Here is a 57,671-nt window from a genome sequence, read left to right as displayed (position 1 = left end):
TTTCGTTGGTAGGCTCGATTGGACTCGAACCAACGACCCCCACCATGTCAAGGTGGTGCTCTAACCAGCTGAGCTACGAGCCTGAAGAAACGAGAGTATATGGGGTATATCGCAGCTTGGCAAGTACTTTTATGCAGCGACTTTAATTCGTCTCGCCGTCAGCAGGCCTTTTTTCAATCGTCCCGGCCTCAGTTCTTGCGCGTCGCCCGCACCACTCCCGTGATTTCGCCCAGCAACGTGCACGCGCGCTGGATCTGCGCAGAGCTCGATACCTCGACGGTAAATTGCATGAACGCGGCATTGCGGCGCGATTGCGTCTTCACGCCGATCACGTTCATCTTTTCCCGCGCGAACACTTCGGAGATATCACGTAGCAAGCCCTGTCGGTCCGTCGCCTCAATGCTGAGATCGACCGGGTAGACGGACTGGCCGCGGCCGCTCATCACGTCAGCCGACCACGCGGTCTGCAGCACACGCTCCGGCGCGCGCTCTGCCATGCGGCGGAACGTTGCGCAGTCACTGCGATGCACCGACATGCCCTTGCCGCGCGTGACGAAGCCGCAGATATCGTCGGGCGGCGCGGGGCGGCAGCAGCGCGCGAGCTGGGTGAGCAGTGCATCGACGCCGACCACCAGCACGCCGGTAGACGCGCCGCGCGCGACGCTCGCGCCACTGCTGCGTTTCTCGAATTTTTCCGGTGCCTCGACCTCGGGCTCGGGCGGCGGCGCGTCGTGCAGCGCCTGCTCGACGAGCCGCAGGCTGAATTCCTCCTTGCCGACCACGGAGAACAGGTCGTCGGTGGTCTTGAAACCAAGCCGCGCGGCCAACTGATCAAGATTGACCGAGGTCTTGCCTTCGCGCTGCAGGGTTTTTTCAACCATCGCGCGACCGTTCGCGATGTGCTCCTGCAACTCGACCGCGTTGAACCACGCGCGCACCTTCTGCCGCGCTCGCCCACTTTGCAGATAGCCAAGTTGCGGATTGAGCCAGTCGCGCGACGGACCGCCCTCCTTCACCGCCACGATCTCGACCGTCTGGCCGTTCTGCAATGCGGTGTTGAGCGGCACCATCACGCCGTCGACGCGCGCGCCGCGGCAACGATGCCCAAGCTCGCTGTGCAGGTGATACGCGAAGTCGATCGGCGTCGCGCCGTGCGGCAACGGAATCACGCGCGCCTGCGGCGTCAGCACGTAGATGTGATCGTCGTCGAGCGTCGCCTGGCGCAACTGCTCCCATGGCTGCACCGCGCCCGCTTCGCCATGCTCACCCTCGGACACCTCGTCCTTCCATGCGAGCAGCTGTCGCAGCCAGGCGATCTTCTCGTCGTATTTCTCGCTCGCGGTGAACGTGCCGCCATAGCCGCGCGCACCCGCTTCCTTGTAGCGCCAGTGCGCGGCAACGCCGTATTCGGCGAAGCGATGCATTTCCTGCGTGCGGATCTGCACTTCGAACGCGCGGCCGTCGTCGCCGATCACGACCGTGTGCAGCGACTTGTAGCCATTCGGCTTCGGCCGGGAGATGTAATCGTCGAACTCCTTCGGTACCGGCTGCCACAGGTTGTGCACGATGCCGAGCACGGTGTAGCAGTCCTTGATGTCCGGCACGATCACGCGAAACGCGCGCACGTCGTACAGCTCCGCGAAGTCGAGCTGCTTGCCGCGCATCTTGCGCCAGATGCTGTAGATATGCTTCGGCCGGCCGCTCACTTCGGCGCGGATATGCGCGGCGGCCAGCTCCTGCTGCAGGCGTTCGATTGCCTGCGCGACATAGCTCTCACGCTCGACGCGCTTCTCGTCGAGCAGCTTCGCGATGCGCTTGTAGGTGTCCGGCTCCTCGAAACGGAACGCGAGATCCTCGAGCTCCCACTTCAATTGCCAGATGCCGAGGCGGTTTGCGAGCGGCGCGTAGATATCGAGCGTTTCGCGCGCGACGTCCGGCGACGGCGTGATCTTCGCGGCTGCGTAGTAACGCAGCGATTGCAGCCGCGACGCGAGGCGGATCAGCACGACGCGAATGTCCTGCGCGAACGCGAGCAGCATTTTGCGCAGCGCCTCGACTTGCGCGCGGCGCGCAGCCTGCGCGTCACGCCCGGCCTCGGGCATCGCGTTTTGTGCCGCACGCAAACTGACCGTGCCGAGCCGCAGCAGCTTGCGCACGTCGCCGACCAGTTGCGCGACTTCTTCGCCGAAGTTGTCGGCGATCACCCGCTCCGGATCGTGCAGATGCGGTGTTAGCGCGAACAGCGCCGCGGCCAGCACCGCCGGCGGATCGACGTTGAGCTTGCGCATGATCGACGCGGTGCCCGCCGCGTGATCCGCGAGCAATTCGCCCGACGACAGCCGCACCTCGCCCGCATGTTCGCGCACGAACGCCATCGCTTCGTCGAAGGAACGATGGGGGTGAGGCGCGTTCGGAACGGTTTCGGTATTCATGGTGCGACGGCCCGCCGGGCCAGACGATTCAACGGAAAATCAGCAACGGTGCGGCCTCGCAACCGCAAGTCAGCTGCGCTGCGCCGCGATCACGACGATTTCGACGAGGCACTTCGGATTCGCGAGCTTTGCCTCGACGGTCGCGCGCGGCGGCGTGTCGCCCTGCGCGACCCACTCGTCCCACACGGCGTTCATGCCGGCGAAATGCGCCATGTCCGAGATATAGATCTGCACCGACAGCAGCAGCGACTTGTCGCTGTTCGCTTCAGCGAGCAGACGGTCGATGTGGCCGAGCACTTCACGCGTCTGGCCGGTGATGTCCTGATCGTCGTCCTCGGCGATCTGACCCGCGAGGTACACAGTGCCGTTGTGCACGGCCATTTCCGAGAGACGCTTGCCGACGTGATAACGAATGACTGCCATGAAATGTCCTGAGCTGAGGGTTGATCGAACTACATGCCGCACGACACTGCTGATAAAAGCTTCATGCGGAACTCAATATTATGACCCGTTCGCGGCCGAACCGATGAAGAACTCCCTCGCGAGCGCGATCTGGTCCGCCGCGAGAAACGCCGGCGCATGACCGACGCCCGCGATCTCCACGCTCGCTACGGCACGCCCGGCCGCCACCATCTTTGCGACCGTTTCACGCGACAGCAAATCCGAATGCTCGCCGCGCACCACGAGCACCGGCCCCTGAAACGACGCGAGCGAATGCCACAGCGCCGCCTCGCCGAGCTTCGCCGCTTCCTCGGTGACCGCCGCGAACGGCTGGGCGATGCGCGGGTCGTAGCGCAGCACCCACGCGCCGTCGTCTTCGCGCAACAACGGCGTATTGATTTCGCGCCATTCGTCAGGCGTCAGCGGGCCGAAGCCCTGCGCGAGTTGCGCCGCGTAGTCGACACCCTGCTGCAGCGTATCGAAGCGCGCGGGCTTGCCGAGGTAATCGCCGATGCGCTTGACCGCGACCGGCTCCAGATGCGGCCCGACGTCGTTCAGCAGCAGCTTGCGGATCGGGGTGTCCGGCAGACCGGCGAGCCCCATACCGATCAGGCCGCCCATCGAGGTGCCGAACCAGTCGACGGTGTCGACGTCGAGCCGCGCGATCAGCGTGACCATGTCGGCGACGTACTGCGGCACCGCATATAAGTTGGGGTTCGCGAGCCACGACGACAAGCCCCGGCCAACCACGTCCGGGCACACCACGCGATAGGTTTCCGCGAAGTTGGCAGCGAGCCGGTCGAAATCGCGCCCCGATCGTGTCAGTCCGTGCACGCACAGCAGCACGCGCGGATTGTCCGGATCGCCCCACTCGGTGTAGGCGACGCGATGCAGGCCGGCAGCGCTCGCGCACTGCACGTAACGTTGACGCGGCTCGGGCCGCCCGGTGGGGGAAGCGGAAGTCGTTGCGCTCATCTGGTGTCCTTGCAAAGACGCTGCGGATTGGGCTGCGAACGATTGTAAACCGCTTCGTCGCGCGGCAAGCATCGGCCAGAAGGCGTAGGAAGGTTGTGCAAACCGTCCGGCGCATCCGGCGCCGCGCGCCAAAAAAATAGAACGGGCAAGACTCGCGTCTCGCCCGTCCGAAAACATCGTTGCCGCCGCGCGGTCGCATCGACGCGCGCAGCGGCGTTTGAACCCTCGTCAGCTCACCGCGCTCACATCGAGCGGCGCGCCGGTCTTCGCCTTGATTTCGTCGACGCTCACTCCAGGTGCAAGTTCGGTCACTTTCAAGCCGTTTTCGGTCACTTCGATCACGCCGAGATCGGTGATGATCTCGTCGACCACCCCCACGCCCGTCAGCGGCAGCGTGCATTCTTCGAGGATCTTGTGCTGATCGCCCTTGGCAACGTGCTCCATCAGCACGACCACGCGCTTGACGCCCGCGACCAGGTCCATCGCGCCGCCCATGCCCTTGATCATCTTGCCCGGGATCATCCAGTTCGCGAGATCGCCCTTCTTGCTGATCTGCATCGCGCCGAGGATCGCCAGATTGATGTGGCCGCCGCGAATCATCGCGAACGAATCCGCCGACGAGAAAATCGACGAACCGGGCAGCGTGGTCACCGTCTGCTTGCCGGCGTTGATCAGGTCCGCGTCGACTTCATCTTCGGTCGGCGACGGGCCGATGCCGAGCAGACCGTTCTCCGACTGCAGCCACACTTCGACGCCCGCCGGCACGTGGTTCGCGACCAGCGTCGGCAAGCCGATGCCGAGGTTCACATAAAAACCGTCCTGCAGTTCCTTCGCCGCGCGCGCGGCCATTTCGTCACGAGTCCATGCCATGATCAGTCTCCTTTCGCGCGGACGACGCGTTGTTCGATGCGTTTTTCCGGATGCGCATTCAGCACGATGCGCTGCACGAAGATGCCAGGCGTATGGATCGCGTCCGGATCGAGTTCGCCCACTTCGACGATCTCTTCGACCTCCGCGACGGTGATGCGGCCCGCCATCGCGCACATCGGATTGAAGTTGCGCGCGGTGCGGCGATAGATCAGGTTGCCGGCCTTGTCGGCCTTCCACGCCTTGACGAGCGCGATATCGGCGGTCAGCGAATGTTCGAGTACGTAGTGGTTCTCGCCGAACTGGCGGGTTTCCTTGCCCTCGGCGATCTGCGTACCGAAGCCGGTGTTCGTGAAAAACGCCGGGATGCCCGCGCCGCCCGCGCGCAGCTTCTCGGCGAGCGTGCCTTGCGGCGTGAATTCGAGCTCGAGTTCGCCGGCCAGGTACTGGCGCTCGAACTCCTTGTTCTCACCGACGTACGACGAGATCATCTTCTTGATCTGACGCGTCTCGAGCAGCAGGCCGAGGCCGAAACCGTCGACGCCCGCGTTATTGCTGATGCAGGTGATGCCCCGCACCTTCGAATCGCGCAGCGCCGCGATCAGCGCCTCGGGAATGCCGCACAATCCGAAGCCGCCGACGGCGAACGTCTGCCCGTCCTTGACGATGTCCTTCAGCGCCTCGGCGGCGCCTGGATAGACTTTGTTCATCTGTATGTCCCTTCCTCTATGGAAACCCGAAACCTATGCGCAGGCCGCCGGATCATTGCGACTGATATCGCAACTGGCGAACTTCACGTCGCCTCACGATACCGCTACGTCATTCTAGTAGTCATCCGCGGCATGCGCCGCGTTGTCATCTGCCCGCAAGAGTACGCTGGCCCTGCCATACGGCACAATACGCAAAAATACATAAGTACTTGCCGCCCCGCCCATGCCCGCCCTGGATTACCGCACTGCGTTTCACCTCGCGCCGATCGGACTCGTGCTGTCGCGCGAGCGGACCATCGAAGACTGCAACGACGAACTCGCGTCGATTTTCGGCTACGCGCGAGACGCGCTGATCGGTCAGTCATTCCAGGTGTTGTACCCATCGACGGATGAGTTCGAGCGGATCGGCGCGCGCATTCCGCCGATCATGACCGCGCAAGGCAGCTACGCTGACGACCGCATCATGAAACGCGCGAACGGCGAGCTGTTCTGGTGTCACGTGACGGGCCGCGCGCAGCAGCGCACCGACCCGCACGCGGCGGGCGTCTGGACCTTCGAGGATCTGAGCGCGACCCGCCGGGTGGCGGTGGAACTGACGCCACGCGAGCGCGAAATCGCCGCGCAACTGGTGACGGGCAAGACCAGCAAGCAGATCGGCCGCGTGCTCGACATCAGCCCGCGCACGGTCGACGTCTACCGTGCGCGGCTCATGCGCAAATACGATACGGGCAATGCGACCGAGCTGTTGCAGCGGCTGCTCGGAGATTGACAGAGAAAGAGAGTATGAGGCGCGCGACCGCGTCCTCAGGTAGCGCCGTCAGGCCGCCTTGACGAGCGCCGCGCTCTCGATGGCCGCGCGCAGCACGTCGGGCACCGGCATCGACTTGCCTGCCGCGTAGTCGATCCACACGCATCGCGCGGCGCCCCGCGCATAGAGCGTATCCGGCTCATCGGCACGCAGAAGCTCGAAAGCCGTATCGAAGCTGCTGTGCCCCGGCGTCGCCACCGACATCCGGCCGATCACGTCACCTGGATAGTGCAGCTGCTTCAGAAACTCCATCGACGCATTGACGATCACCGGCCCCTGGCCGTCCGGGCGCTCGCCGAGAAAGTCCATCTGTTCGAACCAGGAAATCCGCACCTGCTCCATGTAGCGGAAATAAACCGTGTTGTTGACGTGACCGAAGGCGTCCATGTCGCCCCATCGAATCGGCATCGTCATTTCGAAAACTGCGTGAAAATCGTTCATGCTGTACTTCCGTTCTTCCTTTTGCTGCCTGACTGTTGAAACTTAGGACGGCCCGCTCACGCGAGCCCGAAACCGTCGTCGGCGGCGATCACCGAGCCGTTGATAAATTGCGATTCGTCCGCCGCGAGCAGCAGGAGCAGCCCGTCGAGGTCCTCCGGCTTGCCAACCCGATGACGCGGCAGCATCGCAATCAGTTTCTGCCCCTGATCGGTCGACCAGTGGTGATGGTTGATCTCGGTGTCGATATACCCGGGGCAGATCGCGTTCACATTGATGCCGTGCTTGCCCCACTCGAGCGCCATCGCCTTCGTCATGTGGACGACCGCGGCCTTGCTCATCGAATACAGGCCGATTTGCGGCAGCACGCGCAAGCCCGCCATCGACGCGATGTTGATGATCCGGTACGACGGCTTCTGTGCGTTGTTGCCGCGCATGATCATGCGCTTGGCGACTTCCTGCGCGACGAAAAAAGCGCCGCGCGTATTGGTGTCGAACACGTATTCGAAGTCCGCCGGCGTGACCTCGGACAGCTTCTGCGTAGTCGACACGCCCGAGTTATTGACGAGGATATCGATGGTGCCGGCTTCGGTCTCCGCGTGCGCGACCGCCGACTTGATGCTTTGGTAGTCGGTCACGTCGAGCGACACCACGTGCGCGGCGCCGCCGGACGCCTCGATTTCCGCACGCAGCTCCTTGAGCCGCTCGGTACGTCGGCTCGCCAGCACGACCTTCGCGCCCGCCTGCGACAGCACCTGCGCGAAGCGCTTGCCCAACCCGCTCGAGGCGCCAGTGATCAGCGCGACCTTGCCTTCCAGATTGATCGAACGGCCCATTGTCTTTCCTTGTTCGGTTGTAAGGACAACTGCGGTTGACGGGGTTTGGTACGACCGCGACTAAGGGTCTATACCGTATCATGAAATAGTACGCTCGTGCTAATCTGTGGCTTTTGGGTTGCGGCGCAGGGATCGATCGCCCACAATACGAACCCGAAAAAAGCATTCTAACGGTAAGAGGAGCATCAATGACCCCCGCAAGTCTCATTGAGCAGTACGGCCCGCGCGAGTCGATGGAGTATGACGTCGTCATCGTCGGCGGCGGCCCTGCGGGCCTGTCGGCTGCCATTCGTCTGAAGCAGCGCGCCGCCGAACAAGGCGTCGAGCTTGGCGTATGCGTACTCGAAAAAGGCTCTGAGATCGGGGCGCATATTCTGTCGGGCGCGGTGATGGACCCGCGCGCGCTGACCGAGCTGATCCCGGAATGGAAGGACAAAGGCGCGCCGCTGACGGTCGAGGTGACCGAAGACCGCTTCCTGTTTCTGTCGGCGACGGGCGCGAAGAGCGTGCCGAACTGGGCGCTGCCGGACAATTTCAAGAACCACGGCAACTACGTGATCAGCCTCGCGAACGTGACGCGCTGGCTGGGTCAACAGGCCGAGGCGCTCGGCGTCGAAATTTTCCCGGGCTTTCCGGCCGCTGAAGTGCTGTACAACGACGACGGCTCGGTCAAGGGCGTCGCGACCGGCAACCTCGGCATCGGCAAGGACGGCGAGCCGACCGAGAACTTCCAGCTCGGCATGGAACTGCACGCGAAGTACACGCTGTTCTGCGAAGGCGCGCGCGGCCACCTCGGCCGCCAGCTGAACGAGAAGTTCAAGCTGCGCGACGGCGTCGATCCGCAGGTGTACGGCATCGGTATCAAGGAGCTGTGGGAGATCGATCCCGCGAAGCACAAGCCGGGTCTGGTGATGCACACGGCCGGCTGGCCGCTTGAAAACGACACGTACGGCGGCTCGTTCCTCTATCACATGGACAACAACCAGGTCGTGGTCGGCTTCGTGGTCGGCCTCGGCTATTCGAATCCGTATCTGTCGCCGTTCGAGGAATTCCAGCGCTATAAGACGCATCCCGCGATCCGCGCGATTCTCGAAGGCGGCAAGCGCGTGTCGTATGGTGCGCGCGCGATCACCGCGGGCGGTCTGATGTCGCTGCCGAAGCTGGTCTTCCCGGGCGGTGCGCTGGTCGGCGACGACGCGGGCTTCCTGAACGCGTCGCGCATCAAGGGTTCGCACGCCGCGATCAAGACCGGCATGCTCGCCGCCGACGCCGCGTTCGCCGCCGTCCAGGCCGGCCGTCAGTCGGACGAACTGACCGCTTATCCGGAAACCTTCAAGACGTCGTGGCTCTACACCGAGCTGTATCGCGCGCGTAACTTCAAGCAGTGGATGAGCAAGGGTCTCTACCTCGGCACGCTGATGGTCGGCGTCGAGCAGAAGCTGCTCGGCGGTAACGTGCCCTGGACGCTGCATCATCAGCATTCCGACCACGAGATGCTGAAGCCGGCTTCGCAGTGCAAGCCGATCACGTATCCGAAGCCGGACGGCAAGCTGACGTTCGACCGGCTCTCATCGGTGTTCATCTCGAACACGAATCACGAGGAAAATCAGCCGGCGCATCTGACGCTGAAAGATCCGACCGTACCGGTCAACGTGAACTGGCAGACCTACGCCGGACCGGAGTCGCGCTATTGCCCGGCTGGCGTGTACGAGTTCGTGAAGAACGACGAAGGCAACGAGCGACTCGTGATCAATGCGCAGAACTGCGTGCACTGCAAGACCTGCGATATCAAGGATCCGACGCAGAATATCGTGTGGGTTACGCCGGAAGGCGGTGGCGGGCCGAACTATCCGAACATGTAACTGTTGTGCTGTTTGCCTTTGCGGCGCTGTGCGATAAGCGGCAGCGTCGCGAAGGCAAATTCCGATAGCGCGCTCGCGCTTTCGTCTGCGCGCATTGTTGCGCGTTTCGTTGGTCCCCTTCCCTATTCTTTTTCATGGCGGCTCGTTCGCCGCCAATCTCGGGCCGCGTCGGCGTTATGGCGCGCTCGCCGCGATCTTTGGCGTGCTCACGGCCACATCGCCGCATTGCGCGCGATGGCGCAGCGCGTGGTCGATCAGCACGAGCGCAAGCATCGATTCGGCGATCGGCGTCGCGCGAATGCCGACGCACGGGTCGTGCCGCCCGAAGGTTTCGACGACCACCGGCTGCCCCGCCTTGTCGATCGAACGGCGCGGCGTGCGAATGCTCGAGGTCGGCTTGATCGCGATCGACACCGTGATGTCCTGCCCCGTCGATATACCGCCGAGCACCCCGCCCGCGTGATTGCCGACGAAGCCCTCCGGCGTCAACTCGTCGCCATGCACCGAGCCGCGTTGCGCGACGCTCGCGAAGCCCGCGCCGATCTCGACGCCTTTCACCGCGTTGATGCCCATCATCGCGTGCGCGATGTCGGCGTCGAGGCGGTCGAACAGCGGCTCGCCGAGGCCGACCGGTACACCGGAGGCAACCACGTTGATGCGCGCGCCGATCGAGTCACCGTCCTTGCGCAGCGCGTCCATATACGCCTCGAGCTGCGGAACGATCTCGGCATTCGGCACGAAGAACGGGTTTTCGCGCACCTGGGCCCAATCGACGAACGGCACGTCGATCTCGCCGAGCGCGGCCATATAGCCGCGAATCTCGGTGCCGAACTTCTCGCGCAGCCATTTCTTCGCGACCGCACCCGCCGCGACCGTCGGCGCCGTCAGCCGTGCCGACGAGCGGCCGCCGCCGCGGTAATCGCGAATGCCGTACTTCTGCCAGTAGGTGTAATCGGCGTGGCCGGGGCGGAACGTCTCGGCGATGTTGCCGTAGTCCTTGCTGCGCTGGTCGGTATTGCGAATCAGCAGCGCGATCGGCGCGCCGGTGGTTTGACCTTCGAACACGCCCGACAGGATCTCGACCTTGTCCTCTTCCTGGCGCTGCGTCACGTGGCGCGACGTGCCCGGCTTGCGGCGATCGAGTTCGAACTGGATATCGGCTTCGTTGAGCGCCATGCCCGGCGGGCAGCCGTCGATCACGCAGCCGATAGCGGGGCCGTGCGATTCGCCGAAGGTCGTGACAGTGAAAAGCGTACCGAGCGTGTTGCCGGACATGAGCGTCGTCCAAAGAAATTCGGGGAGAACGCTATTATGCCAGCCCGCTCGCCTCTAAGACGGGGCTGGGCGACAGCGCTGCCGAATGCGGGTGATACTGGGCAAACTAGCGACCTCAGCATCCGCGCACCGGCCCAAGGCTATTTGCGCGCGCCGCGCAGCTCGGTCACGATCTGCTGCAGTGTTTCCGGCGTCGCGAGCGCCGGGTCGATCGGCTCGCCGACCGCGAGGCTCAGCCGGGTCATCACGCCCTTTCTGAGCGGACGCGGCCAGTGGGCGTCGACCGCGCGCGAAAACACGCTGCCCCACAGACCGCGCAGCGCCATCGGAATAACCGGCGCCGGCGTGCGCCTGACGATCTCGGCGACGCCGTGGCGAAACGGATTCAGTTCGCCGGTGCGCGTCAGCTTGCCTTCGGGAAAGATGCACACGAGCTCGCCGTCCGCGAGCGCCTGCGCGCACAGATCGTAGGCACGCGTGAGCAGCGCCGCGTCCTGATGCGCGGGCGCGATCGGGATCGCCTTCGCATGCCGGAACAGCCAGCCGATGAACGGCGAGCGGAAGATCTGATGGTCCATCACGAAGCGGATCGGCCGCGGGCTTTCGGCCATGATGACGATCGCATCGACGAAACTGACGTGGTTGCACACGAGCACCGCCGCGCCGTGCTCCGGAATGCGCTCCGCGTGCACGAGCCGGATCCGGTAAAACGTATGCACGAGCAGCCACGCAACGAAGCGCAGCAGGAACTCGGGCACGAGCGAATAGATGTAGCCCGCGACGACCACGTTCAGCAGCGCGGTGACGAGAAAAATTGCCGGAATGCTGAAGCCCGCGGCGGTCAGGGCCATCGCCATCAGCGCCGACACGATCATGAACAGCGAGTTGAGGATATTGTTCGCGGCGATGATGCGCGCGCGATGACTCGGCTGACTACGGCTCTGAATCAGCGCATAGAGCGGCACGCTGTAGAAGCCGCCGAACATCGCGAGCAGGAACAGATCGGCGAGCACGCGCCAATGCGCGAGCCGCGCGACAAATTCGCCGACGCTGAGCAGATGCCCCGGCGGCGGCAGCGCGTGGCTCGCGAAAAAAAGATCGATCGCGAACACGCTCATGCCGATCGAGCCGAGCGGCACGAGGCCGACTTCGATCCGCCGCTTCGACAGCCGTTCGCACAGCAGCGAGCCGATGCCGATGCCGATTGAGAACGTGGCGAGCAGCACGGTCACGACGTCCGGATCGGCGGACAGCACGTCCTTCGCAAAATTGAAAAACGACGCGAGGAACGTCGCGCCGACGAACCACAGCCACGAAATGCCGAGCAGGCTCAGAAACACCGTGCGGTTCTCGTGCGCCAGTTTCAGATTGCGCCACGTTTCGCTGACTGGGTTCCAGTTGATGCGCAACCCGGGTTGCGGCGCCGGCGTAGCCGGCACGAAGCCGGAGACCGCGCGCCCGATCAGCGCGATCGCGATACACGCGCCAGCGAGCACCACCGCGCCATGCTCGGCGAACCCCGCGCCCGCGCCGCCGACGATCGTGCCGACCAGGATCGCGACGAAGGTGCCCATCTCGATCATGCCGTTGCCGCCGACCAGCTCCGCCTTCGACAGATGCTGCGGCAGATACGAATACTTGACCGGCCCGAATACGGTCGAATGCACGCCCATCAGGAACGTGCAGAGATACAGCAACGGTGCGCTATGCAGCCAGAAGCCCGCGCCGCCGACCAGCATCACCGCGATCTCGAAAGTCTTGACGAGACGCGTGAGCAACGCCTTGTCGTACTTGTCCGCGATCTGGCCGGAAGTGGCCGAAAACAGCACGAACGGCAAAATGAAAATCGCCGAGATCAGGAACGCCGCGGTTGTTGGGTCGACACCCGAAAACCGCGCCGCCTGATACGTGACGAGCGACGTGAGGCCGATCTTGAACACGTTGTCGTTCATCGCGCCGAGAAACTGCGTCCAGAAGAACGGCGCGAAACGGCGCTGGCGAAGCAGGCGGAACTGGGATTCGTGCGCTTCGTGCGCGCGAGCGGCGCGCCGGGCGGCAGGCAACGGACGATCGTTCATGAATTCAGAACAACGGCGCGGAAAATGGCAATGAAGCGCGCGGAGCGGCGGACAAACGGCCCGGACACAAAAAAAGCGCCCGCTTGCGCGCGCGCCCTGTCGGCAGATTCGCGCTCGCGGCGACGGCCGGAGCGCGACGTTCGAGCCACGCGCATCAACGCGCCGGCTGCTGGTCCTGTCCTTCCTGCTCTTCCGGCCAGTCGCGGATATAGGCCTTCAGCATGCGGTTCTCGAACCCCTGCTCCTCGACCACCGCCTTGGCGACGTCGTAAAACGAGATGACGCCCATCAGCGTGCGGCTTTCCATGACCGGCAGATAACGCACGTGATGCTCGAGCATCATGCGGCGCACTTCGTTGACGTCGGTTTCGGGCGTGCAGGTGAGCGGATGGTCGTCCATCACCTTGCGGATCGTCGACGTACCGACGCTGCCGCCGTTCTCCCTCAAGGTCAGAATGATTTCGCGAAACGTCAGCATGCCGACGAGGTCGCCGTACTCCATCACGACGAGCGAGCCGATGTCGTGCTCGGCCATGGTGATGACGGCGTCATGCAGCGTGGTATCCGGCGTGACCGTAAAAAGGGTGTTGCCCTTGACTTTAAGAATGTCGCTGACTCGCATCATCTATCTCCTGGTACCGCCAATCTTGCAGTGCATTAAATGGTTGTTTCGATCCTATCGGAAAGGCCCATAAAAGGAAAGCGGCCCGCCAGCCAAGGCTCGGCGGGCTTTCGGGGGCTCCAATTCAGCTGACTTTCAGATAGCGAGCATGCCCCGCTCCCGGCACGAGCCGCACAAACCCGTGCTCCACCCGCGGGAAAACCGCGCTTGAAGCGGCGCGCGCCAATGATAGGATGGCCGGCCCACCCTGATCATTCGCGTGGCCCCTCCCGGCCCGCCGCACACGATGTCCGCCAACCGTTTCGATACGCTTGCGCTGCACGCCGGCGCTGCCCCCGACCCCGCCACCGGCGCGCGCGCGACGCCGATCTACCAGACCACGTCGTTTTCGTTCCGCGACTCGGACCACGCCGCCGCGCTGTTCAACATGGAGCGCGCCGGCCACGTCTACTCGCGCATCTCGAATCCGACCGTCGCCGTGTTCGAAGAGCGCGTCGCCGCGCTCGAAAACGGCGCCGGCGCGATCGGCACCGCGAGCGGCCAGGCCGCGCTGCATCTGGCGATCGCGACGCTGATGGGCGCCGGCTCGCACATCGTCGCGTCGAGCGCGCTGTACGGCGGCTCGCACAATCTGCTGCATTACACGCTGCGGCGCTTCGGTATCGAGACGACCTTCGTGAAGCCCGGCGACCTCGACGCGTGGCGTGCCGCGCTGCGCCCCAACACGCGCCTGCTGTTCGGCGAAACGCTCGGCAATCCGGGCCTCGAGGTGCTCGACATCGCCGCGCTCGCGCAGATCGCGCACGCGCACCGCGTGCCGTTGCTGGTCGACTCGACCTTCACGACGCCCTACCTGCTGCGCCCGTTCGAACACGGCGCCGACTTCGTCTACCACTCGGCGACCAAGTTTCTCGGCGGCCACGGCACGACGATCGGCGGCGTGCTGGTCGACGGCGGCACGTTCGACTTCGAGGCTTCCGGCCTCTTTCCCGAATTCACCGAGCCGTACGACGGTTTCCACGGCATGGTGTTCGCCGAGGAAAGCACGGTCGCGCCGTTCCTGCTGCGCGCGCGGCGCGAAGGCTTGCGCGACTTCGGCGCGTGCCTGCATCCGCAGGCCGCGTGGCAATTGCTGCAAGGCATCGAGACGCTGCCGTTGCGCATGGAGCGGCACGTCGCGAACACACGCCGCGTGGTCGAGTTTCTCGCCGGTCATGCGGCGGTGGAATCGGTTGCCTATCCCGAGCTGCCGACGCATCCCGACCACGCGCTCGCGAAGCGGCTGCTACCGCGCGGCGCCGGCGCGGTGTTCAGCTTCAACCTGCGCGGCGACCGCGCGGCCGGGCGCGCCTTCATCGAAGCGCTGACGCTGTTCTCGCACCTCGCGAACGTCGGCGACGCGCGCTCGCTGGTGATCCACCCGGCATCGACGACGCACTTCCGCATGGATGCCACGGCGCTCGCCGCGGCCGGCATCACCGAAGGCACGATCCGTCTGTCGATCGGGCTCGAAGATCGGGATGACCTGATCGACGATCTCAAGCGCGCGCTGAAGGCCGCGCAAAAAACCGCCGCTGCGGCGCCCGCCGCCACGAACGCCCCCGCCCGACCGGAGTCCGCATGATCGTCACCGTCCAAGGCAAACCGGCCTACGCCTACACCGGCGGCAAACCCTTCGACGCGAGCCTGCCGAGCGCCGTGTTCATCCACGGCGCCGAGCACGATCACAGCGTGTGGGCGCTGCAAAGCCGCTATTTCGCGCATCACGGCTTCGGCGTGCTCGCGCTCGACCTGCCGGGCCACCGGCGCAGCGCCGGCCCCGCGCTCGCCAGCATCGCCGCGCTGGCCGACTGGCTCGCCGCGCTGCTCGATGCCGTGGGCGTCGCGCGTGCATTCGTCGCCGGTCACAGCATGGGCTCGCTGATCGCGCTCGACTTCGCCGGCCGCTATCCGCAGCGCGCCACGCATCTTGCGCTGCTCGCGAGCGCGCTGCCGATGACGGTTTCCGACGCGCTGCTCGACGCCGCGCTCAATCGGGAGCCCGAGGCGATCGACATGGTCAATCAGTGGTCGCATTCGACGCTCGCGGCGAAGCCCTCGTGCCCCGGCCCCGGCTTCTGGCTGCACGGTATGAACCAGCGGCTGATGGAGCACGTGTCCGCTAGCGGCGAACCGCATCTGTTCCACACCGATTTCACCGCATGCCATACCTATGCGGACGGCCTCGCCCGCGCGGCGCAGGTGCGTTGCGCGACGCGCCTGATCGTCGGCCGGCGCGATGCGATGACGCCACCGCGCGCGGCGACAGCGCTCGCCGATGCGCTCGCGCAGGCGGGCACGCCGGTCGACACCGTCATGCTCGATGCGGGCCACGCTTTGATGACCGAGCAACCCGACGCGACGCTCGATGCGCTGTACAGCTTCGCTACGCGTGCGCCGCACGAAGCGCGCTGAATCACGACGATATCCACGCCGAACCTGCCGCGCCGTTGGCCAAATGGCCAGGTTGCGTTAGGCAGGCGATCGCCGGAGAATGATTTGAAGCTGTCTTTTTCAGCCTCCGGAGGCCGTTATGGCTCATACAGCACATACCGATCACTTCGCGAGCTTCGCGGAGTTTTACCCGTACTACCTGAGCGAGCATCGCAACATCGCGTCGCGGCGGCTGCATTTCGTCGGCTCGCTCGGTGTAATTGGCTTTCTCGCGATGGCGCTCGCCACCGGCAACTGGGTATGGCTGCCGGCGACCGTGGTGTGCGGCTATGGTTTCGCGTGGGTCGGCCATTTCTTCTTCGAAAAGAACAAGCCGGCCACCTTCCGTCATCCGCTTTACAGCCTGATGGGCGACTGGGTGATGTTCAAGGACATCTGCGTGGGGAAGATATCGTTGTAGTTTTACCAGGTCGGCTCGAAGTCGAGCCGACCTGTCATGCCGCCTGGTGCGGCATCGAAGCCGCCGCACGTTCGTCTCCGGGTCGCGCCGCCCTTGCCGCCGCGCGCGAAGCGAGCAGCGCGGCGAGCGTCACCTTCAGCTGGTCGTTGTCGAGCGCGGCGAGCAGCATGCCGCCGTCAACCCGCGTGGAGTCGAGTTCGAGCTGATACGTGAGCTCCGCGCGGTCGATCACGAACAGGTCGTACAGCCGCTGCACGGTCACCTGCGCCGGGTTAGCGAGCAGCACGTAGTGCGGGCCGGTATGGTCCTCCTCCAGCCGCGCGATCCATTCGATCTCCTCGAGACGCTGCAACAGAATCAGCGTCGTATCCTTGTCGCGGCGAAGCATGCGTGCAAGCTCGGGCATCGTGTAGCCGCGTCTGCCGCCCTCACGCGCTTCGCACAGCCGCGCGAGCAATTCGAGCGAATCGAACAGATTGCTGCCATAGAACACCGGGCGGTGAAACTGACCGATGCGGATCGCCGGCAACGCCGATGCGATCATCGCGCCGGTCAGCGTGATGAACCAGCACAGATACATCCACACGAGGAACAGCGGCACCGCGGCGAACGCGCCGTACACGGCCGTATAGGTCGGAATACGGCGCACGTAGTACCCGAAGCCGCGCTTGGCGAGCTCGAACGCGACCGCGGCGATCACGCCGCCGACCACCGCGTCGCGCCATTCGACACGGCAGTTCGGCAAATAAACGTAAAGGATCGTGAACGCGAGCATCGTGAACGGCAGCGTGGCGCTCGCGAGCGCCCATTCGATCAGCGGTGTGATGCGCTGCGCGGCGCTGAACGACATCGATTGCGTGAACAGATACGACGAGATGGACAGGCTCACGCCGATCAGGATCGGACCGAGCGTGATGATCGCCCAGTACACGAGAATGCGCTGCGCGACGGGCCGCGCCTTGCGCACGCGCCAGATCACGTTGAACGCGGACTCGACGGTCATCATCGTCATCACCGCGGTGACGAACAGGATGATCATGCCGATCGTGGTCAGCCCTTTGGCCTTCGACGCGAACTGGTTCAGATACTTGAAGATCTGATCGTTCAGTTGCGCGGGCATCAGGTGATCGGCAAGAAAAAACTGCAACGACGCCTGGAACGAGCTGAAGATCGGAAACGCGGTGAACAGCGCAAACGCGACGGTGGCGAGCGGCACGAGTGCGAGCATCGTGGTGAACGTCAGGCTGCCCGCGACCTGCGGAATCCGGTCCTCGCCGATGCGTTGCGCGGCGAATGCCGCGAGCCGTTTGAGCGTGTCGAGATCGAAACGCACCCTAACCAACAAACCTGCCTCCTTGCTTGCTAAACCGTCGGAACGGGACTGCGGGAACCCCGTGCGGCGTTCGGCCGGACCTGCTGGCCGAACGGCTATGAATGGCCTGTGCAACGGACCGAACCCCTATAATACCCGTTCAATGATGAGGCCTATGAAAGACATTCTCGTGCTTTATTACAGCCGTCACGGCGCCACGCGCGAGCTCGCGCTGGCGATCGCGCACGGCGTCGACAGCGTCCCCGGCATGCAGGCGCGCGTGCGCACCGTACCGGCGGTTTCCACGGTCTGCGAGGCGAGCGAGCCGGACATTCCCGCCGAAGGACCACCGTACGTCGAGCTGCGTGACCTCGAAGAATGCGCGGGCCTCGCGCTCGGCTCGCCGACCCGCTTCGGCAACATGGCGGCCGCGCTCAAATACTTTCTCGACGGCACCACGCCGCAGTGGCTATCGGGCGCGCTGGCGGGCAAGCCGGCCTGCGTGTTCACGTCGACCGGCAGCCTGCACGGCGGCCAGGAATCCACGCTGCTGTCGATGATGCTGCCGCTGCTTCATCACGGCATGCTGATCGTCGGCATTCCGTACACGGAGAGCGTGCTGTCCACCACGCAAACCGGCGGTACGCCGTACGGCGCGTCGCATTTCTCGCGCGTGGGCACGACCGGCCATGGCATCTCCGCCGACGAACGGACGCTCGCCATCGCGCTGGGTGCGCGGGTTGCGCGCACGGCGGCGTCGATGTCAGAAAGGCCGTGAGCGCAAAGCCGTGAACGACCCGCACCCGCAACCAACCGACCGCGACGACGCCCGTCGGGACACCAGCGGCGCGGAATTCGCAAGCACGTCGGCAGCCGCAACCGTCGTACCCGTGCAGCCCAAAGCCGGCGCCGCGCTCGTCGCCGCTTTCACACTGGTCGCGATGATCGTGCTGGCGGTCGCATGGGAATGGTGGCTCGCGCCGTTGCGGCCTGGCGGCTCCCTGCTCGTGCTGAAGGCGTTGCCGCTGCTCTCCGCGTTGCCGGGCGTGTGGCGGCGTCGGCTCTATACGATGCAATGGGCGTCGATGCTGGTCCTGCTGTATTTCGCCGAAGGCGTCGTGCGCGGCTGGAGCGATCAAGGCCTGGGCGCGCGGCTCGGCTGGCTGCAAGCAGCGCTCGCCGTGATCTTCTTCACCTGCGCGCTCGCGTATGTGGGGCCGTTCAAGCGCGCGGCGAAACGCGCCGCGAAACAAGCCGCAAAGCAGGCCGTAAAGCAAACCACCCGCGAACCAACCCCGCCCGCCTGACGTCCAAGCTTCAAAACCGTCAACCGATCCACATGAACCACACCGCTTTTCTCGCCGCCTGCCGCGACGCCATCGGCGCGGCTCACGTCCTGACCGATCCGCACGACACCGCTCCCTTTCTGACCGACTGGCGCCGCCGCTACACCGGCGCGGCCTGCGCTGTGCTGTGCCCGGCCACGTCCGCGGAAGCCGCCGCGCTCGTCACACTCGCGGTCGAACATCGCGTCGCGCTGGTGCCCCAGGGCGGGAACACAGGCCTCGCGGGCGGCGCGACTCCTGACGCTAGCGGCACGCAAGCGGTCATCAGCCTGCGCCGATTGAATCGCGTGCGCGACATCGATCCGCACAACAACACGATCACCGTCGAAGCCGGCGTGATCCTCGCCGACGTGCAGAAGCACGCCGAAGCGGCCGGGCGTCTGTTTGCGCTGAGCCTCGCCGCCGAAGGCAGCTGCACGATCGGCGGCAATCTGTCGACCAACGCGGGCGGCACCGGCGTGCTCCGCTATGGCACCACGCGCGAGCTATGCCTCGGCCTCGAAGTGGTGACGCCGCAAGGCGAACTGTGGGACGGCCTGCGCGGGCTGCGCAAGGACAACACCGGCTACGATCTGCGCGACCTGTTCATCGGCGCGGAAGGCACGCTCGGCCTGATTACCGCGGCAGTGATGAAGCTGCATCCGCAGCCGGCGGCGCGCGTCACGGCGCTCGCCGCGCTCGCGTCGCCGCATGCGGCGCTCGATTTTCTCGCGCTCACGCAACGCGTCGCCGGGCCGCTGCTGACCGGCTTCGAGCTGATGTCGGATTTCTGCCTGCGCCTCGTCGGCCGGCATTTCGAACAGATGCGTTATCCGTTCGCCGAGCCGCATGCGCAAGTCGTGCTGCTCGAACTGTCGGACAGCGAAAGCGAAGAGCACGCGCGCACGCTGTTCGAGGGGCTGATGGAAACCGCGCTCGAACAGGGTCTCGTCGAAGACGCCGTGGTCGCGGAAAACCTCGCGCAGTCGCGCGCGTTCTGGAATCTGCGCGAGCACATTCCGCTCGCGCAGGCCGAGGAAGGGCTGAACATCAAGCACGACATCGCGGTGCCCATCTCACGCATCGGCCACTTCGTCGAAGCGACCGATGCCGCGATCGCGCAAGCCGCGCCGGGCGCGCGCATGGTCACGTTCGGCCATCTGGGCGACGGCAATCTGCACTACAACGTGCAGGCGCCCGAGGGCGTCGACGCGAAAGCGTTTCTGCGGCAGTACCAGAGCCCGATCAACCGGATCGTCTACGACAGCGTGAATGCGCACCGCGGCAGCATCAGTGCGGAACACGGACTCGGCCAACTGAAGATCGACGAGGCCGCGCACTACAAGCAGGACGTCGAGGTGCGGATAATGCGCGCGATCAAGCACGCGCTCGATCCGCTGAACCTGATGAATCCGGGCAAGGTGCTACGCTAATGTTTGAAGCCTCCGCGATCCGGCGCGGCGGCGTTTCGCAGGAGTCGCGTCCGTGAAGATTCGCGTGCTGTCCGATCTGCATCTGGAAAACGACGAGCCTGAACTGATCCCGCATGCGCAGGCGGATCTGGTCGTGCTGGCGGGCGACATTCACAACCATGGGGCCGGCCCGCGCTGGGCCGCACAGGCGTTCGACGACACGGTGCCGGTCGTCTACGTGCCCGGCAATCACGAGTACTACGACGGTGAGTTCGGCGCGCTGGAGAGCGCGACGCTCGACGCGGCCGCGCAGGTCGATAACGTGCACGTGCTGAACAACGCCACGCTCGTCGATAGCCAGGGGCGCTGGCGCGTGCTCGGCACGACGTTGTGGACCGACTTCGCGCTGTACGGCGCGACGCCCGAAGCTATCGAGGAATCGATCGTCGCCGCGCGCCGCGTCATGCTCGACTATCGCGGGCTGATCCAGATGAACTGGCCGCACGACCCGCGCGACACCGCGCGCGACTTCACGCCCGCCGACTCGCTCGCGCTGCACCAGCATGCGCGCGCGTGGCTCGAAAGCGAGCTGACCAAACCGTTCGCCGGCCAAACGATCGTGGTCACGCACCATGCGCCGCATCGGCTGAGTCTCGCCGAGCGCTTTGCCGAGGACCGCGCGTCGGCGGGCTTCGTCAATCACCTGCCGGAGCTCGTGCGCGCGCCCGTCGCGTTATGGATTCACGGCCACACGCATACGTCGTTCGACTATGTGGTGGACGGCACGCGTGTCGTGTGCAATCCGCGCGGCTATTTCGACCGGCGCAAGCGCGAGTGGGAAAATCCGCTGTTTGCGTGGGACAAGGTCGTCGAGATCTAGCTGGTTCTAGCGGGCCCGCTCACCGCTCACCGCTCTCGCCGCGGCGCATCTTGTGACTCGACCTCGACCGGCACGAGGCGCGGCTGCTGTACACGTATGCGTCGCAACAGATCACGCGACGCGGCGACGCCGATCAATCCAAACATGACGGCCAAGCCGATCATCAGGTGCGTATCCATGGATGTGTCGTCCTTCAGTGGTTGCGAGGTGCCGAACGGCGGCGAATCCAGCGCGTGCGGCCAGAGCGGCGACGCGTGAACGACACGTTAACAAATCGACTGCGCGGCAGAAGTAAAGAAATGTTGCGGCGCGGCGCGTGTGTAACACGCTGTCACGCCGCGCGCCCCTCGAACGTCAACCCATGACGAACCGGTCGGTCAGGTTCGCGCGAACTGCCGCAATTCTTCCTGATCCGCCGCGAGCGTCGAGGGCAACTCGTCGCGCAGGAACTCGACCCACGTGCGGATCTTCGCATCGAGATACTGCCGCGACGGATACAGCGCATACAGGTTCATCTGCTGCGACGTGTACTCGGGCAGCAGCCACACCAGCTCGCCGCTGCGCAAACCGCTGATCGCCGAGTAGATCGGAATCAGCGCGATACCCATGCCTTGGGCGACAGCCACGACCATCGCCTCGGCCACGTTCACCTGGAACGTCGCCGAGCCGAGCGACACGAGTTCCTCGCCGTTCGGGCCGTCGAAGGTCCATTTGTCGGGCGGGTACACCGGCGTCACCATCTGCAGGCAGTTGTGCTGCGCGAGATCCGCGGGTGTTTGCGGCACGCCGTGCCGCTCCAAATACGCAGGCGACGCGCACGCAATGCTGAACGCGCTGCCAATGCGCTGCGATACGAGCCCCGAGTCCGGCAGGCCGGTGGCGAGCGTCAGCGACACGTCGAAGCCTTCGTCGAGCAGATCCGGCATGCGCTGCGCGAGCGTCAGCTCGACATGCACGTCCGGGTAGCGCTGCTGATAACGGCTAACGGCCGGCACCACGTAGTGCTGGCCGAAGCTCGTCATCGCGTGAACCTTCAGCTTGCCGGATGGGCGCGCATGGGCGTCGCTCGCCTCGGCCTCCGCCTGATCCACGTACGCGAGGATCTGCTCACAGCGCTGCAGATAGCGCTCGCCCGCCTCGGTCAGCGCGATGCGGCGCGTGGTCCGGTTCAACAGCCGCGTGCGCAGATGCGCTTCCAGATCGGAAACCGCGCGCGACGCGTAGGCCGTCGTCGTGTTCAGATGCTGCGCGGCGCCAGTGAAGCTGCCCGCTTCGACGACGCGGACGAATACGCGCATGTTTTGAAGCGTGTCCATACCTATCCTCTGTCGACCGGAGTGGGCGCTTTCGCCCTTGCTCCGATCCCATGCAACACAGTTGCGAAAAATCGGCAGCGATTGTTACACGATCAGCAATGGCCATTATCTCATGTCTTGTAAAAATGCCTTGCATCATTACCGGTTATTCCGCAATTGATCGAAAAATATAATTGCGCACAAGGTTCTATAGTCAAATTTGGAGGAAATCGTGCAGTCTCCGGTACACAAAGGGATCGCCGCAGCCTCGGTTCTTACGATCCTATTAACAATCGCCGGATGCGCAAGTACCGGGGGCGTGGCGCCGCAAACGCGCACGATCAATCCTTCATCGCTCGACGCCGGCAACGCGATTCGTGCCGCCAACGCCGATGCCCAGTGGCCCGCCGCCGACTGGTGGCGCGCCTATAACGATCCGCAGCTGAACCAGTGGGTCGCGGACGCACAGGCCGGCAATCCGAGTCTCGCGGTCGCCCAGGCGCGCGTGCGCGAGGCGGCGTCGATGGCCGGTGTCGCGCGCGCGGCGCTCGCGCCGCAAGTCAACGGCAGCCTGTCGATCCAGCGCGAGCAGTGGCCCGACAACGTTTTCTACGGGCCGGGGCCGCTCGCCGGCGAGCAGTCGTGGAACAACACCGGCACGCTCGGCCTCTCCTATCACCTCGACTTCTGGGGCAAGGACAAGAACGCCGCCGAGCGCGCGCTCGACCTCGCGCACGCGAGCGCCGCCGACGCGCGCGCCGCGCAGCTCGAACTGCAGGCGAACGTCGTGCGCACTTATATCGAGATGTCGTTGAACTATGCGCTGCTCGACATCGCGAAGGCCACGCTGCAACAACAGCAGCAAATCGTCGACCTCGCGAACCGGCGCCTGAAGGGCGGCATCGGCACGCAGCTCGAAGTGAGCCAGGCCGAAACGCCGATGCCCGAGTACGAGCGCCAGATCGACGCGATCGAGGAGAAGATCGCGCTCGGCCGCAATCAGTTGGCCGCGCTCGCGGGCAAGGGTCCGGGCGCCGGCGACGCGATCCAGCGCCCGACCTTGTCGCTCGCCGCGCCCGCCGGTCTGCCGGCCGCGCTGCCGGCGGATCTGATCGGCCACCGCCCCGACGTGGTCGCGGCGCGCTGGACGGTCGCCGCACAGGCGCGCGGCATCGACGTCGCGAAGGCCGGGTTCTATCCGGACATCAACCTGCTCGCGTCGATCGGCGGCTATGCGGCGATGGGGCCGCTGTTCCAGTTCCTGAAGAGTCCGTCGCATAGCTGGAGCGTGGGCCCCGCGCTGACGCTGCCGATCTTCGACGGCGGCCGGCTGCGCTCTCAGCTCGGCGCCGCGTCGGCGGGCTACGACGAGGCGGTCGAGCGCTACAACCAGTCGATCGTCACCGCGCTGAAGGACATCTCCGATCAGGTGATCCGCATCCGTTCGCTGACCACCCAGGCCGACGACGCCGACCGCTCGGTCGCCGCCGCGCGCAGGAACTACGATCTGTCGCGCGAGGGCTTCCGGCGCGGCTTGACCGACTATCTGAACGTGCTGGTCGCGCAGAACCAGTTGCTGCGCGCGCAGGAAGGCGTCGCCAAGGTGCAAGCCGAGCGTCTCGGCGCGCATACGTCGCTAATGACGGCGCTCGGCGGCGGTCTCGACGATCCGGCCAACGGTCCGCGGGATAGCGAAACTTTGCCGGCGCATGGCAAGGGCAGCAACGAAGGCAAGAGCGGCTCGGCGGATAGCGGCACGGCGAAGGCAAAGGCGGATGCGAATGGCAACGCCACGACAAACGCAGTCACCACCGCCACCACCGCCTCGCGCGCCCCGAACGCGCCCGCGTCCGAGTAACAAAAGCCATGTCCTCCTCGTCCTCCCCGTCGACCGCGCGCCCCGCGTCGTTCGCCGCGCTCTACGAAGCCGCCGCCCACTGGGCGCGCACCGACGGCCTCGTGTGGATGTATCTGTTCAAAGCGCTCGCCGCGTGTTTCCTCGCGCTCGGCATCGCGATGAAACTCGATCTGCCGCAGCCGCGCACCGCGATGACCACCGTGTTCATCGTGATGCAGCCGCAAAGCGGCGCGGTGTTCGCGAAAAGCTTCTACCGGATCTGCGGCACGCTGGTCGGTCTGGTCGTGATGCTCGCGCTGATCGGCCTGTTCGCGCAGCAGCCGGAGCTGTTCCTGATCACGACCGCGATCTGGGTCGGCATCTGCACCGCCGGCGCCGCACGCAATCGCAACTTCCGTTCGTACGGTTTCGTGCTGGCCGGCTACACGGCCGCGCTGATCGGCATCCCGACCTGGCAGCATCCGGATGGCGCGTTCCTCAGTGCGCTCACGCGGGTCGCCGAAGTCGTGATCGGCATCATCTGCGCGGGCGCGGTCAGCGGCCTCGTGTTTCCGCAGTTCGCCGGCCAGCAGATGCGCAGCACCGTGCGCGCGCGCTTCTCGGCCTTCGTCGAATACGTGTCGGCGTCGCTGGCCGGGCGCAACGACCGCGCGCAGATCGAAGCGACCAATGCGCGCTTCGTCGCCGACATCGTCGGTTTCGAGGCCGCGCGCAGCATGGCCATGTTCGAAGGTCCCGATTCGCGGATGCGCGGCGGGCGCCTCGCGCGTCTGAACAGCGAGTTCATGACCGCGTCGACGCGCTTTCACGCGCTTGCATCAGTTGATGAACCGTCTGCGCGAGAACGGCACGCACGGCGCGGCGATCGCGATCGATGCGCTCGAGCCGTACTTCAAGGAGATCGCGCCGTTGCTCGCGAAGTCGGGCGAGCCGGTGCTGAGCGCGGCCGACGCCGCGCACGCCGCGGCGCAGCTCGACACCTACAGGAGCGAGTTGCCGAAACGCGTGCGCGCGACGCGCGACGAGCTCGAAACCCACCCCGACGCGCCGTTGCTCGATTTCGACACCGGTGCCGAGCTGCTGTACCGCTTCATCGACGACCTGCACGCGTATGCGGCGACCTACGCGTCGCTCGCGGTCGACACGCACGCGCGCGAACGCTGGATCGAGCGCTACGAACCGAAAACCAACGCGATCGCAGCCGGCGTCGCGGGCCTGCGCGCGGCCATCGTGATGCTGGTGCTCGGTGCGTTCTGGATCGCGACCGCGTGGCCGAGCGGCTCGACGCTGACGCTCGACGCGGCGGCCGTGTGCGCGCTCGCGTCGTCGTCGCCGGACCCGAAGCGCACCGCGTTCCAGATGGCCGGCGGCACGGTGCTCGCGGCGCTGATGGGCATGACCGCGGTGTTCGGCGTGTATCCGCACATCGACGGCTTCGTGATGCTGTGTGTCGCGCTCACGCCGTTCCTGCTGCTCGGCGTGTTCATGACCACGCGTGCGAAGCTCGCGGGCTACGGCGTCGGCTACTGCATCTTCTTCTGCTTCCTCGCCGGCCCCGACAACGTGATTCACTACGACCCGAGCTCGTTCATGAACGACGCGCTCGCGCTGGTGCTGTCGATGCTGGTGGCGTCGATCGCTTTTGCGGTGCTGCTGCCGCCGTCCACGCCGTGGCTGCGCAACCGCCTGCTCGTCGACCTGCGCCGCCAGGTGGTGCTGGCTGGCCGCGCGAGTCTTGCGCGCGTGCGCTCGCGCTTCGAGAGCGGTGCGCGCGATCTGATGTTCCAGATCAATTCGCTCTGGCAGAACGAGCCCGAAACGAAGCGCGACACGCTGCGCTGGCTGTTTTCGGTGCTGGAGGTCGGCAACGCGGTGATCGACCTGCGCCGCGAAATCGCGACGCTGCCCAACGAGCCGCGCTACCACAAGGCGGCGCCGTGGCGCGTCGCACTGCGCTCGCGGCGCTGTTCGAGCTGCCGCGGGAGCGGCACTTCGAACGCGCGCTCGCGGCGACCGCCGATGCGATCGCTCAAGTGCAGCAGCTGATGGCCGGCTTTACGCCATCGCGCGAAGAACGCCATCAACTGCTGCGCATTCTCAGTCAACTGCATTTCATCCGTACCGCGCTGCTCGATCCGCAGTCGCCGCTCGCCTCGGCGATCGGCGCGCGCGCGCACATCTCAGAAGAAGAAGGAGCTCCTCATGCCGCGTGATATCGCCGTGCTCGATGCCTATGTGCCGGCCATTCTGCTGCTGTTCATCACGGGCGCCGCGCTGACCTGGCTACTCGATCGCGTGATCGCCTATACGGGCCTGTATCGCGTGGTGTGGCATCCCTCCCTGTTCCGGGCGAGTTTGCTCGTGTCCGTGTGCGGCCTTCTCGGCCTCGCCGTTTATCGTTGATCAGAGTCGAAACATGACCATCCGAAATCTTGTGGGCTTCATCGCGACAGCCGTCATTTTCATCGTCGCGATCCTGATTGGCCGCGTGCTGTGGGTCCATTACATGGACGAACCGTGGACGCGCGACGGCCGCGTACGCGCCGAGATCGTCAACGTCGCGCCGGACGTGTCGGGCGCGATCGTCGATCTGCCGGTCAAGGACAACCAGTTCGTGAAGAAGGGCGACCTGCTGATGCAGATCGATCCGTCGCACTACCAGATCGCGGTCGAGCAGGCGCAGGCCGCGGTTGCCGCGCGCAAGGCCGAATTGCAGATGAAGCGCGACGACGCGCAACGGCGTGCGGACATGGACTCGCAGGTGGTGTCGAAGGAAAGCCGCGAAAACGCGACGCATACCGCGTCCGCCGCCGGTGCCGCCTATCAGCAGGCGCTCGCCGCGCTCGACGCCGCGAAGCTGAACCTCGAGCGCACGCGCGTCGTGTCGCCGGTCGATGGCTATGTGACGAACCTCTCGGTGTTCCGCGGCGACTATGCGACCGCCGGCGCGGCGAAGCTCGCGATCGTCGATAGTCACTCGTTCTGGGTGTATGGCTATTTCGAGGAAACCAAGCTGCCGCACGTGCGCATCGGCGATCAGGCCGAAGTGCGGCTGATGAGCGGCGGCACGCTGCAAGGCCATGTGGAGAGCATCTCGCGCGGCATCTACGACCGCGACAATCCGCAAAGCCACGAGCTGCTCGCGGACGTGAATCCGACCTTCAACTGGGTGCGCCTCGCGCAGCGCGTGCCGGTGCGTGTGAAGATCGACTCGGTGCCGGCCGATGTGATGCTGGCGGCGGGCACGACCTGCACGGTGGTCGTGCGGCCGGGGACGGGGTCCGGGTCTCACTCCGCGTCGGCCAATGCGAGCTGATGACCGCGCCGCTTTTTATAGGCGGAACTGCCGCATCGTCGCCTTCAGCCCTATCCGCCTTGTCGAGTGCGAGGCGGTTACGAACTTCTAACCTCTCGCCAGCGTGAAGCGGCGTCAAGGCAGCGGAAGCTTGCTGTCATCGAGCCGGCGCGGAGGATTGGCTCCCCAACGTGCTTTTATCTGTTCCGGAGTCTCGGGAGGCCATTTCACGCCCATCCTGATGATGCGATCTCGGATTTCGACCAGCTTCCTGTATGCCGGTGAATCAGGCGCGGAGGCATTAATGTCATCCCATATCCATAGTGGGAATGACTCGCCGTTAATGTTGTACGTGCTGGGGTTTGCCCCATGGTCCAGCAGGTAGTCAATCTGATCTAGCGCGCGATTTGCCAGCGCTTCATACAGCACTGAATTACGCAACGAATCACGCCGGTTCACATCTGCGCCACGCTCCACCAGCAGCTTGAGCGAGCCAGACGTCGACTCCTTTGCAACATCAAAAATTATCGGGGTGCCTTCTGCAATCAAATTTGGATCAACACCGCCGTCCAGCATCGCACGCAGGAATTCCGGGTGCGAGCTGTTGAGCATGACGCCGAGCGGATCGCCAAAATCCGGCACTTCCTGCAAAGGATCGGCCCCGGCCCTCACCACCTCCGACGCTAACGCAAGCCGATGCGGGTCGCGCTGCAACGCCTCCTGAAACGCAAAAAACAGCATCGTCATGTTCTTGCGCCCCGGCGTATTCAGGTCCGTCTTCGGCGCCAGTCGCCTGACCTGCTCCATGTCACCGCGCTCGATGGCCTGCGCCAGTTCGAGTTGCGGGCCGCTAAAAAAATCAGTGGCGGAAAATTTTTTCATTGCATGAACCACAGGGAGTAGCGCCAGTAACAGCACCGGCACGATAAGGATTCGGCTGAGTGTTTTCATCGCTTTCAGCCCTGTCATGACAGTGTTTCAAGTACGGAGATGTCCTCCGCCTTCTGCTGCTCGATGCCGTCAATTGCCTGCTTGATGAAGTGCCGCGACACGGGCGAGCCGCTGCCGGGAAGGAGATACGGAGTACCGGCTGCATCGGGCAGGGGCGTCCATGTCTGTGCGACGGTCAGAATGTCGCCGTTCACATGGTACGCATTGATGTTCGATGGTGTGACCTGCCCGCCATAATGCCGGACCGTCTTCGGGTGCAGGCCCGCTGCATTGAAGCTCCAACAGTTCTTGCCGCTGGCCAAAGATGCGGCCGAACACAGACCGCCACCCAGCGAGTGCCCTGCAATATCAATTGGCGCCTGTGTGCGGCGCATCTTCCATCCAATATCTACGGCTCGCTCATAGTAAGGCGATTCCATATCCACGCTTTGGCTGAAGTTGTTCGACCAATCGGCCAGACTCGTCGTTTCGGTTCCCTTGAACGCGAGGGCGGGCTTCATATCGATACCGAAGATCGCCGAATCCGGTTCGTATAGCTGCGCCCTGAAGTTCGAGCCCTTGATTTTCAGGTCTTTTGGCTTCAAGCCATACCGATCCAGAAATTCCGTATCCCCGCTGCGGTTCGCCCACCCTTCCGGCACCGGCCCGGACGGCTCGTAGACATGATCGGAGAGTCTGGCCTTCTCCACCGCGACATTGTTGCGCGCGAGCCGTTCAGCCGCCGCCCGCACGCGCCCTGACATGGCCGCATTGCCCGCCGCAATCAGCGCCTTGCGCGTCTGCCACCGCTGCGCCTTGGTCAGTGCCTGCGGTATCTCGATGTGTGGCGGTGTCACCCTGGCTGCGCGCGCAGCGGCTAACTGGGCTTGCCAGGTGGCCGGATCATACTCGACGGACTGAATGGGTTCGCCGTCCGGATGACTGCCGGTCCTCGCAACGGGATTCCTCAGCGGCGCGCTGCGGTAACGTGACGGAAACAGGCCATTACGCGGACCTCTAATGGCAAGCAGTTTGCCCCGGCGAACCTCTTCGAGAAGAGCAACGATGACCCACCATCCATCGGTGTCGGGGTTACGGTACCGCGCGCTATGGAAAAACAGCCAGCCAGTCTTCTGGATACGCCTGACCAGCTTCCGGTCCTCCTCCCACTTCCTGTGATTCAGTGCGGCAATCTCGAGAAATTCCCGGGTCTCCGCCCTGGCCCTCTGACGGACTGCGGCCTTGCCAAGGCACGCTTTATAGTGCCACTCGTCACAGATGACGTAACAGGCACCCGGTGGCCGCTGACAGAACAGCTCCACGGAGTGCATCTCAAATACGGACAGGGACATAGGTGTGTCGTTGGTCTATCTGAAGTCGCTGCCGGAGTTGACAGCAGTCAGATAATTACCGTGCGACAGGTAGTCCGTACATGGGCGACCGCCCAAAATCGGCTTTCGATGAACCTCGCGATGTTCGGCTGCGACTATGCAACCGCCGACGCCGCGAAGCTCGCGATCGTCGATAGTCACTCGTTCTGGGTGTATGGCTATTTCGAGGAAGCCAGGCTGCCGCACGTGCGCGTCAGCGATCAGGCCGAAGTGCCTCGCGCAACGCGTGCCTGTGCGCGTGAAGATCGACTCGATGCCGGCCGATCTGATGCTGGCGGCGGGCACGACCTGCATGGTGGCCGTGCGCCCGGGAACGGGTTCCAGCTCCCACCGCACCGCTTTTTAAATCCGGAACTGCCCCACCATCGCCTTCAGCCCGCGCGCCTGATCGTCGAGCGAGCGGGCCGCGGCGGTGGCCTCCTCCACCAGCGCGGCGTTCTGCTGCGTGCCCGCGTCCATCTGCGTGACCGCGAGATTGATCGCCTCGATACCGGCGCTCTGCTCGGACGACGCCGCCGAAATCTCGCCGATGATGTCGGTCACGCGCTTCACGGCCTTGACGACTTCGTCCATCGTCTGACCGGCGTCCGCGGCGAGCGTCGAGCCATTGCCGACGCGCTCGACCGACGTCTGGATCAAGCCTTTGATCTCTTTCGCGGCCGCAGCGCTCCGTTGCGCCAGATTGCGCACTTCCGCCGCCACCACCGAAAAGCCGCGCCCCTCCTCGCCCGCGCGCGCCGCTTCGACGGCCGCGTTCAGCGCGAGGATGTTGGTCTGGAACGCGATCCCCTCGATCACGCCGATGATGTCGCCGATGCTGCGCGCGCTGTCGTTGATGTCGTTCATCGTCGCGACCACGCGGCTCACAACCGCGCCGCCCTGCTCGGCGATCTCCGACGCGTTGTTCGCGAGCGTGCTCGCCTGCTTCGCGTTGTCGGCGTTCTGACGGACCGTCGACGTCAGCTGTTCCATGCTGCTCGCGGTGCGCTCGAGCGCGAGCGCCTGCTGCTCGGTGCGTTGCGACAGGTCCAGGTTGCCCATCGAAATCTGTCCGGACGCGGTCGCGATCGCATCGGCGCTCGATGCGATGTCGGCGACCGTCGTCGCGAGTCCGCTTTGCATGTCGGACAGCGCGAACAGCATGCTCGAACGGTCCTTGCCGCCGAGCGCGATGCGATTCGACAGATCGCCCGCGGCGATGCGGCGCGCGATTTCCTTCGCGTACGCGGGCTCGCCGCCGAGCTGCGCGGTGAGCCGCCGCACGACCCACGCCGCGATGCCGAACGCGAGCACGATCAGTGCGAGCGTCATCACCGCGATCATCACGAACGACGACTGGTAGATGAAGCCGGACGCGTCGATCGTCGCCTTCGCGGCGGTGCCGCGCTGGGCGACGAGTTCGTCGACGAGCTTTTCGAGCTTGCCGGTTTCGACGAGCAGCGACACGTCCTGCGTGCCGACCTGCCAGTTCATCTGCGACAGATCGAGCGGCTGCGCTTTCACGAGCGTGACGAAGTCGCGCAGATGGGTGCTCCAGGTCCCGATCGCCGCAGCGAACGCCTTCTGCGCGGCGACCGCCTTCGCGTCGGACGGATCGACGTACTGCTGCAGCGTGCGCAGTTGCTCGTTCAGACCGGCGAGGCCGCGCTCGATGTCGGCGCCGAGTTCGTCGCGCTCCTTCGCGGTGGTCGCGGTCAGCAGCATCTTTTGCGCGCGGCTCGCGCGCAGCATGTGACCGCGCGCTTCCTCGGCGGCGCGGCTCGCGACGTGGCCCTGGTCGTAGATCGATTGCGTGGACGCGTTCAGCCGGCCGATCTGCAGCAGCGAAAACACGCCGATCAGCAGCGTGCCGGCGAGCAGGATCGCGAACGCGATCCGCAGCGTCGCCTTGACCGACAGGCCGTTGAACTTCGTTGCCGCCGCGCTCTGTGCCACTGCTTCCATAGTCCCCCACCCCATGTGTCGACGCGCCGGAAAGATCGGTTCCGGCGTCCCCGCTTGTCTCTCCGGGTCTACGGCAGCCTGCCGCGCGATCTTGAATGTCGCGCGATCAGACGGCGGCGGGTCGTGCGCCGCCGGCCGCTCCCGGTCCCATGTCCGACGCGCCGCTTCGTGAGCCGCGCATTCGCGAGCGCTTTATACCGCAGACAAAAACCCGCCAAAAATGCGTTGACAACGCGGAGCAGACGATTCGCCTTTCCCAGCCGAAAGCGAAGTCATCCTGCCCCGTGTCCGATTCGCGACAAAACTTGTCCTTACAATTCGCTCCGGCCACATTAAACTTCGGCTGAATAGTCAAAGCGCCGGTTGCCGCGACCAAACGACGCAGCAGTTGGCGGAACGCGCCTAGAAGCGCGCTGCCGCACCGGTTCCAGCGCCGATTTTTTCTCCCATTTGCCTGATCTTCTTCTACTCGCGTATGGAAACGAGCCTCGACAAAAGCGCCCTCGCCGGCGCATCCGCCACGGGGGCGAGCGCGTCCCCGGTCGCCGCCGCGCCGGCGGCCGCCAAAGTGCAGCGCACGGTGTATTCCGTGCTCGGTGCAATCAGCTTTTCGCACCTGCTCAACGACATGATCCAGTCGCTGATCCTCGCCATCTACCCGATGTTCAAGGACAACTTCTCGTTGTCGTTCGGGCAGATCGGTCTGATCACGCTGACCTACCAGATCACCGCGTCGCTGCTGCAGCCGCTCGTCGGCAGCTATACCGACAAGCATCCGAAGCCGTACTCGCTGCCGGTCGGCATGGGCTTCACGCTTGCCGGCCTGCTGCTGATGTCGGTTGCGCCGAACTTCAGCGTGCTGCTGGTCGCCGCGGCGCTGGTCGGCTGCGGGTCGTCGGTGTTTCATCCGGAGTCGTCGCGGGTCGCGCGGATGGCGTCGGGCGGCCGTCACGGTCTCGCGCAGTCGCTGTTCCAGGTTGGCGGCAATGCGGGTTCGTCGCTCGGGCCGCTGCTGGCCGCGCTGATCGTGATTCCGCATGGCCAGCGCAGCATCGCGTGGTTCTCGGCGGCGGCGCTCGTCGCGATCGTCGTGCTCACGCAGATCGGCCGCTGGTACAAGCGGCATCCGTCGGTCAGGAAAGCGCGCGGCCAGGCGGCGCATGCGGCGCTGCCGCGTAACAAGATCATCCTCGCGATGAGCGTGCTGGTGTTGCTGGTGTTCTCCAAGTACTTCTACCTCGCGAGCCTCAACAGCTATTTCACGTTCTATCTGATCGACAAGTTCCATCTGTCGGTGCAGGCCGCGCAGATTCATCTGTTCGTGTTCCTCGCGGCAGTCGCGGCGGGGACGGTGATCGGCGGGCCGATTGGCGACAGGATCGGGCGCAAGTATGTGATCTGGGTGTCGATTCTTGGCGTCGCGCCTTTCACGCTGCTGCTGCCGTATGCGAATCTGTTCTGGACAGGGGTGCTGACTGTTGTGATCGGGGTGGTGCTCGCTTCTGCGTTCTCGGCGATTCTTGTTTATGCGCAGGAGTTGATTCCTGGGAAGGTGGGGATGGTGGCGGGGTTGTTCTTTGGTTTTGCCTTTGGGTTGGGCGGCGTTGGCGCCGCGGTGCTGGGGCAATTGGCTGACGCGACTAGTATTGGGTTCGTTTATAAGGTTTGTTCGTTCTTGCCGTTGATTGGGGTGCTCACTGTTTTGTTGCCGGATGTTGAAGAGAAGCGGGTGAAGGGGTGATATCGCTGCGGGATGGGGCTTTTTTCGTTGTTCTGGTTTCTTTGGCTTTTCCTTGCTGACTTGTCGGTCTATTAGCGTTGCCCCGCGTTGCGGCGACTGCGCGGAAACGGCGCAGGCGGTCTGTCAGAACTGCCCCGTCACCTGGAATCCGAGCGTCACGCGCGCAGTTGGAAAGCCCGACGGTTTATAGATCGGCGTACCTGCAAACAGGTCATAGGCGAGCGCACCGAGCTTTGCCGATACGCTGCCGCGCGCACCGATCACCGCGCCCGCGAGTTGGGTACCGGCGAGAAATGCGGTGTTCGGCCCGAACACGCGGCCGTAGTCGATACCCGCATACACAGACTGGCCCGTCGAGCCGATGGGTAACTGAAGGTCATTGCGCCAGAAGAAACCGCGCTCGGCGGCCAGCATCGTTTCGCCGTCGAAGCCGCGCACCGTGTAGCGGCTGCCGATGGTCAGGTCATCGATATAGTTGAGCGTGTTGTTGGTGAACTGTCCGTGAACGCTTGTGACGTAGCGTAGCGGCTGGTTCGCAATCTGGAACGGCACCGACAGGTTCGCGTCGAGGACGGCCATGCGAAAGCGGTAGGTCGGGCCATTCTCGTAAAAGTCTGCTGTCGCCCCAAGTCCGCCCACACCCTGACGGTACGCGAGACTGCCGTCGAACTGCGACGCGCCGAAGTAATGACGGTCAGTTAGCCCCGCCTCGATGAAGGTGTTGTTGCGATGCTGCTGCGGAATATCGGTATCTTCGATGAAGCTCTCGCCAAAGCGCTTCGTCAGCCGGAACTGCACGCCGAGTACGTTGTTCTGGCTGCGCATGAGGACACGCGCCAGTTTGAAATCGACCGTCTGCGAATTGCCGCTCGACACGAAAGTCGTGTTGACGCCCGCGATCTGCTGGTAGTACGTGTTCGTATAGGCTGACAGCGTGCCGGTCCAATAGCCCCACGGAACGGAATAGAAGCCGTTCCAGCCGTGCGAACCGAGACCTTTGTCACCAAATTCGAGGTCCTGACTCACGCCGACGTTGAAAACGTCGTTCAGCCCGAGCGGATTGTCGATGCCAAGGCTCAGGTTGCCTTGCAGCTTGCCGGTGGCCCGCGTGCCCGAGTTGTCCACCGAGGCGACGACTGTCCACGGCTTCGCGCGCTTTACCGTGACGACAATGTCGCTTTCGCCGGGTACATCAGTCGGCTCGATTTTCATGTCCACGTCCTGACTGCTGACGCGCTTCATCTGTTCGAGTCCCTGTTCGAGGTCGCGCAGGTTCAGCAGGTCACCCTCACGGGCCGGGAAGGCGGTTTTCCACGTGCCGCGCGTGGCAGGTTCGGCGAAGCGGATCGCACGCACAACACCCGGCACCAGCGCGAACTTCAGCGTGCCGCTAGAGAGGTCCTGCTCGGGCAGCAGCACGCGCGTGGTGATGTAGCCCCGGCTCAGGATGACTTGTTGCAGTCCCTTCGTGAGCATGTCGAGTCCTGCCTTGCCCACGCATTGCGCCCTGTAGTGGTCGAGCCATTCGCGGGCGAACGCGAAGCGGTCGAGCGGCAACGCGGATGCGCCTTGCGAGGCACGGCATCAGCTAGCGTCGCTGGCACGTCAAGCACGAACGAGTCAATGCGGAAGCACGGCGTTTCAGCCGGCAGATCTGGCCAGCCAGAGGCGCGCTCAACCGTCGAGCGCACCGAAGGCGCATTAACCGTCGCTTCGCGTTCCTGTGCATTGCGTTGCTGCTCGACCTGCTGGTTCTGCTCGGCGTTGGCGCGTGCCGCTGCTGCTTTATCCGCCGGTGTGGGCGTCGGCGTCTGCTGCGCGTGCGCGAGCGTTATCAGGGCTGTAAGCGGCAATGCCGCCAGCCTCTTTGAGACTTTCATTACTAAATTGGTCCTCGATTCTGCGAGTGGTGCTTTGATCACCCGTGTAACGTGAAAGGCCCATTGCCAGCAGTCCCTTGTACGTTGAACTTAGCCCTTAGATAAATCCATCAGCTGGTTTGCGATGTTTCGCGTGTGTGCCTCATCACCGTCAAGACAAATGCGCTCAACTTCAATCCACCGGAGATAGGTGTACAGTTCCTCAACTGTCTTGTGTTCTCGTAGCATCCGACTAACGTACGGAACATATGAGTCGTATTCGTCGTCTGCTTCCTGAAAGTCAGCAATCCCAATTGGATCCCATTCGTTAAGTAGGATTCTCTTCACGTCCAAATCAAGGCCAACGAAGGTCTTTTTCATTTTCCAGGTGCTCCGGGGATTACTGTTACAACCAATCCTGTTTTAGAGTTCGTAACAACTCTAAGGTTGTTCGCTGCATCATAGTATCCTGTCGTTCCCTCTCGGGTAGGATAGGTGACACCGTTCTCGATCGTGTTCTTCACCGCCGAGGGCGGAACACCTCGACCTTGCATTTGATCTATCGAATGACCTGAGTAGTCCAACCCGTTGATAGTTGTTGGCGCGTTTGTGCCGCGCGGCACATTCATCGGACTACCGTTCATTCCTGTGGGTGTACTCGGACTTTTGGCAGCGTCGCCGCCATCGTTCAGCGTTGCATTATCGGACACATACCCCGGCAGACCGGGGACAGCGTTCAGCACCTGTCCCGCGCCATTCGCCAGCACCATCCCCGGACTAGCAGCGGGCGGCACGCCACCACCCATGCCAATGATCGCACTCAGGCCGTTCGCAATGCCTTGCAGTGCGAGGGAGAACAGGGACGGCGATTTCTTACCAGGGTCGCCCGTCAATGCACGTTCATCATCCATCGACTGGTTGTACAGTTGCACGTTCGACGCCATCGCCGCGCCCGCTGTACCGCCGACCGCAGCGCCAGCTACGCCCGCGGCGATGTTGGCCGCGAGATTGCCGATCAGGTCCGATCCCGTCGCTGACGCTACACCCTTCGAGATATCGTTCAGCGAACCGGCCATCTTCGACGCCACGCCCGCGCCAGCAGCACCGCCAATCGTACTGAACGCGCTACCGCCACCGAGCCCACCAATCAGCGCACCGCCCGCAACGTGCAGTCCGGCGCGCGAATCGCCGCCTTCCTTCCAGTTGTTGTAGTCAGCCGCTGCTGCGGCCATGCCTTCGCTGTCGCCGCGATCGGACGCGGCCTTGTAGGCTGCCGCCGCTTCGTCGCGCTTCATGTCCGCGTACGCGCCGATACCTTGCGACACCGCCTGACCCGCCGCCTGCGCGGCCTGCATCGTGTCGGCCTGCTGCGACAGGATAGCGTTCACGTCCGGCGTATTCGCAACTGTGCCGTTCGTATTCGTCGTGTCGCGCGACAGGTTCGCCACGTCCTGAGTCTGGCCGGCGCTGTTCGTCACGTTGATCGTGCCCGCGCTGATCGCGCTGCGCGTCGTTGCGCTCTCGTCGCCGCTTTCGTTCTGCGAGATCATCGGCGTAACGCCCGGTGTGCCACTCACCGAACCCGGACCCGTCGCCTTGCCTGTGTTGCCTATGCCCACGCCCGCGCTGATCCCGTTGCTGTTGGCGCTGTAGTGCGACTGGTTCCGGATATCGCTGAACGTGAGCGTGCCGGTCGTCAGGCTGTTCTGCGACGCGTCGGCCGTGCTCGATATCACGCCGCCCGTCAGGTCCGTGTTGCCCTTGACGTTGATGTTGAACCCGCCATCTCCCGCATTGATGCCAGCCTGTTCGTTGACGCCCGCGTAGTTCGAATCGGCATGGCCGTTCTGCGCGCTGAAGCTGGCGCTGCCGCCGCCCTGGCTGATCGTGAACCCGCCGCCCGTGCTGCTCTGGTGCGCGGCGCTGTTCGTCACGTCCTGCACACTCACGATATTCAGGTTGCCGCCGACGTCAGCCGCGATCTGCTTGCCGTTGATCTGCGAGCCGATCACGTTCGTGTCGCCGCCCGATATCACCGTGACGCTGTTCGCGCCGTTCACATGCGAAGCATTCTGGATCGACGCGTCACTGTTCGCATCGCCATGCGCGTTCGACATCGCAGCCGAGACACCAAAGCCGCCGCCCAGCGTGTACTGCACGCCAACGCTTGCGCTGCTGGAACTGTTCGAGCTGCGCGTCGAATCGGTGTCGGTCGTGTTGATGACGTTCACGTGGTTTTTCGCGGCCAGAATGACATCGTTAGCGCTGACGTTCGATCCGGCGATAGTCAGGTCGCCGTTCGTTGCCACGAATCCCGCCGTGCCGCCTGCCTGCACGCTGGAGCCACGCTGCATCGTCTGATCTTCCGACGACTGGCTTTCGCTTTTGCTCGATCCGATGCTGACCTTGATACCGATATCTGGCTTGCCGTCCGCTGTCACTCCCGCAGACGTCAGACCGGTCAGGGCCACGTCACCAGCCGCCGCGATGCTGTGCAGCGCAGCCGCACGGTCGTTACCCGTGCTGGCCGAATTCTTCGCGGCCTGACTTTCCGAATACGCGTTGTTGATCGCATCGCCGACCGAACCCGCCAGACCAATCGTGAGGCCGCTGCTGCTGGTCTTCTGCGTCTGCGCCTGGTGCGAGGTATCGGTGGCCGCGTCGATGATGACGTTCGCCGCCGTGCCAGCGAGGTTCCCACCTGCGACAAGGTCGCTGCCCGTGACGTGCAGGGTGTTGCCCGCCTGGATCGACAGATCGCCGTTCAGCGAGCCGACCGTGCTCGCGTTGTTCGTGACACCCGATGCCTCACTGGTCGTCGCGAGCTTGTTGGTGCCGACCGTCACGCTCAGGCCGCTTGTTCCCAGGCCCGTGCGCTTCTCCTGGTAACTGCTGGACGACTGCATGATGTCCTGCGTCGTCGTGATATTCACGTCATGCGCAGCACTGAACGCGACATCGTTCGTGCCGACAATCGTGCTGCCTTTCACATTGATGTCGTTACCGCTGGCGATGGTCACGGCGTCTGCGGAAACCAGGCTGCCCTGCGAGAGCGTGGCGGTGGTGTTGCTCGAACTCGCGACTTCCTTGCCGCTCACGATAGTGCTGTGGCTGTGCTGCTCCTGCGAATTGTCGACATGGGTTGCGGTGGCCGCGCCGATATTCACGTTGTTCGCTGCCGCCAGCGTCGCCGCCCCCTGGTCGAGACTGATCGTGCTGCCGATGAGGTTGAGATCGTGGCCCGATGCGACGGTCAGTGAATCTCCGGCATGGAGCGTCGTCCCTGTCAGGGCATCGGCTGAGGTATGCTGCGACGCTGAATAGCTGACGTGGCTATCGCTACCGGAACTGCTGCTGTCGACGGTCGAGGTCGCCTTCGCCGCCTGGAGCGTGACGTCGCCGTTCGCCGCAACCGTCCCGCCACCGCCCAGGTTGATATCAGCGCCCGTCGCGGTCAGGTTGCCGCCCACGCCGATCTGCGAGACGCCGCCTACGTTAATCGAACTGCCTGTCGTCTGGTTGAAGTCGGTATTCGACACGCCGTTCGCGCCCGCGACCACCTTATGCTCGCCGGTCTGCACCGAGCCGAGATCGTAGTTGCCGCCCACGGCCATGCCGAGGTTGCCGCCCACGTTCAGGTTGCCGCCGTTCTGCTCAAGGTTGCCCCCCGTCACAATCGCCGCGTCGCCCTTGACGTTGAGGTTCGCAATCGGGCCAAGCGCGGTCGTGCTGCGTGTCGCTCCCGTCGCGCTGACCTGATCGACGGTCTTCACCGCCGTGTTCAGCGACAGGTCGCCGCCCGCGTTCAGCGCGAGGCTGCTCGCATTCACCGTGGCCGAGGTCAGGTCCACATTGCCCGTGGTCGCCAGCGACATCAGGCCGCCGCTTTGCAGCTTGCCGAACGCGTTGTCGATCTGCTGGCCCTGGATCGACAGCGTATTGCCTGCCTGCATCGTGCCGCTATTCGTGAACGTCTGCGTGTTCTGAAGGTCGATGTCGGTCGCCGCAATCAACGGCCCGTTCATGTCCTGCTGGCTGGCCTTCGCGAGATAGACGACGGGCACGAGTACCGGTTGCCCGCTGACGGTCTCGGTCTGCATGATGATGACGTTGCTCGTGAGCGCGGCCACCTGTTCAGCCGACAGGCTCATGCCGAGCGGCAGATCGAGCGACTTCGACAGTGACGCGCCCGCGTCGAGCAGCGCCTGATACATCGACTGAAGGTCGGTGTACGGGCCGAGTACCGCGTTGCCAGTGAGCGACGTAATCTGGTTCCGGACCAGTTGCTGTTCGTAGAATCCGTCGCCCAGGCGCTTTCCCGTCGTCTGCGGATTCAGGCCAAGCTGTTGCAGGTAGTAGTCGCTCGGTATGAATGACTTCTGGTTCGTGAACGCCGGGTTGGTCTCGATCAGGTAGGTTGCACCCGGTGAGGTGGCGGGGCTGAACAGCCCGCCCTGGGGAATCGAGAGGTTTTGCAGCACGTTCTGCGCCGTCGCACTGGCGATGACCGGATTGACGAGGCCGCCGCCGCTGACTGCGCCGACAGTCACGCCGCCCCGCGACTGGCCGGGGGCAAGACCGGGCGATGGGATGCCTGCATTGCCCGCCGTGTTATCGATGTTCACGCCCGTGCCGGAAAGCGTGCTGCCCGCGACAAACGTCGATTCGTAGCTCGGCAGCGCGTAGGTGCGGATGTCAGCCGGCGCGACCTGGTAGCCGCCTGGATTGGAGGTCACGAACGTCGCGTTGCCGAACGGCAACTGCCAGTTGTGTTCGGTGTTGTCGTAATTGTTGTAGTGATACTGGCCTGAATAGGTTACCTGCACGCCGGGCGCAAGTTGCCCGCGCCAGCTATTCTGGTCGAGCGTCACGGGCGCGGCGATGTTGCCGACGGCCGCGACCGCGCTCCAGTAGTTCTGGAATAGCCCCACTTTCGACGCATCCAGGTTGCCGCCCGCCATGATCTGCGCCTGCGGGCTGATGGAGGCGATCAGGTTCGCCACCGCCACGCCCGTGTAAGTCGTGTACTGGTAGCCGCTATTCCACTGGCCGCCGTGCGGCGGGATCGTGTACACACCGCCAATCATGGTCAGGAATGCCGGGTTATCCGGCTGGGAGATGGCCCAGCCTATGTCCTGACCGGAGCAGGCGGCCATGTCGACCGCCGTGCAGCCCGACAGGCTGATGCCGAGCTGCGCGAGCAGGGCCGGATCGACCGACTGGTTAAGACCCGTCGTGGTCATCGTCGTGCGCGTGTTCGTCACCTGAGCGGTGTGCAGTTCCATGTTGCCGGCCGACTCGATCAGCGCCGACTGGTTGCGGATCAGGTTCGCGCTGGTATAACTGCCGTCCGCGTTTTTTCCACCCGCCAGCACCACCTTGCCAAGACCGTATATCGCGGTGGTCGCCTGCGTGTCGGTCGTCGTGGTGTCGTCGCGGTTCTCGATATCGGGTGCGAGCAGTTCGAGCGTTCCGTTACTGTCCGTCGCACCGATCAGCGCGGTCGGCCCGACGTTCGTGATCGATTGCGTCGCGTTCAGCGAGACGCTGCCGCCGACCATCGCGCCCGTATTCTCCAGCGTGTTCGAATGCGTCGCGAGCGTGCCGCCCGCCATCATGACGCCGCTGTTCTGCACATCGGCGGCATGGACGTTCAGGTTGTTCGTCGCCTCAACCAGCGCGCGATTGCTGAACGTGCCCGGCAGGGTAAAGGACAGGTCATGACCGGCGTTGAAATGCACATCGGGCGTCGGCGCGAAATCGCCCTGAACGCTCACTGCCACGTCATAAGCCGCGCTGTACGTACCACCGCCCGTCAGCGTCGCGGCATTCACGGACAGATCATGCGTCGCGCCAATCTGGCCGTTCGCGTTCGTCACCGCGCCGGTCGTCGTGATGGCAACGTCGCCGGTCGAGCCCGCAAAACTGCCGATCCTGCCGCCGCTGTTGTCGACGGTAGCCGCCTGAACCGCGAGGCTCGCGCCGCTCAGTTGACCACCCTGGGTATTGGAGAGCGATGACGTGTCGACGGCCACATGACCGTTACCCGTCATGACACCGCCACTGTTGACGATCTGGCTGCCACCCTGCACGGTCGCATCGCCCGTGCCGAGGTTGCTGATGAGACCGTTCGTATTGTCGATCGACGCAGCCTGAACGCCGAGCGTGCTCGCATCGCCCGCCGCGCCCGTGCCCGACTGGATCTGTCCGTTCGTATTCGTCAGCGCGCCGCCACTGGCGAGCGAGAGGGACGCGAGCGAGCGCATCGCGCCCTGCGTATTGTTGATATTGCCAGCGATGCTCGCCGCGATATTTCCCCGCGCGGCGAACACGCCCGTCGCGTTGTTCAGGCTCCCGGCCTGCGCCGCGATCTGACCGGCAGTGGTGATCGTTCCGTCAACGTTCGAGATTGACCCGGCTCCGTTACCCGGCGCAATCGTCAGCGTGCCGGTACCCGCATGCGTAATCGTGCCGCCATCGTTGTCGAGCGCGGCCGGTGCAAGGGTGAGGTCCGTGCTGTTGGTCTGGAGTGTGCCGCCTGCCGAGTTGTCGAGCGTTCCGGTCACGTCGAGCGTCGTCGCGCCGGTTCCGGTTTGCGTGATCGTGCCGCCGTGGTTGACGAGATTCGTTCCGTGCAGCGCGATCTGGTTCGCGCTGATCGCGCCCGCGCTGTTGTCGATTGTCGTGGCGCTCGCGCTCACCACCTGACCGGCCGCGATCGTGCCGGAACTGGTCAGCACCGTGCCCGCCGAGACGGTCGTGTTGCCGTTGGCGGCCAGGATGCCGCCGTTGAATAGCGTCTGCACAGCGCTGGCGATCAGCGACTGCACTGCCATGATCGAACCCGCGTTGGCAAGTTGCCCGGCCTGCGCGGTCACGCTCCCGTTGCCGCCGATGGTGCCGCCCGCGCCGTTGTTCAGCAGGCCCGCCGTAAAGACGCTCAGGCCATCGCCATTGAGTGAGGCGATGTGGCCTGCCGTATTGTCGAGGCTGCCTGCGTTCGCCGTTAGCGCCCCCGCCGCCTGCATCGTGCCGCCCGCGTTCGACACAGCTCCTATCACGCTAGCCGTCAGCGGACCACCCGAAACGATCTGGCCGTTGCGGTTCGAGAGTGCACCAGCCGTGATGGTCTGTGCGCCGCCCGACGACATTGCGCCGCTGTCGTTCGTGAGTGTGCCCGCCGCGCGAGCGTCGAGCGTGCCGCCCGCCGTCGTGGTCGCACCCGACAGGTTCAGGTCACCGTTGTTCGCAGCGAGTGAAAGCGCGCCATTCGCCGAATTGGTCGCGCCCGCGAGATTGACCGCCGCGCCGCTCACGCTCGCATTGCCGCCCGCCACATTGCGGCCGGTTGCCGTCACCGCGCCGGATGCGCTGATATTCAGGTCGCCCGTCTGCGCGAGCGAGCCTTCGCCGTTCACGCCCGCCGCAAGCGTGCCGGTCGAACTCACCGAGTCAGCGTTCAGCGAAGTATTCTGCTGCGCGGCCACCATGCCGCTGTTCGTGACCGTACCGCTGGCCGAAAGCGTCGCGCTTTGCTGCGCGTAGGTTGTGCCGCTGTTCTGGATATCGCCAGCGGTGGCGGCAAGATTGCCGTTCGCGCTGGTCTTGCCGGTGAGGGACAGCAGGCCGTTCGATTGCAGCGTCAGGTCGCCCGTCTGCGCGGCGATTACGCCCTGGTTCGAAACACCTACACCGTACTCGTTGCTCGCCAGAAAAATACGCCCGCTGTACATGCCGCCCAGCTGGCTCACATCGATCGAGACGGCCGGTGCGGGTCCGTCGCCTGCAATCGGCGTGAACGCCAGTGAGTCGTGACCGATCTGGTTTGCACCGGCGATAACATTCAGGTTTTTCCCGGCGTACGCCTCCGCATTGACCTGCACCGCTCGGGCCAGCAGGTCAACCTGATCCACGGTCGAGCCGTCGAGTCCCGCTCCCTGCACGGTGATGTTGCCGCGCGTCACATTGAAACCGGTGAGCGAACCATCCGGGGCAAAGTTCGGCGTGCCTGTCGTCAGGATGGCGCGCGAGGTATTCAGAAACCCGCCGCCGTTCACCGAAATGCCGGAACCGTTGGCGATCACCACCTCTGCGCGTTGTCCTGCCACTTCGAGCATGCCGTTGATCTGACTCGCCGCGCTGCTGTTGACCTGGTTCACGATGATGCGCGCAGCCTGGTTCGCCCCGAAGTTCGGGTTGCCGTTGATCTGCCCGGCCTGCTGGGTGCCCGTCATCACGGGTGAATTGTTCAGAATCGCGCCTGAACGTGAGACGTCAAATTGCGAATAGGTATTCAGTGATACGCCACCACTCCCAGAGGGCCGGTTCACGTTCACCTGTGGTAATCCGTTCGCCGTACTGATCACGTTCGGCCCGTTCGCGCCATTGGGGACGATCTGCGCGTCCGACAGAGCGGGAGCGAATCCGGCGAGTACCAGCACGGCAAAGGCCACGTGGCGCATCGCGAACTGCATGATGGAAACCGGAGTGCAAGGCGCGCGGGTTTCGCCGTCACCGGTCCGGCCATGGGAGACGGCTGTTTCTGCGACGGCAACGAGCATGCCCCGACAGCGGCTGAATACCAGCCGGAAAATGTTCTTATTCATTTTGCGTGACGCTTTTTTTGGCTATCTTCCGAAGATAGGCCAACCTGCTTTTCAGATCTGTCAGGCAATGTTAATGAATGCGCGATGACAACAGATTTTCGAAAATCGGATCGGTCTGATGGACGTTTTTTCGGAAGTATGTGGATTCGAATATCCGTCAACTGACTATCGGTTTTACTGCAACGCAGACGGAGAGGCGGCATCGGCCCGCCTTTGCCGTCACGGATCAACCCGTTAGTGCCTCGTCGCGAGAGCGCTCAAGGTCAAGTTGCTGCCCTTGCCGTTCGCAAAGATGGGAAGCGGCCAGTGCGAGGCGTTCATACTGCACCGCATCGACAGGCGGGCGGGCATGCCGGGCTATCTCCCGGATACCGGGACAGGATCGGGCAGATGGCCGCTCAGACCGCGCACTCATGGGAATACACGTGCAAGTTCTGCCCTGTAGGCGATTCCTGGCTACGATGTTCCAGAAATGTCAGCTATGCGATGCATGCAAATGCCCCGCACACGGGCAACGCTAATTGACCGACAACACAACAAGAAAAGGCCAAAGAAGCCAGACCAACGAAAGAAAACCGTCCCGCATCCAAGCAATTTCCGGCGCACAATGCCAATGGTGCATCCCGCCGCGCCGCACCAGGCGCACAATTTGCGTCCACCCCCGTCCACTCCCGCCGCACGAGGATCGCCGCCGATGACCCGCTACCGCGATTTCCACCGCCGCTCGATCGAACACCCCGAAGCCTTCTGGCGCGAAGAAGCCCAGCGCATTCACTGGCACACGCCATTCGGCACCGTGCTCGACCGCTCGAAGCCGCCATTCGCGCGCTGGTTCGTCGGCGGCCGCACAAACCTCTGTCATAACGCGGTCGACCGACATCTGGCCGAGCGCGCACAGCAAAACGCGCTGGTCTACGTATCGACCGAAACCGGCATCGAGCGGCAGTACACTTACGCCGAGCTGTACGCCGAAATCAACCGCATGGCCGCGGTCATGCGTTCGCTCGGCGTGAAGCGCGGCGACGTCGTGCTGATCTATCTGCCGATGATCCCCGAGGCACTGTTCGCGATGCTCGCCTGCGCGCGGCTGGGCGCGATCCACTCGGTCGTGTTCGGCGGCTTCGCGGCGCCGAACCTCGCCGCGCGGATCGACGACGCGAAGCCGGTGCTGATCGTGACCGCCGACGCCGGCGCGCGCGGCGGCAAAGTGGTCGACTACACGCCGCTCGTCGACGAAGCGCTGTCGCGCGCGAAGCACAAGACACCGCACGTGCTGCTGATCGACCGGCAGCTCGCGCCCGAGCGCCTGAACGCGCCCTACCTCGTCGCCTACGAGCCGCTGCGCGAACAGTTCTTCGACGCCCACGTGCCGTGCGAATGGCTCGAATCGAACGAGCCGTCGTACGTGCTTTACACGTCGGGCACGACCGGCAAGCCGAAGGGCGTGCAGCGCGATGTGGGCGGCTATGCGGTCGCGCTCGCGGCATCGATGGAATACATCTTCGAGGGCAAGGCCGGCGACACGATGTTCACCGCGTCCGACGTCGGCTGGGTGGTCGGCCACAGCTACATCGTGTACGCGCCGCTGATCGCGGGGCTGACCACGGTGATGTACGAAGGCACGCCGATTCGCCCGGACGGCGGCATCTGGTGGCGCCTCGTCGAACAGCACAAGATCAACCTGATGTTCACCGCGCCGACGGCGATTCGCGTGCTGAAGAAGCAGGACCCGGCGCTGATGAAGGCAGCCGATCTGTCGAGCCTGCGCACGCTGTTTCTCGCCGGCGAACCGCTCGACGAACCGACCGCCGAATGGATCTCGACCGCGCTGAACAAGCCGGTGATCGACAACTACTGGCAGACCGAAACCGGCTGGCCGATGCTCGCGATTCCGCGCGGCATCGAGGTACTGCCGACCAAGCTCGGCTCGCCGGGCGTACCGTCGGTCGGCTATAGCCTGACCGTGCGCGACGAGCTGACCGGCGAGCCGTGCGCGCCCGGCGAGAAAGGCGTGCTGACGCTCGACTATCCGCTGCCGCCGGGCTGCATGTCGACGGTGTGGGGCGACGACAAGCGCTTCGTCGGCACCTACTGGTCGAGCGTGCCGAACCAGCAGGTCTATTCGACGTTCGACTGGGGCGTGCAGGACGAGGACGGCTACGTGACGATCCTCGGCCGCACCGACGACGTGATCAACGTCGCGGGCCATCGGCTCGGCACGCGCGAGATCGAGGAGGCGCTGTCGAGCCATGCGGCCGTCGCGGAAGTCGCGGTGGTCGGCGTGACCGATCCGGTAAAGGGTCAGGCGGCGATGGCCTTCGTCGTGCTGCGCGGCGCGCAAAGCGAAGGCGACCCGAGCGAGCGCGCGCGGCTCGCCGCCGAGCTGACGATGACGGTCGACCGCCATCTCGGCTCGATTGCGCGGCCCGCGCGCGTGGTGATGGTATCGATGCTGCCGAAGACGCGCTCCGGCAAGCTATTGCGCCGCGCTATCGCGGCGCTCGCCGAGGGACGCGAGCCCGGAGATCTGCCGACGATCGAAGATCCGGCCGCGCTACAGCAGGTGCGCGACGCGCTCGGCGACGGCACGAAGAAATGAATCGGCGGGCGCTCAGCCCGCGGCGTGCCGCGTGCCCAAAAAGCGCGCGAGGATCGCGTTCGAATACGTGCCCGCGATGCCGGTCAGAAACGACATGAACGATCCGGGGGCGTGATCGTCGGCCGTATCGGAAATCGTGCGCACGACCGCGCACAGCACGCCGTACTCGTAGCAGACCTGCGCGATCGCCGCGCCCTCCATCTCGACCGCGAGCGCGTCGGGCAGCGCGTTGCGCAAAGCCGCGACGGCCGCCGCGCTCGCGACGAACTGATCGCCGCTGACGATCAAGCCGCGATGCACGCGCGGCTCGCGCGTGCCGAACCGGGCGGCGCAGGCCGCGCCTTCTTCGGCGACGAACTGCTCGCATGCGAGCGTGAGACGATCGGCGAGCGCCGCATCGGCGGCAAAGCGCGACATGCCGAGCAGCGGCACCTCGAAGCGCGGAAACAGCGGCGACGCGTCGAGATCGTGCTGCATCAGCGTGCTCGCGACGACGATATCGCCGACATGCACATCGACCCCGACCCCACCCGCGACACCGGTGAACACCACGGCTTCGACATCGAACGCGTGAATCAGCGCGCTGACCGTCGCGGCCGCCGCGACCTTGCCGACGCGCGCGAGCGTGACGACACACGGCTTGCCGTGCACGGTGCCGACGTGGTAGTCACGCTGGCCGTACTTGACCGTGCGCACGCCGGACTCGGCGCGCATCGCTTCGATCAGGTCGCCGAGTTCCTGCGGCAACGCGGCCAGAATGCCGAGCGGTCGGCGCGCACCATGGCTGAGGTTCAAGGGCGTGCTCATTCGACCGCCTGCAATTTTGCCACCGCCAGCGCCAGCCACTTTTCGCCGTGCCGCTTGAAGCGGACCTGCGCTTTCGCGTCGGCGCCGTTGCCTTCGAGCGCGGTGATCGTGCCTTCGCCGAACTTCGTGTGGAACACCTGCTGGCCGACGCGGAAGCCCGTTTCGGCCGCGCGTTGCTCGTTCGCGAAGGCCGGCGCCGGCGCAGAAGTCACCGCGGCCGCCGAACCGCCGCCGTAGCCCGGCCGCGCAAACCAGTCGCGCCCGTAGCCGGCGTTGTCCGAGCGACCGCCCCAGCGCGAGCCCGCCTCGACCTTCGGCGTGAGCCACTTCAGCGTTTCCTGCGGCAATTCGTCGAAGAAACGCGAGCGGATGTTGTAGCGGGTCTGACCGTGCAGCATCCGGCTCTGCGCGAACGACAGATACAGCCGCTCCTTCGCGCGCGTGATCGCGACATACATCAGGCGCCGCTCTTCTTCGAGGCCGTCCGCCTCCATCGCGCTGTTCTCGTGCGGGAACAGCCCTTCTTCGAGACCGGTGATGAACACCGCGGTGAATTCGAGCCCTTTTGCCGCGTGCACCGTCATCAGTTGCACCGCTTCCTGGCCGGCCTGCGCCTGGTTGTCGCCCGCTTCGAGCGACGCGTGCGACAGGAAGCCCGCGAGCGGCGTCATCGTGTCGGGGTTTTGCGCGGGATCGGCGATGCCCGGGGCGTCGAGAACCACCGTGTTCGGATCGTCGGTCGCGACCGCGAGTTCGGGCGCGGCGCTGGCGCCCGGGCGCAGCGGGATCGAACGCGCAGGCGTATCGAGCCCGTAGCCTTCCTCGCTGACGAACGCGGCGGCCGCGTTGACGAGTTCCTGCAAGTTCTCGAGCCGTTCCTGGCCTTCGCGCTCGTTCTGATAGAAGTCGGCGAGACCGCTCGCGCGGACCACGTACTCGACGGTCTCCGGCAGGCTCATCTGCTGCGTGTCGGCGCGCATCTTGCCGACCAGGTTCGCGAACGCGGCGAGACTCGAGCCCGCCTTGCCAGCGACGTACGGAATCGCCGCGGCCATCGAGCAGTTGTACAGACGCGCCGCGTCGGCGAGCTGTTCGATCGAACGCGCGCCGATGCCGCGGGTCGGGAAATTGACGACGCGGCCGAACGCGGTGTCGTCGTTCGGGTTGTCGATCAGGCGAAGGTACGCGAGCGCGTGCTTGACTTCCTGACGCTCGAAAAAGCGCAGGCCGCCGTACACGCGGTACGCGATGCCCGCATTGACGAGCGTGTGCTCGATCGTGCGCGACTGCGCGTTGCTGCGGTAGAGCACCGCGATCTCGCTGCGCGACAGGCCGTTGTTGATGAGCGCGCGGATCTCTTCGACGATCCAGCCGGCCTCCTGCGAATCGGTCGCCGATTCGTAGACGCGCACCGGTTCGCCGTGGCCTGCGTCGGTGCGCAGATTCTTGCCGAGCCGGCGCGAGTTGTTCGCGATCAGCTGGTTCGCCGCATCGAGAATATGGCCGTGCGAGCGATAGTTCTGCTCGAGCTTGATCAGATTGCGCACGTTGAACTCGTGCTCGAAGTCGCGCATGTTGCCGACGTTCGCGCCGCGGAACGCATAGATCGACTGGTCGTCGTCACCGACCGCGAAGATCGCGTTGTGCTGGCCCGCGAGCAGCTTGAGCCACGCGTATTGCAGCTTGTTGGTGTCCTGAAACTCGTCGACGAGGATGTGCCTGAAGCGCGCCTGGTAATGCGCGCGCAGCGGCGGATTATGCGCGAGCAGCTCGTAGCAGCGCAGCAGCAGCTCGGGGAAATCGACGACGCCTTCGCGCTGGCATTGCTGATCGTAGGCTTCGTAGAGCTCGACGAACTTGCGGTTGAAGTTGTCGGTGGCGTCGACGTCTTTGGGGCGCAGGCCCTGCTCTTTCGCGTTGTTGATGAAGTACTGGAGGTTTTTCGCCGGGTACTTTTCGTCGTCGATGTTGAGGCCCTTCATCAGGCGCTTGATCGCCGACAGCTGGTCCGCGGTATCGAGAATCTGGAACGTGGCGGGCAGCCCGGCGTCGCGGTGATGCGCGCGCAGCATCCGGTTGCACAGGCCGTGGAACGTGCCGATCCACATGCCGCGCGTGTCGATCGGCAAGAGCGCCGAGAGGCGCGCCATCATTTCGCGGGCGGCTTTGTTGGTGAAGGTCACCGCGAGGACGGTCGCGGGGGACGCGAGGCCTTGCTGGATCAGCCACGCGATGCGGGTGATCAGGACGCGGGTTTTGCCGCTGCCGGCGCCCGCCAGGATCAGGGCGGGCTCGTTCGGGAGCGTTACGGCGGCGTGTTGTTCGGGGTTCAGATTGGAGAGGAGGTCGGGCATTTTTTTCGCGGAGCGCAGTTCGGGGGACATTATATGCCCCGGTGGGGGCGGCGCTTTTTTGTCGTTGTTCTGGCTCTTTGGCCTTTCCTTGCTGGCTTGTCGGTCTAATAGACCAATAACAAAGCAAGGAAAGGCCAAAGAACCCAGAACAACGACAAACCAAGCCGCCGGCAAGGCAAAACCCCTCGTTAGCTATAATCAACCATTCTCCGCCTCCAAAATCCTGCTTTTAACCAGAAACATGAGCGACACCCCGAGCGACCCGACCTCGACGCTTGCAAAAAGCTTCGAACCCCACACCATCGAAGCCCACTGGGGCCCTGAATGGGAAAAGCGCGCCTACGCCGCGCCCTCCTTCGACCCGAACCGCAAGGATTTCTCGATCCAGCTGCCGCCGCCGAACGTCACGGGCACGCTGCACATGGGCCACGCGTTCAACCAGACCATCATGGACGGTCTCACCCGCTATCACCGCATGCTCGGCGAAAACACGCTGTGGGTGCCGGGTACCGACCACGCGGGCATCGCCACGCAGATCGTCGTCGAACGTCAGCTCGACGCGCAGGGCGTGTCGCGCCACGACCTCGGCCGCGAAAAATTCGTCGAACGCGTGTGGGAGTGGAAGCAGCAGTCCGGCTCGACCATCACGAATCAGGTGCGCCGGCTCGGCGCGTCGATCGACTGGTCGCGCGAATACTTCACGATGGACGACAAGATGTCGGCCGCCGTGCGCGACGTGTTCGTGCGTCTGTATGAACAGGGTCTGATCTATCGCGGCAAGCGCCTCGTGAACTGGGACCCGGTGCTGCTCACCGCCGTGTCCGACCTCGAAGTGGTCAGCGAAGAAGAGAACGGCCACCTGTGGCACATCCACTATCCGTTGACCGACGGCTCGGGCCATCTGACCGTCGCCACCACCCGCCCGGAAACCATGCTCGGCGACACCGCCGTGATGGTGCACCCGGAAGACGAGCGCTACGCGCACCTGATCGGCAAGACCGTCACGCTGCCGCTGTCGAACCGCGAAGTGCCGATCATCGCCGACGATTACGTCGACCGCGAATTCGGCACCGGCGTCGTCAAGGTCACGCCCGCGCACGATTTCAACGACTATCAGGTCGGCCTACGCCACAAGCTGCCGCAGATCGAAATCCTCACGCTCGACGCGAGAATCAACGACAACGCGCCCGAAAAATACCGCGGCCTCGACCGTTTCGAAGCCCGCAAGCTGGTGGTCACCGATCTCGAAGCGCTCGGCGCGCTCGAATCGGTCAAGCCGCACAAGCTGATGGTGCCGCGCGGCGACCGCACCGGCGTCGTGATCGAGCCGATGCTGACCGACCAGTGGTTCGTCGCGATGAGCAAGCCGGCGCCCGAAGGCACGTTCAATCCGGGCAAGTCGATCGCCGAGACCGCGCTCGACGTCGTGCGCAACGGCCAGATCAAATTCGTGCCGGAGAACTGGACCACCACGTACTACCAGTGGCTCGAAAACATCCAGGACTGGTGCATTTCGCGTCAGTTGTGGTGGGGTCATCAGATTCCGGCGTGGTACGGCGAGAACGGCGAAGTGTTCGTCGCCAAGACTGAAGAGGACGCGCGCGCGAAGGCCGTCGCGGCCGGCTACACGGGCGCGCTGAAGCGCGACGAAGACGTGCTCGACACGTGGTTCTCGTCGGCTCTGGTGCCGTTCTCGTCGCTCGGCTGGCCGAACGAAACGGAAGAACTGAAGCACTTCATGCCGTCGTCGGTGCTCGTCACCGGCTTCGACATCATCTTCTTCTGGGTCGCGCGCATGGTCATGATGACCACGCACTTCACCGGCAAAGTGCCGTTCGACACGGTCTACGTGCACGGCCTCGTGCGCGACGCCGAAGGCCAGAAGATGTCCAAGAGCAAGGGCAACACGCTCGACCCGATCGATATCGTCGATGGCATCGACCTCGACGCGCTCGTCGCGAAACGCACCACCGGCCTGATGAACCCGAAGCAGGCCGCGTCGATCGAGAAGAAGACCCGCAAGGAGTTTCCGGACGGTATTCCGGCGTTCGGCACCGACGCGCTGCGCTTCACGATGGCGTCGATGGCCACGCTCGGCCGCAACGTCAATTTCGACCTCGCCCGCTGTGAAGGCTATCGCAACTTCTGCAACAAGCTGTGGAACGCCACGCGCTTCGTGCTGATGAACTGCGAAGGCCATGACTGCGGTTTCGGCCAACCGGCGCAATGTGGCGAATGCGGGCCAGAAGGCCATCTGCATTTCTCGCAGGCCGACCGCTGGATCGTGTCGCAGCTGCAGCGCGTGGAAGCGGAAGTCGCCAAGGGCTTTTCGGACTATCGTTTTGATAATGTGGCCAACGCCATATACAGGTTCGTCTGGGACGAATATTGTGACTGGTACGTCGAGCTCGCCAAGGTGCAGATCCAGACCGGGCAGCCGAACCAGCAGCGAGCCACGCGTCGCACGCTTTTGCGTGTGCTCGAAACGGTGCTGCGCCTCGCGCATCCGGTGATCCCGTTCATCACCGAAGCGCTGTGGCAGAAAGTGGCGCCGCTCGCGGGACGCTACCCGGAAGGCAAGGCCGAGGGCGAGGCGTCCATCATGGTGCAGCAGTACCCCATCGCGGAGCCGTCGAAGCTCGACGAAGACGCCGAGCAGTGGGCGAACGACCTCAAAGCGGTGATCGATGCATGCCGCAATCTGCGCGGCGAAATGAACTTGTCGCCGGCGGTGAAGGTGCCGTTGCTCGCCACCGGCAACGCGGAGCGTCTTCGTACGTTCGCGCCTTATGCTCAGGCGCTTGCGCGTCTGTCCGAGGTGCAGATCATTGCCGACGAGGCGGCGCTCGATGCCCAGGCGGATGGCGCGCCGATTGCTATCGTAGGAACGGACAAGCTCGTTTTGAAGGTCGAAATCGATGCGGCGGTCGAACGCGAACGCCTGTCGAAAGAGATCACCCGGTTGAGCGCCGAAATCGTGAAATGCAACGGTAAGCTGCAGAATCAGGCCTTCGTCGCGAAGGCGCCGGCCGCGGTCGTGGAACAGGAGCAGAAGCGGCTGGCCGATTTCGAAGCCACCGTCGGCAAGCTGAAGGCCCAACTGGCTCGCTTGCCGGCCTGATCGACGCGCCCGCCGTCCTCAACGGCGGGCATGGATTTAACCAGAGGACTCAGGGTATTCACATGCTAAAAGTTACGAAGGCGGTTTTTCCGGTAGCAGGTCTTGGCACCCGCTTCCTCCCCGCCACGAAGGCTAGCCCGAAGGAGATGTTGCCGATCGTCGACAAGCCGCTGATTCAGTACGCGGTCGAGGAGGCCATGGCGGCCGGCATCACCGAAATGATCTTCGTCACGGGCCGCAGCAAGCGCGCGATCGAAGACCATTTCGACAAGTCCTATGAGATCGAGGCCGAACTCGAAGCACGCGGCAAGGACAAGCTGCTCGAACTCGTGCGTAGCATCAAGCCGAGCCACGTCGACTGCTTCTACGTGCGCCAGGCCGAAGCACTAGGCCTCGGCCACGCGGTGCTGTGCGCCGAGAAGCTGGTCGGCGACAACCCGTTTGCCGTGATTCTCGCGGACGACCTGTTGTACGGCACGCCGCCCGTGATGACGCAGATGATCGAGGTGTTCGATCACTATCACAGCTCGGTGATCGGCGTCGAAGAGATCCCCCCGGAAGACACGAAGTCGTACGGCATCGTCGATGGCAAGGAATGGGAAGATTCGATCATCAAGATGTCGGGCATCATCGAAAAGCCGGAGCCGAGCGTGGCGCCGTCGAACCTCGGCGTGGTCGGCCGATATGTGCTGAAGCCGCGCATCTTCGATCACCTGCGCTCGATCAAACCGGGCGCGGGCGGCGAATTGCAACTGACGGACGCGATCCAGTCGCTGCTCGCCGATGAACAGGTGCTCGCGTACAAGTATCACGGCACGCGTTTCGACTGCGGCAGCAAGCTCGGCTACCTGAAGGCGACCGTCGAGTTCGCGCTGCGTCACCCGGAAGTGGCGTCCGATTTCGAAGAATATCTGCGTACCCGCTCGCCGGTCCTCGAAGGCTGACGCCAAGGTCAGGACGAAACGAAGAAGGCGCTGTACCCCGAATAATGGGGACAGCGCCTTCTTTTTTACATCGGACGGACAGATTTACCGAATGCTGCTCAACGGCGCCGCATCAGAAACGTAAACACCTTGTCATGCGCCGAGCTTTCGACGATCTCGTTGCCGGTCTGCTTCGCGAACGCGGCGAAATCGCGCTGCGAGCCGGGATCGGTGGCGAGCACCTTGAGAATCTGGCCGCTTTCCATGTCGGCGAGCGCTTTTTTGGCGCGCAGGATGGGCAGCGGGCACATGAGCCCGCGCGCATCGACTTCCTTGTGAATCTGAATTTGCATCGACGATGACCTTCGGGACGAGGCGTCGCTAACGACGCCGGACAGAGGGTCAAATTTTACAGCAGGCGGCGCGGCGGCGCCGGACAGCGCACCGCTACAGCGTCACCGCCCTGCCGCTTTGCAGCGACTCGCGCAGCGCGACGCCGATACGCGTCGCTTCGAGCGCATCGGCGAGCGTCGCGCCGCTCTGTTCCGCATCGCCCTTCCCCGGCCCTTTTTGCACCGATGCGACGAATGCGCGTGCCTCGTGCAGAAACGCGTCCTCGAAGCGGTCGAAAAAATTCGGCGTGCACTCGTTGCGAATACCGGTCGAGTCGTAGATCTCGACGCGGTTCGCGCGCGGATTGCGGCCGATCGTCAGCGCGCCTGCCGTACCGATGACTTCGCTATGCGTATCGTTGCCGTGCGCCTGCGTGCGCGACGCGTAGAACATCGCGAGCTTGCCGCCCTCGAATTCGCAGATCGCCACGCCGTTGTCGACGTCGCCGAATTCGCGCAGACCCTCGTGCAGCGCGATCGTGCCCGCCGCGAACACGCGTGTCGCGCGCGGCTTGCCGAGCAGCCAGCGGGCGACGTCGATGTCGTGCACCGTGCAGTCGAGAAAGATGCCGCCCGAGCTCGCCGCGAAGCGCACGAAGAAGCCGTCGTTGTCGTTTTTATCGGTGGTCTGCGAGCGCACGAGGAACGGCCGGCCGATCTGGCCGGCGGCGATTTTGTCGAACGCGTCACGGTAGCTCGGATCGAAGCGGCGCATGAAGCCGATCGTCGCTTGCAGATGCGGATAGCGCGCCGCTTCGGCCAGCACGCGCTCGCATTCGGCGACATCGAGCGACAGCGGTTTTTCGCAGAACACGTGCTTGCCGGCGCGTAACGCGTCGACGATCTGCTGCGCATGCAGCGACGACGGCGTGACGAGCCATACCGCATCGAGCTGCGGATCGGCGAGCAAGTCCGCGTAATCGGCGTAAAGACGCGGCTCGGGTAGCGCATCGCGCGCCCACGCGAGTTCCTCTTCGAGCGGACTGCACGCGGCCGCGAGCGTCGCGCCCGGCACGCGATACGCGAGATTCTCCGCATGCCGCTTGCCAAGCCGCCCAAGGCCGACCACGCCGATCCGCAAGCGCTCCGTGGCGGGCTTCATCACGCGGCCTCGCCGAGTTTGACCGCACGCCCCTCGCGCCATGAACGCGTCGCGGCTTCCGCGAGTTCGAGCGCTTTCAGGCCATCGGCGACGGTCGTGCGCACCGGTTTGCCGTGCGTGACCGCGTCGAAGAAATGCGCGATTTCTAGCGCGTAGGCCGCGCGGTAGCGTTCGAGAAAGAACGCCTCGGGCACGTCGGTCGATACTTTCGTCTTCGCGTACGCAGTGACTTCGGTCGGCCGGATGTTGCCCGCTTGCAGCATGCCGGTGCTGCCGAGCACTTCGAAGCGCTGGTCGTAACCGTACGCGGCGCGCCGCGTGGTGTTGATCTGGCACAGGCGGCCGCGCCTCGTGCGGATCGTCACCGCGGTCGAATCGACGTCGCCCGCGTCGGCGATCGCGGGGTCGGTGAGGCAACTGCCGGTGGCGTGCAGCGTGTCGGCTTCGTCGTCGAGAATCCACCGGCAGATGTCGAAGTCGTGAATCAGCATGTCCTTGAAGATGCCGCCGGAGCGCCGGATGTAGTCGACCGGCGGCGCGCCAGGGTCGCGGCTCGTGATGACCAGCATCTCGGGCGTGCCGATCTCGCCAGCGTCCAGACGCGCTTTCAATGCGGCAAACGTCGGATCGAAGCGCCGCTGAAACCCGATCATGCACACGACACCCGCGCGCTCCACGGCGTGCGCGCACATCCGCGCGCGCTCCAGCGTCAGATCGACCGGCTTCTCGCAGAACACGTGCTTGTTCTGCGCGGCCGATTGGACGATCAGGTCCGCATGCGTGTCGGTGCTCGAACAGATCACGGTCGCGCCGATCGACGCGTCGCCGATCGCGCCGTCGATATCCGCGACCTGCGCGCCATGCTGCGCGGCGAGCGCGGCGGCCGCGTCGCGATTCACGTCGACCACGTATTTGAGCCGCACGCCGGGCTGCCGCGCGAGATTCGCCGCATGGATCTTGCCGATGCGTCCCGCGCCGAATACCGCGACGTCGATCGTGCTTACCGCGTCAGTCATCGTAGCCTCCAGTGTCGTTGGATTCTTCAACGTTCAGTTCGAGCTTGTACGCGAGCGCGATGAACAGCGCCTGGCACAGGCAGATCGTGCTGGTCAGCGAGCGGAACGCGAACGCGCTGCCCTCTTTCACGTAGAGTTGCGTGCTCGCGTAGCGCGCGAGCGGCGATAGCTGGCTATCCGTGATGACGAGCGTCTTCGCCTGATGATGATGCGCGACGCGCAGACAGTACTGCGTCTCCTTGCCGTACGGCGCGAAGCTGATCGCAATCACCACGTCGCCCTTCCTGACGCTGCGGATCTGCTCGCGATACATGCCGCCGAAGCCGGACACCAGATGCACGCGCTTGTGCGTGTGCTGCAACGCATAGACGATGTAGCTCGCGACCGGAAACGAGCGCCGAACGCCGATCACGTAGATGTTGTCGGCCTGCTGCAGCATCTTCACGGCGGCGTCGAACTGCTTGTCGTCGAGGCCCGCTTCGAGTTCTTCGAGGCCGCCGCGCGACGCGGCGATAAACTCGCGCGCGACCGCGCCACCCGACAGCGTGCCGGGCTTCTCGTCGATCAGCTTGCGGATGCGCTGCTGATAGCTCGACGACGACACGCCCTGCCCCGTATACGCCTGACGAAACACCGCCTGCAAATCGGAAAACCCGGAAAAGCCGAACCGCTGCGCAAAGCGCACGACCGCCGACGGGTGCACACCGCAGCTCGCGGCGATATCGCTGGTGCGATCCATCATCACGCTCGAGCGATGCTGCTCGATATATGAAGCCACGCTCTTCAACTGCCGAGGCAGCGACTCGTAGGTATCCGCGATGCGCTGCATCAATTCGTCGACGCTCGGCAACGCCTCTTCGGTGATCTGTTCCGCCATGACTGCCTCTCGGGGTTTCCTGCAATGCGACAGACGCGCCCGCGGCCCGCCGCAACGCGCATCCGACGTTGCCGAGTATAGGCGGGCGCCCCATCAAATGGAACGTATTTTCCATTTTTATTTGTCATGAAATTTTCTTTGCAAGGCCTCGGAAGATGACCTACTCTTGGTCGTGAGCGATGGCGCTTCGGCCTCGTTGTGTGGGTCATCGGAATGGCAAGCCACCCGCCAGGCGCTCCCTCAATAACGAACGACAGACCGAGAAAGGTGGAGACAATGAGACTTTGCAGAGGCAAGGCAACGCTCAGGATTCTGGTGACGGCGTTGACGTTGGCGACGGGATTCGGCGCGGCCTCGGCCGCCCGCGCGGCGGACGCCCACTTCGTGCTGATCAG

42 protein-coding genes, 1 tRNA gene and 3 pseudogenes (1 of these 46 cut by a window edge) are annotated in these 57,671 nt (G+C 64.4%); 20 read left to right on the top strand and 26 right to left on the bottom strand.

Annotated elements, in window-relative coordinates; genetic code table 11:
* Positions 1-6: 6 nt before the first annotated feature.
* The 6 genes from QFZ94_RS18345 to QFZ94_RS18320 all read right to left on the bottom strand — a co-directional run bounded on the left by QFZ94_RS18345 (position 7) and on the right by QFZ94_RS18320 (position 5,425).
* Positions 7-83, bottom strand: a tRNA-Val gene (locus tag QFZ94_RS18345).
* A 105-nt stretch (positions 84-188) separates the two neighbouring features.
* Complete coding sequence (locus tag QFZ94_RS18340) at positions 189-2,432, bottom strand: RelA/SpoT family protein (RefSeq protein WP_429458632.1); 2,244 nt, start codon at positions 2,430-2,432, stop codon at positions 189-191.
* Positions 2,433-2,501: 69 nt separating this feature from the next.
* Entirely contained in the window at positions 2,502-2,855 is a 354-nt protein-coding gene (locus QFZ94_RS18335) for a RidA family protein (protein ID WP_018435253.1), read from the bottom strand.
* 78 nt (positions 2,856-2,933) lie between these two features.
* Entirely contained in the window at positions 2,934-3,848 is a 915-nt protein-coding gene (locus QFZ94_RS18330; protein WP_429458630.1) for an alpha/beta fold hydrolase, read from the bottom strand.
* Between the two features lie 228 nt (positions 3,849-4,076).
* Entirely contained in the window at positions 4,077-4,718 is a 642-nt protein-coding gene (locus QFZ94_RS18325) for a CoA transferase subunit B (protein ID WP_013089923.1), read from the bottom strand.
* Between the two features lie 2 nt (positions 4,719-4,720).
* Complete coding sequence (locus QFZ94_RS18320; RefSeq protein ID WP_429458628.1) at positions 4,721-5,425, bottom strand: CoA transferase subunit A; 705 nt, start codon at positions 5,423-5,425, stop codon at positions 4,721-4,723.
* 223 nt (positions 5,426-5,648) lie between these two features.
* Between QFZ94_RS18320 and QFZ94_RS18315 the strand changes: the two genes are divergently transcribed.
* On the top strand, positions 5,649-6,194 hold the full coding sequence (locus QFZ94_RS18315; RefSeq protein ID WP_429458626.1) for a LuxR C-terminal-related transcriptional regulator: 546 nt from the start codon (positions 5,649-5,651) through the stop codon (positions 6,192-6,194).
* Positions 6,195-6,242: 48 nt separating this feature from the next.
* On the opposite strand, the gene QFZ94_RS18310 is transcribed toward QFZ94_RS18315, so the two are convergent.
* Positions 6,243-6,674, bottom strand: coding sequence for an acyl-CoA thioesterase (locus tag QFZ94_RS18310; protein WP_429458624.1), 432 nt, complete (start codon positions 6,672-6,674; stop codon positions 6,243-6,245).
* A 56-nt stretch (positions 6,675-6,730) separates the two neighbouring features.
* Entirely contained in the window at positions 6,731-7,507 is a 777-nt protein-coding gene (locus QFZ94_RS18305) for an SDR family oxidoreductase (RefSeq protein WP_013089927.1), read from the bottom strand.
* A 188-nt stretch (positions 7,508-7,695) separates the two neighbouring features.
* Between QFZ94_RS18305 and QFZ94_RS18300 the strand changes: the two genes are divergently transcribed.
* On the top strand, positions 7,696-9,369 hold the full coding sequence (locus QFZ94_RS18300) for an electron transfer flavoprotein-ubiquinone oxidoreductase (protein WP_429458623.1): 1,674 nt from the start codon (positions 7,696-7,698) through the stop codon (positions 9,367-9,369).
* Between the two features lie 174 nt (positions 9,370-9,543).
* On the opposite strand, the gene aroC is transcribed toward QFZ94_RS18300, so the two are convergent.
* From aroC to QFZ94_RS18285, 3 genes are all read right to left on the bottom strand, one after another.
* Positions 9,544-10,644, bottom strand: a complete 1,101-nt coding sequence (aroC, locus tag QFZ94_RS18295) for a chorismate synthase (protein WP_008924141.1) — start codon at positions 10,642-10,644, stop codon at positions 9,544-9,546.
* A gap of 140 nt (positions 10,645-10,784) precedes the next feature.
* Positions 10,785-12,722, bottom strand: coding sequence for an MFS transporter (locus tag QFZ94_RS18290; RefSeq protein ID WP_429458622.1), 1,938 nt, complete (start codon positions 12,720-12,722; stop codon positions 10,785-10,787).
* Positions 12,723-12,876: 154 nt separating this feature from the next.
* A complete protein-coding gene (locus QFZ94_RS18285; RefSeq protein ID WP_176108073.1) occupies positions 12,877-13,344 on the bottom strand; it encodes a CBS domain-containing protein in 468 nt (155 codons plus the stop codon).
* Between the two features lie 286 nt (positions 13,345-13,630).
* On the opposite strand from QFZ94_RS18285, the gene QFZ94_RS18280 reads away from it, so the two are divergent.
* The 3 genes from QFZ94_RS18280 to QFZ94_RS18270 all read left to right on the top strand — a co-directional run bounded on the left by QFZ94_RS18280 (position 13,631) and on the right by QFZ94_RS18270 (position 16,237).
* Positions 13,631-14,968, top strand: a complete 1,338-nt coding sequence (locus tag QFZ94_RS18280; RefSeq protein WP_429458621.1) for an O-acetylhomoserine aminocarboxypropyltransferase — start codon at positions 13,631-13,633, stop codon at positions 14,966-14,968.
* Positions 14,965-15,798 (top strand): alpha/beta fold hydrolase, encoded by an 834-nt coding sequence (locus QFZ94_RS18275; protein WP_429458620.1) that lies wholly within the window; start codon positions 14,965-14,967, stop codon positions 15,796-15,798. Before QFZ94_RS18280 ends, QFZ94_RS18275 begins: the two co-directional genes overlap by 4 nt.
* A 118-nt stretch (positions 15,799-15,916) precedes the next feature.
* Positions 15,917-16,237, top strand: a complete 321-nt coding sequence (locus QFZ94_RS18270) for an Mpo1-like protein (protein ID WP_429458619.1) — start codon at positions 15,917-15,919, stop codon at positions 16,235-16,237.
* Between the two features lie 34 nt (positions 16,238-16,271).
* On the opposite strand, the gene QFZ94_RS18265 is transcribed toward QFZ94_RS18270, so the two are convergent.
* Entirely contained in the window at positions 16,272-17,582 is a 1,311-nt protein-coding gene (locus QFZ94_RS18265) for a YihY family inner membrane protein (protein WP_410847790.1), read from the bottom strand.
* A gap of 142 nt (positions 17,583-17,724) precedes the next feature.
* Here QFZ94_RS18265 and wrbA point away from each other — a divergent pair, with 142 nt between their 5' ends.
* The 4 genes from wrbA to QFZ94_RS18245 are packed head-to-tail and all read left to right on the top strand — an operon-like array spanning position 17,725 to position 21,166.
* Complete coding sequence (gene wrbA / locus QFZ94_RS18260; protein WP_429458618.1) at positions 17,725-18,327, top strand: NAD(P)H:quinone oxidoreductase; 603 nt, start codon at positions 17,725-17,727, stop codon at positions 18,325-18,327.
* Between the two features lie 10 nt (positions 18,328-18,337).
* A complete protein-coding gene (locus QFZ94_RS18255; protein WP_429458616.1) occupies positions 18,338-18,856 on the top strand; it encodes a DUF2069 domain-containing protein in 519 nt (172 codons plus the stop codon).
* Positions 18,857-18,888: 32 nt separating this feature from the next.
* Positions 18,889-20,307: an FAD-binding oxidoreductase gene (locus tag QFZ94_RS18250; RefSeq protein ID WP_429458614.1), complete on the top strand. Its 1,419-nt coding sequence runs from the start codon at positions 18,889-18,891 to the stop codon at positions 20,305-20,307.
* Between the two features lie 52 nt (positions 20,308-20,359).
* Positions 20,360-21,166, top strand: coding sequence for a metallophosphoesterase (locus QFZ94_RS18245; protein ID WP_429458612.1), 807 nt, complete (start codon positions 20,360-20,362; stop codon positions 21,164-21,166).
* Positions 21,167-21,192: 26 nt separating this feature from the next.
* Here QFZ94_RS18245 and QFZ94_RS18240 read toward each other — a convergent pair whose 3' ends face one another.
* Both QFZ94_RS18240 and QFZ94_RS18235 read right to left on the bottom strand, forming a co-directional pair.
* Positions 21,193-21,345 carry a hypothetical protein gene (locus QFZ94_RS18240; RefSeq protein ID WP_368586537.1) on the bottom strand — a complete coding sequence of 51 codons (153 nt, stop codon included), beginning with the start codon at positions 21,343-21,345 and terminating at the stop codon, positions 21,193-21,195.
* A gap of 198 nt (positions 21,346-21,543) precedes the next feature.
* On the bottom strand, positions 21,544-22,482 hold the full coding sequence (locus QFZ94_RS18235) for a LysR family transcriptional regulator (RefSeq protein ID WP_368586538.1): 939 nt from the start codon (positions 22,480-22,482) through the stop codon (positions 21,544-21,546).
* 211 nt (positions 22,483-22,693) lie between these two features.
* Here QFZ94_RS18235 and QFZ94_RS18230 point away from each other — a divergent pair, with 211 nt between their 5' ends.
* The 5 genes and pseudogenes from QFZ94_RS18230 to QFZ94_RS18210 all read left to right on the top strand — a co-directional run bounded on the left by QFZ94_RS18230 (position 22,694) and on the right by QFZ94_RS18210 (position 27,635).
* Positions 22,694-24,319, top strand: coding sequence for an efflux transporter outer membrane subunit (locus tag QFZ94_RS18230; RefSeq protein ID WP_429458609.1), 1,626 nt, complete (start codon positions 22,694-22,696; stop codon positions 24,317-24,319).
* A gap of 8 nt (positions 24,320-24,327) precedes the next feature.
* Positions 24,328-26,365, top strand: a pseudogene (locus QFZ94_RS18225) (FUSC family protein).
* Positions 26,365-26,532 (top strand): hypothetical protein, encoded by a 168-nt coding sequence (locus QFZ94_RS18220; RefSeq protein WP_429458607.1) that lies wholly within the window; start codon positions 26,365-26,367, stop codon positions 26,530-26,532. The pseudogene QFZ94_RS18225 and the gene QFZ94_RS18220 overlap by 1 nt, the downstream one beginning before the upstream one ends.
* On the top strand, positions 26,522-26,722 hold the full coding sequence (locus tag QFZ94_RS18215) for a DUF1656 domain-containing protein (RefSeq protein WP_429458606.1): 201 nt from the start codon (positions 26,522-26,524) through the stop codon (positions 26,720-26,722). Before QFZ94_RS18220 ends, QFZ94_RS18215 begins: the two co-directional genes overlap by 11 nt.
* Positions 26,723-26,735: 13 nt before the next feature.
* Positions 26,736-27,635 (top strand): efflux RND transporter periplasmic adaptor subunit, encoded by a 900-nt coding sequence (locus tag QFZ94_RS18210; RefSeq protein WP_429458604.1) that lies wholly within the window; start codon positions 26,736-26,738, stop codon positions 27,633-27,635.
* 114 nt (positions 27,636-27,749) lie between these two features.
* Here the strand turns inward: QFZ94_RS18210 and QFZ94_RS18205 are convergent, their stop codons facing one another.
* Together QFZ94_RS18205 and QFZ94_RS18200 are read right to left on the bottom strand one after the other, a co-directional pair.
* Complete coding sequence (locus QFZ94_RS18205; protein ID WP_429458602.1) at positions 27,750-28,583, bottom strand: ankyrin repeat domain-containing protein; 834 nt, start codon at positions 28,581-28,583, stop codon at positions 27,750-27,752.
* On the bottom strand, positions 28,580-29,896 hold the full coding sequence (locus QFZ94_RS18200) for a hypothetical protein (protein ID WP_429458600.1): 1,317 nt from the start codon (positions 29,894-29,896) through the stop codon (positions 28,580-28,582). Before QFZ94_RS18200 ends, QFZ94_RS18205 begins: the two co-directional genes overlap by 4 nt.
* Before the next feature lie 111 nt (positions 29,897-30,007).
* Here QFZ94_RS18200 and QFZ94_RS18195 point away from each other — a divergent pair.
* Positions 30,008-30,281, top strand: a pseudogene (locus QFZ94_RS18195) (efflux transporter periplasmic adaptor subunit); the annotation flags it as partial.
* Here the strand turns inward: QFZ94_RS18195 and QFZ94_RS18190 are convergent.
* Positions 30,278-31,879 (bottom strand): methyl-accepting chemotaxis protein, encoded by a 1,602-nt coding sequence (locus QFZ94_RS18190; RefSeq protein ID WP_429458598.1) that lies wholly within the window; start codon positions 31,877-31,879, stop codon positions 30,278-30,280. The pseudogene QFZ94_RS18195 and the gene QFZ94_RS18190 overlap by 4 nt on opposite strands.
* A 475-nt stretch (positions 31,880-32,354) precedes the next feature.
* Here QFZ94_RS18190 and QFZ94_RS18185 point away from each other — a divergent pair, with 475 nt between their 5' ends.
* Positions 32,355-33,620, top strand: coding sequence for an MFS transporter (locus QFZ94_RS18185; protein WP_368587183.1), 1,266 nt, complete (start codon positions 32,355-32,357; stop codon positions 33,618-33,620).
* 123 nt (positions 33,621-33,743) lie between these two features.
* On the opposite strand, the pseudogene QFZ94_RS18180 reads toward QFZ94_RS18185, so the two are convergent.
* The 3 genes and pseudogenes from QFZ94_RS18180 to QFZ94_RS18170 form a co-directional block, all read right to left on the bottom strand.
* Positions 33,744-35,500: pseudogene (locus QFZ94_RS18180) on the bottom strand (ShlB/FhaC/HecB family hemolysin secretion/activation protein).
* Positions 35,501-35,590: 90 nt separating this feature from the next.
* Positions 35,591-35,860, bottom strand: coding sequence for a hypothetical protein (locus QFZ94_RS18175; protein ID WP_410847781.1), 270 nt, complete (start codon positions 35,858-35,860; stop codon positions 35,591-35,593).
* Positions 35,857-44,085 carry a hemagglutinin repeat-containing protein gene (locus QFZ94_RS18170; RefSeq protein ID WP_429458597.1) on the bottom strand — a complete coding sequence of 2,743 codons (8,229 nt, stop codon included), beginning with the start codon at positions 44,083-44,085 and terminating at the stop codon, positions 35,857-35,859. Before QFZ94_RS18170 ends, QFZ94_RS18175 begins: the two co-directional genes overlap by 4 nt.
* Positions 44,086-44,557: 472 nt before the next feature.
* On the opposite strand from QFZ94_RS18170, the gene QFZ94_RS18165 reads away from it, so the two are divergent.
* Positions 44,558-46,684 carry a propionate--CoA ligase gene (locus QFZ94_RS18165; protein WP_429458595.1) on the top strand — a complete coding sequence of 709 codons (2,127 nt, stop codon included), beginning with the start codon at positions 44,558-44,560 and terminating at the stop codon, positions 46,682-46,684.
* A gap of 12 nt (positions 46,685-46,696) precedes the next feature.
* Here QFZ94_RS18165 and QFZ94_RS18160 read toward each other — a convergent pair whose 3' ends face one another.
* Positions 46,697-47,491, bottom strand: coding sequence for a 5'-methylthioadenosine/adenosylhomocysteine nucleosidase (locus QFZ94_RS18160; protein ID WP_429458593.1), 795 nt, complete (start codon positions 47,489-47,491; stop codon positions 46,697-46,699).
* On the bottom strand, positions 47,488-49,845 hold the full coding sequence (locus tag QFZ94_RS18155; protein ID WP_410847779.1) for a UvrD-helicase domain-containing protein: 2,358 nt from the start codon (positions 49,843-49,845) through the stop codon (positions 47,488-47,490). Before QFZ94_RS18155 ends, QFZ94_RS18160 begins: the two co-directional genes overlap by 4 nt.
* Before the next feature lie 241 nt (positions 49,846-50,086).
* Between QFZ94_RS18155 and QFZ94_RS18150 the strand changes: the two genes are divergently transcribed.
* Positions 50,087-52,966, top strand: coding sequence for a valine--tRNA ligase (locus tag QFZ94_RS18150; RefSeq protein WP_429458592.1), 2,880 nt, complete (start codon positions 50,087-50,089; stop codon positions 52,964-52,966).
* Between the two features lie 62 nt (positions 52,967-53,028).
* Positions 53,029-53,910 (top strand): UTP--glucose-1-phosphate uridylyltransferase GalU, encoded by an 882-nt coding sequence (gene galU, locus QFZ94_RS18145; protein ID WP_368587190.1) that lies wholly within the window; start codon positions 53,029-53,031, stop codon positions 53,908-53,910.
* 98 nt (positions 53,911-54,008) lie between these two features.
* Here the strand turns inward: galU and QFZ94_RS18140 are convergent, their stop codons facing one another.
* The 4 genes from QFZ94_RS18140 to QFZ94_RS18125 all read right to left on the bottom strand — a co-directional run bounded on the left by QFZ94_RS18140 (position 54,009) and on the right by QFZ94_RS18125 (position 57,276).
* Positions 54,009-54,236, bottom strand: coding sequence for a sulfurtransferase TusA family protein (locus QFZ94_RS18140; RefSeq protein WP_026225937.1), 228 nt, complete (start codon positions 54,234-54,236; stop codon positions 54,009-54,011).
* 100 nt (positions 54,237-54,336) lie between these two features.
* Positions 54,337-55,383, bottom strand: a complete 1,047-nt coding sequence (locus QFZ94_RS18135; protein WP_429458590.1) for a Gfo/Idh/MocA family oxidoreductase — start codon at positions 55,381-55,383, stop codon at positions 54,337-54,339.
* Complete coding sequence (gene iolG, locus QFZ94_RS18130; RefSeq protein ID WP_429458589.1) at positions 55,383-56,399, bottom strand: inositol 2-dehydrogenase; 1,017 nt, start codon at positions 56,397-56,399, stop codon at positions 55,383-55,385. Before iolG ends, QFZ94_RS18135 begins: the two co-directional genes overlap by 1 nt.
* On the bottom strand, positions 56,392-57,276 hold the full coding sequence (locus tag QFZ94_RS18125) for a MurR/RpiR family transcriptional regulator (RefSeq protein WP_368587193.1): 885 nt from the start codon (positions 57,274-57,276) through the stop codon (positions 56,392-56,394). Before QFZ94_RS18125 ends, iolG begins: the two co-directional genes overlap by 8 nt.
* Before the next feature lie 276 nt (positions 57,277-57,552).
* Here QFZ94_RS18125 and QFZ94_RS18120 point away from each other — a divergent pair, with 276 nt between their 5' ends.
* On the top strand, positions 57,553-57,671 hold the 5' portion of the coding sequence (locus tag QFZ94_RS18120) for a sugar ABC transporter substrate-binding protein (RefSeq protein ID WP_368587194.1). It continues 928 nt past the right edge of the window; 119 of the gene's 1,047 nt are visible here — the first part of the coding sequence; the start codon lies at positions 57,553-57,555; the stop codon falls past the right edge of the window.

The organism is Paraburkholderia sp. JPY465 (genome assembly GCF_050436725.1).
In the GTDB taxonomy this organism is placed as follows: domain Bacteria; phylum Pseudomonadota; class Gammaproteobacteria; order Burkholderiales; family Burkholderiaceae; genus Paraburkholderia; species Paraburkholderia youngii.
This window is presented reverse-complemented; position numbering and strand designations above follow the sequence as displayed.

Coding starts and splice junctions, on each gene's coding strand:
- iolG (WP_429458589.1), bottom strand. CDS start 56,399: ATGACTGACGCGGTAAGCACGATCGACGTCGCGGTATTCGGCGCGGGA.
- QFZ94_RS18135 (WP_429458590.1), bottom strand. CDS start 55,383: ATGAAGCCCGCCACGGAGCGCTTGCGGATCGGCGTGGTCGGCCTTGGG.
- wrbA (WP_429458618.1), top strand. CDS start 17,725: ATGAAAGACATTCTCGTGCTTTATTACAGCCGTCACGGCGCCACGCGC.
- QFZ94_RS18190 (WP_429458598.1), bottom strand. CDS start 31,879: ATGGAAGCAGTGGCACAGAGCGCGGCGGCAACGAAGTTCAACGGCCTG.
- QFZ94_RS18300 (WP_429458623.1), top strand. CDS start 7,696: ATGACCCCCGCAAGTCTCATTGAGCAGTACGGCCCGCGCGAGTCGATG.
- QFZ94_RS18165 (WP_429458595.1), top strand. CDS start 44,558: ATGTCAGCTATGCGATGCATGCAAATGCCCCGCACACGGGCAACGCTA.
- QFZ94_RS18155 (WP_410847779.1), bottom strand. CDS start 49,845: ATGCCCGACCTCCTCTCCAATCTGAACCCCGAACAACACGCCGCCGTA.
- QFZ94_RS18170 (WP_429458597.1), bottom strand. CDS start 44,085: ATGAATAAGAACATTTTCCGGCTGGTATTCAGCCGCTGTCGGGGCATG.
- QFZ94_RS18290 (WP_429458622.1), bottom strand. CDS start 12,722: ATGAACGATCGTCCGTTGCCTGCCGCCCGGCGCGCCGCTCGCGCGCAC.
- galU (WP_368587190.1), top strand. CDS start 53,029: ATGCTAAAAGTTACGAAGGCGGTTTTTCCGGTAGCAGGTCTTGGCACC.
- QFZ94_RS18185 (WP_368587183.1), top strand. CDS start 32,355: ATGGAAACGAGCCTCGACAAAAGCGCCCTCGCCGGCGCATCCGCCACG.
- QFZ94_RS18200 (WP_429458600.1), bottom strand. CDS start 29,896: ATGTCCCTGTCCGTATTTGAGATGCACTCCGTGGAGCTGTTCTGTCAG.
- QFZ94_RS18215 (WP_429458606.1), top strand. CDS start 26,522: ATGCCGCGTGATATCGCCGTGCTCGATGCCTATGTGCCGGCCATTCTG.
- QFZ94_RS18205 (WP_429458602.1), bottom strand. CDS start 28,583: ATGACAGGGCTGAAAGCGATGAAAACACTCAGCCGAATCCTTATCGTG.
- QFZ94_RS18220 (WP_429458607.1), top strand. CDS start 26,365: ATGGCCGGCTTTACGCCATCGCGCGAAGAACGCCATCAACTGCTGCGC.
- QFZ94_RS18160 (WP_429458593.1), bottom strand. CDS start 47,491: ATGAGCACGCCCTTGAACCTCAGCCATGGTGCGCGCCGACCGCTCGGC.
- QFZ94_RS18250 (WP_429458614.1), top strand. CDS start 18,889: ATGAACCACACCGCTTTTCTCGCCGCCTGCCGCGACGCCATCGGCGCG.
- QFZ94_RS18320 (WP_429458628.1), bottom strand. CDS start 5,425: ATGAACAAAGTCTATCCAGGCGCCGCCGAGGCGCTGAAGGACATCGTC.
- QFZ94_RS18315 (WP_429458626.1), top strand. CDS start 5,649: ATGCCCGCCCTGGATTACCGCACTGCGTTTCACCTCGCGCCGATCGGA.
- QFZ94_RS18240 (WP_368586537.1), bottom strand. CDS start 21,345: ATGGATACGCACCTGATGATCGGCTTGGCCGTCATGTTTGGATTGATC.
- QFZ94_RS18280 (WP_429458621.1), top strand. CDS start 13,631: ATGTCCGCCAACCGTTTCGATACGCTTGCGCTGCACGCCGGCGCTGCC.
- QFZ94_RS18325 (WP_013089923.1), bottom strand. CDS start 4,718: ATGGCATGGACTCGTGACGAAATGGCCGCGCGCGCGGCGAAGGAACTG.
- QFZ94_RS18305 (WP_013089927.1), bottom strand. CDS start 7,507: ATGGGCCGTTCGATCAATCTGGAAGGCAAGGTCGCGCTGATCACTGGC.
- QFZ94_RS18335 (WP_018435253.1), bottom strand. CDS start 2,855: ATGGCAGTCATTCGTTATCACGTCGGCAAGCGTCTCTCGGAAATGGCC.
- QFZ94_RS18210 (WP_429458604.1), top strand. CDS start 26,736: ATGACCATCCGAAATCTTGTGGGCTTCATCGCGACAGCCGTCATTTTC.
- QFZ94_RS18310 (WP_429458624.1), bottom strand. CDS start 6,674: ATGAACGATTTTCACGCAGTTTTCGAAATGACGATGCCGATTCGATGG.
- QFZ94_RS18125 (WP_368587193.1), bottom strand. CDS start 57,276: ATGGCGGAACAGATCACCGAAGAGGCGTTGCCGAGCGTCGACGAATTG.
- QFZ94_RS18340 (WP_429458632.1), bottom strand. CDS start 2,432: ATGAATACCGAAACCGTTCCGAACGCGCCTCACCCCCATCGTTCCTTC.
- QFZ94_RS18150 (WP_429458592.1), top strand. CDS start 50,087: ATGAGCGACACCCCGAGCGACCCGACCTCGACGCTTGCAAAAAGCTTC.
- aroC (WP_008924141.1), bottom strand. CDS start 10,644: ATGTCCGGCAACACGCTCGGTACGCTTTTCACTGTCACGACCTTCGGC.
- QFZ94_RS18235 (WP_368586538.1), bottom strand. CDS start 22,482: ATGGACACGCTTCAAAACATGCGCGTATTCGTCCGCGTCGTCGAAGCG.
- QFZ94_RS18275 (WP_429458620.1), top strand. CDS start 14,965: ATGATCGTCACCGTCCAAGGCAAACCGGCCTACGCCTACACCGGCGGC.
- QFZ94_RS18175 (WP_410847781.1), bottom strand. CDS start 35,860: ATGAAAAAGACCTTCGTTGGCCTTGATTTGGACGTGAAGAGAATCCTA.
- QFZ94_RS18285 (WP_176108073.1), bottom strand. CDS start 13,344: ATGCGAGTCAGCGACATTCTTAAAGTCAAGGGCAACACCCTTTTTACG.
- QFZ94_RS18330 (WP_429458630.1), bottom strand. CDS start 3,848: ATGAGCGCAACGACTTCCGCTTCCCCCACCGGGCGGCCCGAGCCGCGT.
- QFZ94_RS18270 (WP_429458619.1), top strand. CDS start 15,917: ATGGCTCATACAGCACATACCGATCACTTCGCGAGCTTCGCGGAGTTT.